This is a genomic window from Nocardiopsis sp. M1B1 (assembly GCF_052466615.1).
Genome location: NZ_CP196194.1, coordinates 1,720,177 through 1,777,847 on the forward strand (window position 1 = coordinate 1,720,177; position 57,671 = coordinate 1,777,847).

Below are 57,671 nucleotides of genomic sequence, written 5' to 3' on the forward strand. Positions count from 1 at the left end.
GTACCACACCATCTGCACGATCGGCCACAGCAGCACGACCGCGAGGAGGATCAGAGCCGGTGCGATGAGCAGGTACGGGGTGGGAAGCGCGAGGCGGCGGCGAGGTGCGGGCTCGGAGGCGGGGGCCTTCACGGCCTCCTCTCGCTCGCGCGCGGGCGCTGGTTCGACGGTTTGTGCCATGGTCTTCTCAATCGAGGCGTGGGCCGACCGCGGCGGGCGGGGCCGTTGGACCCCGCCCGCGCACAGCTCTACTCAGTCAGGCGGGAGGGGCTACTCGACCGGCTCGTTGAGGATCGAGGTCAGCTCCTCGTTGGCCGCCGCCAGGACCTCCTCGGCGTCGCCTCCCTGCACGATCTCCAGGACGGCGCCCGGCAGGATCTTGTTGTCCTGGTCGGCCGCGGTCCAGCGCGGGGTGGTCGGGAAGAACTGGGTGTGCTGCATCTGCTCGGCGGCAGCGGCGGTGGCGGGGTCCTCCTGGTACGTCTCGCTCTCCAGCAGGTGCGGGTAGGCCGGGAAGAAGCCCGCGACGTCGGCGTAACCCTGGCCGCCCTCCTCGTCACCGAGGACGGTGAGCAGCTCGAAGGCCAGGTCCGGGTGCTCGGTGGTGGTGAACACCGTCAGGGCGGAACCGCCGGCGAAGGCCGGGGCGATGCCCTCGGCGCCGGGGATGGGCGCGGCGACGATGTTCTCGATGACCGCGGGGTCCTCGGCCTGCTCCTCCATGGAGCCGATCGCCCAGCCGCCGTCGATGTACATGCCCAGCTGGCTGTTGGCCATGTCGGCCAGCGCGATGAGCTCGTTCTGGCCGACGTAGTCCTGCGGCGAGATGCCGTCGGTGGTCAGGCTGGAGTAGAACTCGATGGCCTCGACGGTGGCGGGGTCGGTGAGGGTGCCCTCCCACTCCTCGCCGTTCTGCTCCGCGATCGAGCCGCCGTTGCTCCAGATGAAGCTGGCGATGCCGTTGGTGAAGTCGGTCGGCGCGGCGAAGCCGGGGACGTCGTACTCCTCCTCGATGGCCTCGGCCACCTCGACGAGCTCGTCCCAGGTCGTCGGCGGCTCGTGGCCGATCTCCTCCAGCCAGTCCGCGCGGTAGTACAGGGTGCGCACGCCCGAGAACCACGGGACGCCGTACTGGACGCCCTCGTAGGTGCCGTACTCCAGGGCGTTCTCGTCGATGCCCGCGGCGGCGTCCCAGCCGCTCACCTGCTCGGTGATGTCCATCAGGGCGCCCTGCGCGGCCCAGCCCGCGACCTGGTCGTTGCCGACCTCCAGCACGTCGGGGGCGTCGCCGCCGGCGAGGGCGTTGGTGATGGCCTCCTGCGCGTCGGGCCAGGGGATGAACTCGACCTCGACGGCCACGTCCGGGTTGCTCTCCTGGAAGCGCGCCTCGACGTCCTCGAAGTACTCGACGAGGGGCTCCTGGGAGGTGCCCATGACCCAGACGGTCAGGCTGTCGGCCTCGCCGCCCCCGTCACCGGAGTCGGAGCCGCCGCACGCTGAGGCGAGCAGGACCACGGCCGTGGCCGCGGCGATCTTGGGGAACCTCATCTGTATCTCTTCTCCCTTCGCACGACGCGCCGGGGTGCGACGCCTGTGCTCGAACCGACCTGGGATGATCGTGGGAATCACCCCGCGGCTCGACGTCTTGTGGGGGTTGTGCTGGGATAGCACGTTGGCCGCCCCGCCGGAGCGGGTACCGGGAGGGCCCAGCGAGTATCGGAAGGGCCCGAAGCGGGCCTTACGAGGACGTGACCTCCTGTGAGGTTGTGAGCTAAATTAACAGGAAACTTTCCTAATAAAAACAGGGTGAGGTGTCACGGTTATGTCTCAACGTCCGGGGACTCCCCGGCTGCTACGCCAGCTCAACGACCGCGCGGCACTGGAACTGCTCCTGTCCGCGGGGCCCTTGACCAGGACGCAGCTGGGAACGCGTACCGGCCTTTCCAAGGTGACCGCCTCCCAGCTGCTCGCGCGGCTGGAGGAACGGGACCTGGTGCGCGTCGTGGGCAGCCAGGCGGGCGGGCGGGGGCCCAACGCCGCGCTGTACGCGGTGGTGCCCGAGAGCGCCTACGTCGCGGCCCTGGACGTCAGCGCGAGCCGGGTGACCGCGACGATCGCCGACATCACGGGCCGCATCGTCAGCGACGTCGCGGTCGACCCCAGCGCTTCCGACGACCCCGTCGCGCTCGTCCACACCGCGGTGATGCGCCTGGCCGACACCGCGGGGGTCGCGCTGGACAGGGTCCGCGCCTGCGTCATCGGCACCCCCGGCGTCGTCGATCCCCGCACCGGCGACATCCGCTTCTCCTTCGACCTGATGTCCTGGCACGAGGGCATCCTGGAGGCCCTGCGCGCCGACCTCAAGCGCTCGGTCATGATCGAGAACGACGTGAACCTGGCCGCCCTGGCCGAGCACTCCGAGGGCGCCGCCGCAGGGGTGGCCGAGTTCGTCCTCATCTGGCTCAGCGCCAACGGCGGCGTGGGCATGTCCACCATGATCGACGGCCGCATCCACCGGGGCCGCTCGGGCGGCGCGGGCGAGATCGGCTACCTGCCCGTGCCCGGGGCGCCCATGCCCACCGACGTGGGCCTGTCCGGCGGCTACGAGTCCCTGCGCGACGGCGTCAGCCGCGAGCTGCCCCACGGGTTCCAGGCGCTTGTCAAGGCGGGGCAGGTGGTCGAGCTGGCCGCCGGGTACGGCATCGAGGGCACCGACGTCACCGAGGTGGTCGGGGCGGCCTCCGCCGCGGGGACCCCGGAGGCGGACGCCTTCCTGGACGCCTTCGCCGAGCGCCTGGCCCGCGGGGTGGCCGCGGTCGCGGTGATCCTGGACCCCGGCCTGGTGGTGCTCGGCGGGGACGTGGCCCGGGCGGGCGGTGTGAAGCTGGCCGAGCGGGTCCAGGCGGCCACCGCGCGCATCGCCCCGAACGCGACCGAGGTCGCGCTGGGAAGGGTGGAGGGCAGCCCGGTCGTGCGGGGCGCTCTGCTGCACGCCCTGGAGCGGGCCCGGGAGGACGTCTTCTCCTCGACGGTCTGAACCCGCCGGGCTCCGGCCCCATGGGAGCCCTCCCACGGCGGCGGGCGCGGGCCTTCACCAGCGGGAGCCCGTCCCCGGCAGTCCCTTCCGCTCCTTCGTCCGCGCCCCGGCCTCCTCACCCGGTCGGGGCGCGGCAACCCTGCCCGCGCGGGTGCGCCGAGCGCCCGGCGCACCCGCGCGGGCAGGGCACGGAGGGCTCAGGACGGCCGGGCCAGCTCCCGGACCATCACCACGCGCGGCAGCATCCGGATGCCCGCCCGCTCCTCGGCCCGCCAGACCTCCTCCAGGCCCGGGCCCCACTCCGCCGGGGGGAGCACGGAGAACCCGCGGTCCGCGTACCAGGGCCCGTTCCACGGCAGGTCGCGGAAGGTGGTGAGGGTGAGGCGGGTGTGACCGGCGGCAGCCGCCTCGGCGCACACCGCCTCCAGCAGGGCACCGCCGACCCCGCGCCTGCCGTGCCCGGGGTGCACGGCCAGCTGCTCCAGGTGCGGGCACCCGTCCACGGTCACCGTCGCGGCCAGACCGACCACGGAGCCGCCCGTCGCGGGGGCCTCGGCCGGGCCCTCGGGAAGGGCCCCGGCCGTGTCCCCGGCGGATTCCTCGGCCACCAGGACCCGTTCCGCGTGCGCGAGCACCTCCCGAGGGTCGTCGGGGGGCAGCACCACCCCGGCCGCGGCGAACACGGTGTCCGCCGCCAGCGACACCTCCACCACCCGCGGTTCGTCCTCCGGCCGCATCGGTCGGATTCCCTGTCGCCCCACCGGTCCCCCTCGTACTCGTGTCCTCTCCGGCGCGAACGCCATCCTGACCGGTTCCGGCCGCCGCGGCCAGCCGTTTTCGCGTCCCGGCGAAAGGTGCGCGGGCCCGCTCGTGCGCGCTCACGCGCACAGGCCCTCCGACGCCGCCGGACGGGGGACACCACCCTGCGACGCGTCGCCGGCCCGCGCCCCGCGGGTGTCCGGCCGGGGGCGGGTCAGGGACGCAGGCGCAGCCCCTTCGGGGTCACGTGGAACCCCGCCGCCACCAGCGCGGCGTCCACCGGCGTCGCGAACACCTCGGCCCCGTCGGCGCGCTCCACCGTCAGCGCCCCCGCGCGTCCGTCCCGCACCGCCCCGGCCAGGGCGCGGGCCGCCCGCTCCAGCAGGGCGGGCGGCGAACCGAAGGTCAGCACCGAGCGGCCGCCCCGCCCCACGTACAGGGTCAGCCGCCCCCCGTCGATCACCACCAGGGAGCCCGCCGACCGGCCCGGCCTGGCCTGGGCGTCCCCGGGCCAGGCCAGGTCCGTGCCGAACGGGTTCGCCGGGTCGGTCGCCGCCAGCACCACCGGTTCCGCCGCGCCGCCGGAAACCGCGCGCAGCCGGTCCACGGCGCCCGGCAGCGCGAACTGGGCGCCGCCCAGCCCGTCCACGAAGTAGCCGCGGCGCACCCGGCCCGACTCCTCCATCGTCCGCAGCACCCGGTACTCGTCCGGGGAGATCCGCCCGCCCTGGTGGCCGCGCACCAGCACGCCCCGGCGCTCCAGGCGCGCCTCCAACCGCGCCAGGACCCGCCTGGTGGGATCGCCCTCCCGCTCGGGCAGGGCCCACCACCGCCCCGCGGCCGTGGGCGGTCCCGACCGGGTGGGCAGCACCGGGCGCGCCAGCCGCCCCGCACGCGAGGGCGTGCGACGCGGGGCGGCCCCCGAGCCCAGCACCGCGCGCAGCGGGGCCAGGGTGTCGTTGGTGACGCAGCCCGACCACACCAGCTCCCACAGCGCCGCGACCAGCTCCGCGTCCGTCACGGCCGAACCCCCCGGCGCGCCCGCCACACGGTCGGCGAGGTCGCGGAAGAACAGCGCCCCGCCCCCGCGCAGCGCCTCCAGCACCGCGTGGGCCGTGGTGCCCTCCCGCGGCGGCACCGGTTCGGGCAGCAGCAGGGCCGCCTCGCCGGCCGGGGCCAGGCACACCCACCCGTCCTGCCCGGGCAGCGCGCCCGCACCGGCCCACACGACCTCGCCCGCCTGTGTCAGCTCGTCCAACCGCCGGGGCGCGTAGTCCTCCACACGGGAGGGCAGCACGAGGGCCTCCAGCGCCGACGCCGCCACCGTCGCGCCGCGCAATGACTCCACGGCCTCGAACACCGCGTCGGGTCCGCGCCACCGCTCACCCGCGACGGCGCGCTGCCACAGCGGCGCGAACGCGGCCAGGGCGGTCTGCGCGACCGGTTCCACCTCGCTGCGCAGCCGCGCGACCGACCCGCGCCGCAGTCGCCGCAGCACGTCGGCGTCGCACCACTCGGTGCCCGTCCCGCCGGGCCGGAACCCGCCCTGGTGGACGCGCCCCAGCCGGGACAGCTCCCGCAGCACGCCCTCCACCACGTCCGCGCCGAGCCCCAGCCGCGCCGCGGCCTCCCCGGAGGAGAACGGCCCGTGCGTGCGCGCGTAGCGCGAGACCAGGTCGCGGGTCGGCGCCTCCACCGGTTCCAGGAGGGCCCCGGCGACACCGGCGGGCGGCCGCGCGCCCAGCGCGTCGCGCAGCCGCGCCGCGTCCTCCACCGCGCACCAGCGCTCGGCGCCCGACACGGCCATCCGCACCACCCGGCCCGCGGACTCCAGCTCCTCCAGCCACTCCCGCCGGGCTCCCCGCGCCCCGGCCTCCTCCGTGGTCAGCGGCCCCACCTCGCGCAGCAGGTCGGCCGCGCCCTCGGCGTCCCGGGCGCCCGAGCCGGGCGCGGTCCGCTGCAACAGCGCGCCGACCTCCTCCACCACGCGCGGATCGAGCAGCTCCCGCAGGTCCGCCTCGCCCAACAGGTCGGCCAGCAGAGAGGTGTCCAGGGTCAGCGCCTGCGCGCGCAGCTCGGCCGCGGGGGCGTCCCCCTCGTACAGGAACGCCGCCGTGTACTCCATCATCAGCGAGCGCGCGAACGGCGACGCCGTCTCGGTGCGCACCTCCACCACCCGTGTCCGGCGGGACCGGACGCCCTCCAGCGCCTCCACCAGGGCGGGTACGTCGAACACGTCCCGCAGGCACTCGCGCACCGCCTCCAGCACGATCGGGAACGACCCGTAGCGGCCCGCCACCGACAACAGGTTGGAGGCCCGCAGCCGCTGCTGCCACAGCGGCATCCGCCGGTCCGGCCGCTGGCGGGGCAGCAGCAGGGCCCGAGCCGCGCACTCGCGGAACCGCGCGGCGAACAGCGCCGACCCGGGCAGCTCGCCGGTGACCGCCTCCTCCACCTCCTCCGGGTCCAGCGCCACCAGCTCGGCCAGCTCGCCCGGCCGGTCCCAGCCCCCGGCGTCCGGCAGCCGCAGCACGATCCCGTCGTCGCCGTGCACGACCTGCGCGTCCGCGCCGAACCGGTCCCGCAGCCGCCGCGCCAGGGCCATCGCCCACGGCGCGTGCACCCGCGCGCCCAGCGGGGAGTGCACGACCGCGCGCCAGTCCCCGACCTGGTCGCGGAAGCGCTCGACGACCACGGTCCGGTCGTCGGGCATGTGCCCGGTGGCCTCCCGCTGCTCGCAGACGTACTCCACCAGGTTGCGCGCGGCCCACGCGTCCAGCCCCGCCCCCTCGGCCAGGGCCAGCGCCCGCGCCGGTTCCGCCGCGGCCAGCTCCCGGGTCAGCGCGCCCACCGCCCGGCCCAGCTCCGCGGGCCTGCCCTGCGTGTCGGCCTTCCAGAACGGCATCCGGCCCGGCCGCCCCGGCGCGGGGGAGACCAGCACCCGGTCGGCGGTGATCGCCTCGATCCGCCACGAGGTGGACCCCAGCACGAACACGTCGCCCACCCGCGACTCGTAGACCATCTCCTCGTCCAGCTCGCCGACCCGGGTGGGCGCCCGTCCCGGCGCGGAGCCCCCGTCCCGCCCGGTCAGGTGCACCCCGTACACGCCCCGGTCGGGGATGGTGCCGCCGCTGACCACCGCCAGCCGCTGCGCGCCCGGGCGTGCCCGGAGCACGTCCGCCTCCCGGTCCCACACCAGGCGGGGGCGCAGCTCGGCGAACTCGTCCGAGGGGTAGCGGCCGGACAGCATGTCCAGGACCGACTCCAGCACCGTGTCGGCCAGGTCGGCGAAGGGCGCGGCCCGCCGGACCAGGGCGGCCAGCTCGGGCACCGGCCAGTCGTCCATGGCGGCCATCGCCACGATCTGCTGGGACAGGACGTCCAGGGGGTTGCGCGGCATCTCCAGGCGCTCGATGGCGCCCGCGCGCATCTGCCCGACCACCACGGCCGTCGCCAGCAGGTCGCCCCGGAAGCGGGGGAGGAAGACCCCGCGCGAGGTCCCGCCCACCTGGTGCCCCGCCCGGCCGACCCGTTGCAGGCCGCTGGCCACCGACGGCGGCGAGGACACCTGCACCACCAGGTCGACCGCGCCCATGTCCACGCCCAGCTCCAGGCTGGAGGTGGCCACCACGCAGCGCAGCCTCCCCCGCTTCAGCTCGTCCTCGATCAGGGCCCGCTCGGCCTTGGACATCGAGCCGTGGTGGGCGCGGGCGACCACCGGGGGGCCGCCTCGGCTGTGCCCGGACTGGGCGATGACCTGCGCGGGCACCTCCTCCGGCGGCAGGCGCCCGCCGTGCCGTTCGGCGTGCAGGTCGTTGACGCGGGCGCACAGCTTCTCCGCGGTGCGGCGCCCGTTGGTGAACACGATGGTGGAGCGGTGGGACTCCACCAGGTCCAGGACCCGCCGCTCCACGTGCGGCCACAGGGAACCGCCGCCCGCGCCCCGGGCGCCCCCGTCGTCCTCCGCGCCGCCGGAGGGCCGGGCCGGCCCCGGGACGCCGGGCTCCTCCATGTCGGGGACGGGCACCACCACGCGCAGGTCCATGTCGGGGGAGCCGGGCGGGGCGACGACGTCCGCGCCGCCCAGGAACCGCGCCACCAGGTCGGTCGGGCGCACGGTCGCCGACAGGCCGATCCGTTGCGCCGGGCGGTCCAGCAGGGCGTCCAGCCGCTCCAGGCTCAGCGCCAGGTGCGCGCCGCGCTTGCTCCCCGCGAGCGCGTGCACCTCGTCGACGATGACCGTCTCCACCCCGGCCAGCCCCTCCCTGGCCCGCGAGGTGAGCACCAGGAACAGCGACTCGGGCGTGGTGATGAGCACGTCCGGCGGCCGGGTGGCCAGCCTGCGCCGCTCGGCGGCCGGGGTGTCGCCGGTGCGCACCCCCACGGTGACCGGGGACAGCGCGTGCCCCCCGGCCTCGGCGGCGGCCGCGATCCCGGCCAGGGGGACGCGCAGGTTGCGCTCCACGTCCACCGCGAGGGCCTTGAGCGGGGACACGTACAGCACCCGGCAGCGGCGGGCGCGGTCCTCGGGGACGGGGGCCGAGGACAGCCGGTCCAGCGACCACAGGAAGGCCGACAGGGTCTTGCCGGAGCCGGTCGGGGCCACGACCAGCGTGTTCCTCCCGCCCTGGACCGACTCCCAGGCGCCGGTCTGGGCGGGGGTGGGGCCCGCGGGAAAGGCACGGTCGAACCAGGCCCTGGTGGCGGGTCCGAAGCGTTCGAGGGGGCGGGGCGCACGGCTCATGCCGCCAGTGTGCCCGCGGGCGGGGACAAAGGGGAGGGGACGCGGCGGACGCCGCGATCACCGATACTGGGCCCGATGAGACTCACGGTTTTCTGGCACAACATGCACGAGCAGTTCGGCGAGGCCTACGCGCAGAGCGTGGCCCGCGACCACGTCCTGGAGGGGCTCGGGTCCCGCACGGTGGAGCAGGCGCTCGCCGACGGGGTGGCCGTCAAGGAGGTGTGGCGCGCCGTGTGCGACGCCTTCGACCTGCCCGCCTCCAGACGCTGATCCGGCGACGGACCTCCCGCGGGGACGCATCCGTTTCGTACGCCGCATCGAACACAGGTTCGGGTAGGGTGGGTTATCCACAGGCGGACGTGGGACGTCGCGATTGTCGTAGCGACCGCGTAGCGTCGTGCTCACCATGAAGAAAAAGGCATCCACCCAACAACAGGGGTATCCCGTGGCATCTGGAGACCGAGACAAGGCTCTCGAAACAGCGCTCGCCCAGATCGAGCGGCAGTTCGGCAAGGGCTCCATCATGCGCCTGGGCGACGACGACCGCCCGCCGGTGGAGTCGATCCCCACCGGGGCGATCGCGCTCGACGTGGCGCTCGGCATCGGCGGCCTGCCCCGGGGCCGCGTCGTGGAGGTCTACGGCCCCGAGTCCAGCGGTAAGACCACCGTGGCCCTGCACGCGGTGGCCAGCGCCCAGCGGATGGGCGGCATCGCGGCCTTCGTCGACGCCGAGCACGCGCTCGACCCCGAGTACGCCAAGAAGATCGGCGTCAACACCGACGACCTGCTGCTCTCGCAGCCGGACACCGGTGAGCAGGCGCTGGAGATCGTCGACATGCTCATCCGCTCCGGCGCGGTCTCCATCATCGTCATCGACTCCGTGGCGGCCCTGGTGCCCCGCGCCGAGATCGAGGGCGAGATGGGCGACAGCCACGTCGGACTCCAGGCCCGCCTGATGTCCCAGGCGCTGCGCAAGATCGCCGGTGCGCTCCACCAGACCAACACCACCGCGATCTTCATCAACCAGCTGCGCGAGAAGGTCGGCGTCATGTTCGGCTCGCCCGAGACGACGACCGGCGGCAAGGCGCTCAAGTTCTACGCCTCGGTGCGCCTGGACGTGCGCCGCATCGAGACGCTCAAGGACGGCACCGACGCGGTCGGCAACCGCACCCGCGTCAAGGTCGTCAAGAACAAGGTCGCGCCGCCCTTCAAGCAGGCCGAGTTCGACATCCTCTACGGGGTGGGCGTCTCGCGCGAGGGCAGCCTCATCGACCTGGGCGTGGAGCACGGCATCGTCCGCAAGTCGGGCGCCTGGTACACCTACGAGGGCACCCAGCTGGGCCAGGGCAAGGAGAACGCGCGCAACTTCCTGCGCGAGAACGCCGACATGGCCAACGAGGTCGAGAAGAAGATCAAGGAGAAGCTGGGTGTGCCCGTCAAGGGCGACGACAGCGCCTCCGGCCCGGCCGCCGAACCGGCCAAGGCCGCCGCGGAGGCGGATGCGGACCCGGCCGCCGCGGCCAAGGCTCCCGCCAAGCGCGCCGCGGCCAGGACTCCCAAGGCGCCCGCGGCTGATGCGTGAGGGGGGCCGGTCCCCGGACCGGCACCACTCCGAGGACGACGGCCCCTTCCCGGGCGGGGCGGCCCCGCCCGGGAAGGACCCCGAGGCCGAGGCCCGCGCCCTGGTCCTGCGGATGCTCACCCACTCCCCGCGCACCCGCGCCCAGCTTGAGCGGGCCCTGCACCGCCGGGAGTACGAGGAGGAGGTCGTCACCTCGGTCCTGGACACGTTCGGCGAGGCCGGGCTGATCGACGACGCCGCCTTCTCCCAGGCCTGGGTGTCCTCCCGCCACCACGGCAGACGGCTCTCCCGCCGCGCCCTGGCCCAGGAGCTGCGCACCCGCGGCGTGGAGGAGGACACCGTCCGGGAGGCCGTCGGCGAACTCAGCGACCAGGACGAGGAGGAGGCCGCCCGCGACCTGGCGCGCCGCCGCCTGGCCGCCACCCGGGGCAGGGACCAGGAGACGCGGACCCGCCGCGCCCTGGGCTTCCTGGCCCGCAAGGGCTACTCCGCGGGCCTGGCCTACCGGGTGGTCCGCGAGGAGCTCGAACGCGAGGGCGTGGAGGCCGAACTCCACGCCCCCGACCCCGACTTCTGAGCCGTCACCGCCGATCCCGCCGGGGACGCCGTCACCGCCGTCCGGGCTCCGTCCCCGACGGCGACCGCCTGCACGTGGGCACCCCGAAGGACTGAGGCACCCGAGGACCCGGACCGGTGTACGGGGACGGCTCCGAGGACGCCCCGCCCCCTCCCGGTCCCGAAGGGCCCGCGGACCCGCCCAGGGTCAGCCGCCGCCAGCGGTCGGGGCGGTGGTGTCCTCCGCCGACCGTGGGGACCGCCCGTCCCGCCCGCTCCGTTTCCGAAGGGTCAGTCGCCGGCGGTCGTCGGACCGGCGGCGGCCTCAGCGGGCCTCGGGGACCCGCCGTCCCGTCCGGGGTCCCGCGCGAGCGCGCCGGCGGCGTCCTCCGCGCTCGGGGCGTCCCCGGCGTCCCCGGCGTCCTCGGTGTCCCCGGGCTCCCCGGCGACCTCCGAGGCCGGTTCCGCGCCCTCCCCGGTCTCCGGCGGAACGGTCACCAGCTCCAGCGGCGCCACGTCGGCCTCGAACCCGAACACCCGCGCGTAGAAGGCCAGCTCCGACTCCAGGGAGCGGATCCTCGCCTCCTGCCCGGTGAACCCGTGCCCCTCGCCCTCGAACTCCACCAGCGCGTACGGCGCCCCTCGCCGCCCCAGCGCCGTCGCCATCGCCGTGGCCTGGTCCGGGGTCACGACCCTGTCCTCCAGGCCCTGCACCAGCAGCACCGGCACGTCGATCTCCCCGGCGCGGTTGACCGGAGAGCGCTCCCGGTACCGCTCCACGAACCCCGGCAGCGTCCCCACCAGCGAGTCCAGGAACCGCGACTCGAAGTCGTGCGTGGTTTCGCTGAACCCCAGCAGGTCGGTGACCCCGAACAGGGACACCCCGCACGCGAACGTGTCCCCGGTCAGCGCCATCAGCGCCGTGTACCCGCCCGCGCTCGGACCGCGGATCGCCAGTCTCCGGGGATCGGCCACCCCCTGTTCCACCAGGGCCCGGGCCGCGGCCACGCAGTCCTCCACGTCCACCACGCCCCACTCCTTGTGCAGGCGCTTGCGGTACGGGCGCCCGAACCCCGTGGAACCGCCGTAGTTGACGTCCACCACACCGATCCCCCGGCTGGTGAAGTAGGCCTTGGCCAGGTCGAACTCCAGCGTGCTGACCGACACCGGGCCGCCGTGCGCCCACACCACGTACGGCGCGGGGCCGTCCGCGGACGCGTCGGGGTGGGTCGGCGGGTAGACGTTCGCGTGCACCGGCGCCCCGTAGCGGCCCGGCAGCGTCTCCTGGCGGGGCACGGGCAGGTAGGCGGTGTCCGGCGGCTCCTCGGCGGCCCGGCGCAGCACCTCCACGACCCCCGAGGCCGGGTCCAGCCGCACCAGGCACGGCGGCTCGGTCGGCGAGGAGGCCACCGCCACCACGGAGCGCCCGTCGGTGTCCAGCATCGACCACGTGGTCAGGCCGGTCACCACCGGCGTCAGATCCAGGGTGTCGGGGTCGTACACGCTCGGGGTCAGGTCGGCGTGCCCGTGCAGCGCCACCACCCGGCCCGAGTCCAGCACGCAGAAAGACCGGTTGCCCAGGCGGCCGGGGGAGGCGTGGAACTCCTCCTCGGCCGGGTACAGCGCCAGCGCCTGCCCGGTCATCCCCGCCTGGTACAGGTTCCACCAGCCCGGCCAGTCCGAGGCCACGTACAGCGTCGCGTCGTCGGCCCAGGTCGGGGAGACCACCGACTCGTCCACCCCGCCCTTGAGGGTGTACTCGCCGGTCAGCCCGGTCTCGCCCAGGGCGCCCACCCTCAGTTCGCTGCCGTCCCAGGGCATCCTGGGGTGGTTCCACCGCACGTAGGCCAGGTGGGCGCCGTCCGGCGACGGGGTGGGGGAGGCGTAGAAGTCCGCGCCCGAGACCAGTTCGCGCACCGCGGAGGGGTCCTGCGCGCCCCGGCCCGACAGCGGCACCGACACGATCGAGCGGCGGACCGCCCCCTCCCCGTGCCTCTCTCGCACGCACAGCACGGCGCGCCCGTCCGCGCTCAGCGCGGGGTCGGCGTAGCGCGAGGCGCCGTCGTCGGGGGTGAGCGGCACCGGCTCCGAGGAGCCGCGTTCCAGCAGGTAGAGGCGCTGGTCGGAGGAGTGGGAGAACACCACGCCCATGCGGGTGATGGCCTTGTCGTCGCGGCGCGGGACCGGCAGGTAGGCGCGCCCGCCGTACTCGTGCACCCGGGTCCCCGCGCTCCAGGGCGCGGGCAGCAGCTCGGTCACCGTTCCGTCGGCGTCGCGCCGCATGAGGGTGGTCCGCCCCTCCTCGGGACGGCCCTCCTCCCACCAGACCTCCGCGCCCGCGACGGACGGGAACGCCATCCGCCGCACTCCTCGGGCGACGTCACCGGCGCTGATGGGCGATGGCCAGGAGCCGTGGGGGCTCGACAGTTCAGACATGTCCGCTCAGGGTGGGTCGAGGATTCGATGCGATGACATGTCGACCTTAGTCCTCGTTCGCCCGCTTGTGCAGTCCCGAAGGGCCCTCCGCGCGCCGCCCTCCGCGGGTCGCGACGACGACGGCCCCGTACGCGCCGAGGGGCGCGCACGGGGCCGTACCGGCCGTGGGGAAGGAGGGGTCAGTCCTTCCGGTCCCCCTTGCCGTCCGCGTCGTCGCCGTCGTCGGGCTTCGCCGGCCGGGACTCGTCCAGCGCGTCGGGCAGCGGCTCCTGCACGGTGGGCTCCACCGCCACGGAGCCGGCGGGGCCGCTGACCTTGGCGGTGCCGTCGCCGAAGCCGCCGCCGGTGCCCGCGGGCCGGACCGGGACGTCCTCGCCGCCCGCGGGCTTGGCCGAGGGCCTGCCGCGGCGGGCGTTGCGCCGCTCCAGCCAGATGGCGACCCGGCTCAGCGAGAGGTTGATGGCGATGTAGATGGCCGCGCAGATGATCGCGGCCGGGATCACGTTGCCCTCGCGCGTGGCCAGCAGGGTGAAGCTGCGCAGCATCTCGGGGAAGGCGATGATGTAGCCCAGCGCGGAGTCCTTGAGCAGGACCACGAGCTGCGCCACGATCGCGGGCATCATCGCGGTGATCGCCTGCGGGATGAGGATCATCCGCATGTTCTGGCCCCGGGTCATCCCGATGGCCTGGGCGGCCTCGGACTGGCCCTTGGGCACCGCGAGGACCCCCGCGCGGAAGACCTCCGCCAGCACGGAGCCGTTGTACAGGGTCAGACCCGTGACGACGGCGGCCAGCGCCGAGACCTGGAAGGTGCCCGCGGGGATGTCGAACACCTGGTAGGCCACGATGGGCAGCGCCATCGTGAAGAAGATCAGCATCAGCAGCGGGATGCCGCGGAAGAACTCCACGACGGCCCCGGCCGGAACGCGTATCCACCACTTGTCGGACAGGCGGCCGATGCCGAACACCAGACCGAAGACGATGGCCAGGACCGAGGCGGTCAGCGCCGCGGTCAGCGTGTTCTGCAGACCCGGGATGACGTAGTCGGTCCAGGTGTCGGGCCGCAGGAACGGCTCCCACTTGTCCGAAGCCCACTCGCCCGCGGGGTTGACCGCCCAGGTCGCCGGTTCGCCCAGCAGCCCCCAGGTGAGCGGGTTGAACAGCGAGAACCCGGTGTCACGCAGGGTGCCGTTGAACCCCAGGTACAGGATGGTCAGGCCGATCAGGGCCAGGAACACGGTGACAACCGTGTAGAGGGCGTTGCGCCTGCGGGCCTTGGGGCCGGGGGCGTCGAAGAGGACGGAGCTCTGCGCGCTCATCGGACCACCGCCACGCGCTTGGAGAGCCAGCCGAAGAAGTAGCCGGTCGGCAGGGTCAGGATCAGGAAGCCGATCGCGAAGCCGACGAAGGTCGGCAGGACCGGAGCGATGCCCTGGTCGAACATGAGCTTCATCTCCCTGGACGCCTCCTGAACGCCCAGCCCCGCGACGGAGGCGACGGTCGTGTTCTTGATCAGCGCGATGAGCACGCTGCCCAGCGGGCCGACGACGGTGCGCAGCGCCTGCGGGATGACGATCATCCGCAGGTTCTGGGTGAAGGTCAGGCCCAGCGAGCGGGCCGCCTCCACCTGGCCGAGGGGGATCGTGTTGATCCCCGCGCGCAGCGACTCCGAGACGAAGCAGGCGGTGTAGCCGGACAGGCCGATGACGGCCCACCAGAACACGTCCCACGCGACGCTGTCGGCCAGGGCGATTCCCAGGGCGCTGTTCAGGCCCAGACCGCAGAAGAGCAGGACCAGGGTCAGGGGCGTGCTGCGGATGCCCTCGACGTAGGCGGTGGCTATGCCGCGCAGGAGCGGGACGGGGGAGACCCGCATGGCCGTGAGCAGGACGCCCAGGACGAAGGAGAAGAGGGCGCTGAGGAGGGTGAGCCGGACGGTCCATGAGAAACCGTCGACAACCCTGTCGATATTGCTGAGAAAGGCTTCCATGGGTCCCAGCTGGTCAAGGGCCGGGCGGCGGGGCCGGGGACGGCCCCGCCGCGGGGCGCACGGTCGGGGAAGGGGAGCCTACTGGCAGGCGTCGACCTCGGGAGCGGCCTCCTCGTAGGCGAAGTCGGTCTCGCCGAAGGCGGTCTCCAGGGCCTCGGTCGCGTAGCCCTCGTCCCACATCTTCTGGATGGCGGCGTTGACCTCCTCGCACCGCTCCGTGGAGTCGGCGGGCAGGCCCACGCCGTAGCGCTCCTCGCCGAAGGGGTTGTTGACCACGCGGTAGGTGCCCGGGTCCTGCGCGGCGAAGCCCGCGAGGATGGTGTTGTCGGTGGTCACCGCGTCGACGGTGCCGTTGCCCAGCAGGGACAGGCACTCGGAGTAGTTGCCCGCCTCGCGCAGCTCGGCGTCGATGCCCATGTCGTCGACGATGTTGTTGGCCGAGCGGGAGCCGGAGGCCGAGCACAGGACCCTGCCCGCCAGGTCCTCGGGGCCCTGGATGTCCTCGTTGTCGGCCTGGACCAGGATGTCCTGCTGGGCGACGTAGTACGGTCCGGCGAAGTCGACGACCTGGCGGCGCTCGTCGGTGATCGAGTAGGTGGCGATCACCATGTCGACGGTGCCCTGCTGGAGGAAGGACTCGCGGTTGGCGGAGGCGGCTTCGGTCCACTCGATCTGCTCGGGCTCGTAGCCCAGCTCGCCGGCGATGTAGGTGGCCACGTCCACGTCGAAGCCGACGGGGGCGTCGCCGTCCAGCAGGCCCAGGCCGGGCTGGTCGTACTTGACGCCGATGGTGATGGTGTCGCCGCCACCCTCGCCGCCGCCTTCGCCGCCACCGCTGCCGCCGCCGACGTCGGCGGTGCCACAGGCGCTGAGGGCGAAGGCCAGGGCCGCGGTGCCGCCCAGGATGGTGCTGATGCGACGGACTCGCATGTGGGGTACCTCTTCCTTGCTTCGTGCGAAGAACGCGGGGAAACCTAGTGGGTCAGGATCTTGGACAGGAAGTCCTGGGCGCGCTCGGACCGGGGGTTGGTGAAGAACTCGTCGGGGGTGTTCTCCTCGACGATCTGTCCGTCGGCCATGAAGACGACCCGGTTGGCCGCGCGGCGCGCGAAGCCCATCTCGTGGGTGACCACGACCATCGTCATGCCCTCGGAGGCGAGGTCGGTCATGACGTCGAGGACCTCCTGGACCATCTCCGGGTCCAGGGCCGAGGTCGGCTCGTCGAAGAGGATCACCTTGGGGTTCATCGCCAGGGCGCGGGCGATCGCCACGCGTTGCTGCTGGCCACCGGAGAGCTGCGCCGGGTACTTGTTGGCCTGGTTGCCGATCCGGACGCGCTCCAGCAGTTCCATGCCCCGGGCGTCGGCCTCGGCCTTGTTCATGCGCAGGACCTTGGTGGGGCCCAGGGTCACGTTCTGGAGCACGGTCTTGTGGGCGAACAGGTTGAACGACTGGAAGACCATGCCCACGTCGCTGCGGAGCCGGGCCAGGCCGCGGCCCTCCGCGGGCAGCGGCTGTCCGTCCAGAGTGATGGTGCCGGCGTCGATCGTCTCCAGGCGGTTGATCGTGCGGCACAGCGTCGACTTGCCGGAACCGGACGGCCCGATGACGACTACCACCTCGCCGGAGTTAACCGTCAGATCGATGTCGCGGAGCACGTGCAGGTCGCCGAAGTGCTTGTTGACGTTCTCCAGCACGACGAGAGGAGTTGAGGTCATGTTGGGGAACCTAATGGGTCCATGTTGCCGTGTCATCACGAAATCGCCGCCCGTCTGTGGAGTAGCAGACTTGTTACGGCGTGATCGGCGAAACTGTTATGGGTTTGGGCGGTTAAATGACCGTTTGTCGCTCCGCGTCGCGGTTCCGTTCTCCAGCGTCTCACATCGGCCACTTCCGGACGCGTTCCGCCTCCCCGTCCGCCGCGGCGCCCCGGGGAAGGCCCCGGGCGGGGGCAGCGGGTTCCTCCCGGGGTCTCCGCGCGGTCCACGGCACCGGATAGCCTGGTCCCGTGAGCCAGAGTCGTACCTACCAAGTGCGGACCTACGGCTGCCAGATGAACGTCCACGACTCCGAGCGCCTCTCCGGTCTGCTGGAGGACGCTGGGTACGCGCGCGCAGCCGAGGACACCACCGCAGACATCGTCGTCTTCAACACCTGTGCGGTCCGGGAGAACGCCGACAACCGCCTGTACGGCAACCTCGGGCACCTGCGCCCGGTCAAGGACGCCAACCCGGGGATGCAGATCGCCGTCGGGGGCTGCCTGGCGCAGAAGGACCGCGGCGAGATCGTGCGCCGCGCGCCCTGGGTCGACGTCGTGTTCGGCACCCACAACATCGGCTCCCTGCCCGCCCTGCTGGAGCGCTCCCGCGTCCAGCGGGAGGCGCAGGTGGAGATCGCCGAGTCCCTGGAGCACTTCCCCTCCACACTGCCCAGCCGCCGCGAGTCCGCGTACGCGGCGTGGGTGTCGGTCTCCGTGGGCTGCAACAACACCTGCACCTTCTGCATCGTGCCCGCGCTGCGCGGCAAGGAGCAGGACCGCCGCCCCGGCGACGTGCTCGCCGAGGTGCGCGCCCTGGTCGACGAGGGCGTCAGCGAGATCACCCTGCTCGGCCAGAACGTCAACGCCTACGGCAGCGGCTTCGGCGACCGGCAGGCCTTCTCCAAGCTGCTGCGCGCCTGCGGCGAGATCGAGGGGCTGGAGCGGGTGCGTTTCACCTCCCCGCACCCGCGCGACTTCACCGACGACGTCATCGAGGCCATGGCCGAGACCCCCAACGTCATGCCGCAGCTGCACATGCCGCTCCAGTCGGGGTCGAGCCGGGTCCTCAAGGCCATGCGCCGCTCCTACCGCCAGGAGCGCTTCCTCGGCATCGTGGAGAAGGTGCGCGCCGCCATGCCGCACGCCGCGATCACCACCGACATCATCGTGGGCTTCCCCGGCGAGACCGAGGAGGACTTCCAGGAGACGCTGCACGTGGTCCGCGAGGCGCGGTTCTCGATGGCGTTCACCTTCCAGTACTCCAAGCGCCCCGGGACCCCGGCCGCGACCATGGAGGACCAGGTCCCGCCGGAGGTGGTCAAGGACCGCTACCAGCGCCTGGTCGACCTCCAGGACCAGATCTCCTGGGAGGAGAACCAGAAGCTGGTCGGCCGCGAGGTCGAGCTGCTGGTCGCCGAGGGCGAGGGCAGGAAGGACGGCGAGCACCGCCGCCTGTCCGGCCGCGCCCCCGACAACCGCCTCGTGCACTTCGCGGTCGGTGACGGCGACGACCCCCGCCCCGGCGACACGGTGACCGTGGAGGTCACCTACGCCGCCCCGCACCACCTGGTGGCCGACTCCGGCGTGCGCGCCCTGCGGCGCACCCGCGCGGGCGACGCCTGGGCGGCCCGCAACGGCCGACCGGTCCAGGAGAGCAAGCCGCAGGTGCTCCTGGGCATGCCCCGGATCGGCGTTCCGGCCGAGGAGCCCGCCCCGGCGGGCGGCTGCTGCGAGATCTGACCCCGGGACCACACCGGCAGCGGCCCCCGGCGCATCGGCGCCGGGGGCCGCTGCCGTCCGCGCGGCCGGGCCGACGGCCGTTCCGCCTTCGCCCCGACGGGAGCCGCGCGGAGCGGGCGTGCGGGCCGGGGCCTCAGAGCCGGACGGGCAGGCTGTCCAACCGCATCGCGCCCGGCACCCGTCCGGGCAGGGGCTCGCGGCCGGGGGCCGGGGACAGGCCGGGGTAGGTGGCCAGCAGGGAACCGACCGCCACCTCGCCCTCCTGGCGGGCCAGGGCCGCGCCCAGGCAGTAGTGGATGCCGTGGCCGAACCCCACGTGCTCCTCGCCGGGCCTGCCCTGGTGGCGGGTGATGTCGAACCGGTGCGGGTCCGGGTGGACCCTCGGGTCGCGGTTGGCGCCCGCCAGGACCGCGATCGCCCGCTCGCCCGCGGCCAGGCGGCCGCACCTGAGTTCGACGTCCTCGGCCGCGTACCGCGCCTTGGAGATCACGGCGGTGCCTCCGTAGCGGAGCATCTCGTGCACGGCGGAGGGCAGCAGCCCGGGGTCGTGCCGCAGCATCTCCCACTGGACCGGGTGGTCGAGCAGGGCCCGCACGCCGTTGCCCAGCAGGTGCGCGGTGGTCTCGTGCCCGGCGATGACGAGGGTGAACACCAGGGTGATCAGCTCGCTCTCGCTCATGCGCCCGCCGTCCTCGTCGCGCGCCCTGACCAGGGCGCCGAGCAGGTCCTCGCTCGGCCGGGCCCGGCGCTCGGCGAGCATCCCCTCGATGTGGCCGATCATCTCGCCGAGCGTGTCGTTCATCAGCTCGGGGCTGGTGGGGTCGAACCGGGACAGCTGGTCGCTCCACGCCCGCCAGGTCCCGCGGTCCTCCTCCGGAACGCCGACCAGGTCGCAGATGACCGCGATCGGCAGCGGGTAGGAGAAGTGCGGCATGAGGTCCACGACCCCGTCCCCGTCGGCGAGGTCGGGCAGCCGCGCGAGCAGGTCGTCGGTGACGCGCTGGACCGAGGGCCGCAGCTCGTTGACCCGGCGCACGGTGAAGGTGCGCGAGACCAGCTTGCGCAGCCGGGTGTGGTCGCCGCCGTCCTTGTCCAGGAGGGACTCGGTCAGGTAGGTGATCAGGTCGGGGCGGATGCCCAGCCCCCTGAGCGCGTCGGAGCGGGTGGTGGAGGCCCGATCCCCCGGCACGTTCGCGGGGTCCAGCACGAAGCGCCGGTCACTGAGGATGGTCCGCACGTCTTCGTCGTCGACGAAGAGGACGGCCTCCTGGGTGTCCACGAACAGGGCCGGTGCCGAGCCGCCCGCGGCCCGGACCCGGTCGATCACGGAGAGGGGGTCGGCGGTGAACTCGGGGGAGCGCAGGTCGATCAGTTCGTCGGACGGGGTCGCGGCTGTCATGGGCCCTCCTCTGGGGCTCAGGTGGAGCGTGTCGTCTGTTTCTGCCGGGTGATCTCCGAGTGCATGCGCTCGTCCAGCGCGGAGAAGAGCGCCAGGGCCCTGTCCCGGGCCCGACGGGTGTCCTCCGGGGAGGCGTCCTGTTCCAGGAGCAGACGGATGCTCCTGGCCATGAGTTCGGCGCGCGTGCCGTGGTCGGGCACGCGCATGCCCTGGCTCTCCAGTACCGGGGGCGTGACCAGGTGGCCCATGACCAGGGAGTTGTAGGCGTACAGCTGCTCTTCGGGCGAGCGGTCTCCGTTGAGCAGGCCGTGCTCGCGCAGGAGGTCCCAGTAGGTCCGCAGGGCCCTCTGCCGCTCCAGGACGGTGTCGCCGACCAGGGCGGCCGCGTCGCGGGAGAGGTTGCCCAGGGACTCGGTTCCGTTGGCGAACAGCGCGCGGATGGTCGGCGAGTCCAGGTGGAACAGGTAGAGGGCGCGCGCGACCTCGCTGGGCCGGACGTTCTCGGGTGAGGCCCGCATGGAGTCCAGGATCTGGCGCAGCACGCCGAGCTGCGCCCGCATGACCACCGTGAGGAGGAGTGCCTCCTTGGTGGAGAAGTGCAGGTAGACGGTCCCCTTGCCGATCTTGGCCCGCCGGGCGACGTCCTCGATGGTGATCTTGCGGTGTCCCCAGGCGACCATCAGCTCCTCCGCCGCGTCCAGGATGCGGTCGGCGCGCAGTTCGCGCTCGCTGGCGGTCGGGGGTGTGGATGGGGCCACGGTGCACTCCTGCGAGTCGAGGGCATGCGAGGTGCTGCTGACCACGCGTGTTGACGCCGATGACCATATCCCCACCTCCCCTCTTCTGACTGTGTGACCAGATTTCAAAACTGGTCACACAGTCAAAGTAGGCCACCCGGGAGGCAGGGGCAAGGGTTTTCGGGGGGAAGGCGGAAACGGGTCGTACAGGACTGACGGCCGGGCCCTCGGCGGGCCCGGCCGTCATGTACGGGCGGGTGTGCGGCGGACGCGGACCCGCCGCGGGGTCACCGCGCGGAGCGGGGCACCCAGGTCGACACGTCCACCAGCGCCTCGCCCGGCTCGTCCGAGGTCCCCGACAGCGCCCGCTCCACCTGGGCCAGAGCGCGTTCCACGAGGTCGGGGGAGTCGTGGGGGAGCCAGCGCACCCGCGGGTCGCGCCGGAACCACGACTCCTGGCGGCGGGCGAACCGTCGGGTGGCCTGGGCGGTGTCCGCCTTGGCCTCCTCCTCGGACAGTTCGCCGTCCAGCTGGGCGAGCGCCTGCGCGTAACCGAGCGCGCGCGAGGCGGTCCGGCCCTCGCGCAGCCCGAGCTTGTCCAGCTCGCGGACCTCCTCCAGCAGGCCCTGCTCCCACATGCGGTCCACACGGGTGCCGATGCGCTCGTCCAGTTCGGTGCGCGGAGCCGTCAGGCCGATCTGCGTGCACGGGTAGAAGGAGGTGTGGTCGGGCAGGTTCGCGGTGAACGGCTCCCCGGTCAGCTCGATGACCTCCAGGGCGCGCACGATCCGCCGCCCGTTGCCCGGCAGGATGGCGCGGGCCGCCGCGGGGTCGGCCTCGGCCAGGCGGGCGTGCAGGACGCCCGGGCCGACGTCGCCGAGCTCCGCCTCCAGGCGCGAGCGGACCGCGGGGTCCGTGCCGGGGAAGTTCAGGTGGTCCAGGACCGCACGCACGTACAGGCCCGAACCGCCGACCAGGACCGGGATGACGTCGCGGTCGGCGCACTGCTCGACGCGGTCGCGGGCCATGTCCTGGTAGCTGGCCACGTCCGCGGGCTCGCTGACCTCCCACACGTCGAGCAGGTGGTGGGGTACCCCGCGTCTCTCGGCATCGGTGAGCTTGGCGGTGCCGATGTCCATGCCGCGGTAGAGCTGCATGGAGTCGGCGTTGATCACCTCGCCCCGGCGTCCCGTGCGCTCCTCCAGCCGCAGCGCCACCTCGACGGCCAGGTCCGACTTGCCCACAGCGGTCGGGCCGACGACCGCGATCACCTTGATCATTCCTCCAGCGTAGTCAGCCCCGGGCCCTGCCCGACCGCGGAGCGGGACGGGGGAGGTGGTCGTGCGCGCCTAGGATGGTCGGCATGCGATTCGCCAAGGGCCACGGAACAGAGAACGACTTCGTGATCCTCCCCGACCCCGACGGGGAGCTCGACCTCACGGAGGAGGCCGTCCGCCTGCTGTGCGACCGCCGTGCCGGGATCGGCGCGGACGGCGTCCTGCGGGTGGTGCGCACGCGTGCCCTCGGTGAGGCCCTCGCCCCGGCCGCCCGCACGGCCGAGCGCTCCGAGTGGTTCATGGACTACCGCAACGCCGACGGGAGCATCGCCGAGATGTGCGGCAACGGTGTGCGGGTCTTCGCCCGCTACCTGCTGCACGCCGGGCTCGTCGAGGGTGACCGCTTCGAGGTGGGCACCCGCGACGGGGCCAAGGAGGTCCAGGTGGAGGCCGACGGCGGCATCACCATAGACATGGGCCGCGTGGAGATGCAGGGGACCTCCTCCGCCAAGCTCGCCCGGCAGGTGGTGCACGGTGAGCAGATCTCCGTGGGCAACCCGCACCTGGCCTGCGAGGTGACCGTACCGGTCGCCGAGGTGGACCTGAGCGAGCTGCCGGTGCTGGACGTGGAGGCCTTCCCCGCCGGGGCGAACGTCGAGGTGTACCGCGAGGTGGCTCCGGGCGTGCTGGAGATGCGCGTGTACGAGCGCGGTTCGGGGGAGACCCGCTCCTGCGGGACCGGGATCGTCGCCGCCGCTGCCGCCGCCACGCCCCGCGGGGAGGGCGCGACCTGGAGGGTGCGGGTCCTGGGGGGCGAGTGCACCGTCTTCCTGGACGCGGACGGCGCGAGGCTGAGCGGACCGGCTGTGATCGTGGCCGAGGGCGAGACGAGCCTGATCTGAGTTTGGTCTGGTCTTGGTCTGAGCCTGGGGCCGTGGGGTGTGCGCTCGCGCTGACCTCGGCTGGTGGAGGGTTGAATTCCGCTCCCGGGGTGGTTGAGCGCAGAAGTCGTCGCTGAACCCGGTCCGGGGGAGTTTGGATTCGGGTTCCAGGATGGTTGAGCGCGCACGTTGTCGCACGCGTTGGCTGGTAGAAGGTTTTGGTTTTAATGCTTTTGTGGGTTGAGGGTGTCTAATCGCGCTCACGCCAGCCCGTGGGGGTTTTGAACTCCCACCCCAGGGGGTTTTGAACTCCCACCCCAGGGGGTTTTGAACCCCGACTCCAGGGGGGTTTGAAGTTCAGCCGTGTGGTGGTTGAACGTGCACGGTGCTGCCCTCCTCAGACACGGCGGGGTACAGACGGATAAAGGCTGTGCTGGGTAGGGGTGTGGGGGGTGGCCGTAGGTCCCAGGCTCCCCGCCCGGACATAGGGGGTTTTCTCCAGTGCTGGGGACCACGCGATGCGCACGTCGGTTGTCCAGGGGGTGAGCGCATCGCGTGCTTCGCCCCGGTTCTCCAGTGCCGCGGTCGAGAGCACGTCCGCGAAGTGCGTGATAAGCGGCTTAGCCACCGCTCCACGCCGTCACTATTCACTTTTTCCAGACCCCGCCGCTGGGGGTGGTACGAACGTGCACGTTTGCGCCCTCCAGAAGACAGGGGGTTGTAGAGCGTGCAGCAAAGCCCGGCCACAGACCCTGTACGTGCGCGCGACCTCGACCACAGACCGTGCAGATGCGTGGAACCCGAGCCACAAGCCGTGGACGTACGCGGGACCCGAGCCACAGACCCTGTACGTACGTGGAATCCGAGCCACAGATTGTGCAGGTACGCGCGACCTCAACCACAGACCGTGCACGTACGCGGAACCTGAACCACGACCTTCTTTCCTCTGTTTTCCATTTTTATTCTATTATTATTTTTCGCGATTGCGTCTGGCTGTTTTTCCTACTGAGCGACAGGCTAACCCAAGCCACAACCCCAATTCCAGCGCGCCTCCGGTGGCTGCTGTTTTTGGGCGTACGTCCCTTCGGGTTCAACCCCGTGGTTTTGTTGTGTGGTGCGGGAGGGCAATGGCCTGATCCGTGACTACCTGCCTGTGGCTGAGCTGCAAACCCCCCTCCACTCCAGGCCGCGCGTAACGCGTACCTTTCACCCCCTGTCTTCTGGAGGGCGGATACGTGCACGTTCGTACCACCCCCAGCGGCGGGGTCTGGAAAAAGTGAATAGTGACGGCGTGGAGCGGTGGCTAAGCCGCTTATCACGCACTTCGCGGACGTGCCCTCGACCGCGGCACTGGAGAACCGGGGCGAAGCACGCGATGCGCTCACCCCCTGGACAACCGACGTGCGCATCGCGTGGTCCCCAGCACTGGAGAAAACCCCCTATGTCCGGGCGGGGAGCCTGGGACCTACGGCCACCCCCCACACCCCTACCCAGCACAGCCTTTATCCGTCTGTACCCCGCCGTGTCTAAGGAGGGCAGCACCGTGCACGTTCAACCACCACACGGCCGGGCTTCAAACCCCCCTGGAGTCGGGGTACAAACCCCCCTGGAGTCGGGGTTCAAAACCCCCACGGGCTGGCGTGAGCGCGATCAGACACCCTCAACCCACAAAAGCATTAAAATCCACAGTTTCCCCGGGCGGACGTGAAGGCGAACTCCCACCTCCGCAACCCCCGTCAACCGCCTCCGCCACCGAACGCTCAGCGACGTCCCAGCAACCGCGCCACGGTCAGCCCCCGCAGGGAGGCGTCCAGCACCCGGGCGGTGTGGGTCACCGCCACCGGCGAACCCGCGCGGTCCATGGCGGAGGCTATCTGGAGCGAGCACCCCGGGTTCCCCGACACCAGGACGTCGGCGCCGGTGGAGGCCACGTCCCGCCCCTTGCGGTCGCCGAGCTCGCGGGCGGCATCGGGCTTGAGCAGGTTGTACACCCCCGCCGAGCCGCAGCAGATCTCGCCGTTGGGCAGGTCGGACACCCGCAGCTCCGGAATCCCCGCGAGCAGGGCGCGGGGCGGCCGGGTGACGCCCTGGCCGTGGGAGAGGTGGCACGCGTCGTGGTAGGCCACGTGCAGGGGGAGGGGATGGCGCTCGACCCGCGGTCCCAGCTCCACCAGGAACTCGGTGAGGTCCGCGACCCGCTCGGCCTGGGCGCGCCCCCGGCGCACCCAGGCCCGGTCCGCGCCCGCCTCGGCCAGGGTGCGGTCGAAGTGCTTCATGCTGGACCCGCACCCGGCCGAGTTGACCACGATCCGGTCCACCCGCTCGCGTTCGAACACCTCGATCAGGCTCCGGGCGAGGTCGGCCGACTCCTCCATCCGCCCGGCGTGCCCGGACAGGGCCCCGCAGCAGCCCTGGGCGCGGGGGATGACCACGTCGCAGCCCTCCAGGGCCAGCACCCGCGCGGTCGCGGTGTTGACCTCGGGGAAGAACGCGCCCTGCACGCAGCCCACCAGCATGCCCACCCGCGCCCGGGCCCGCCCCACCGCGGGCACCAGCTCCGGCAGGGCGGGAGGGGGAGACGACAGCGGCGGCGAGATGCGCTCCATGGTGGCCAGGGCGGGGGAGATCCGCTCCAGCAGCCCCGTGCGCCGCACCAGTGAGGAGACGCCGCTGGCCTGGTAGGCGCGCAGCGGCCCGCGCAGCAGCCCCAGCCTGCGCCGGTACGGGAACAGCGCGAAGATCGCCCCGCGCAGCGCCCGCTCGCCCGCGGGCCGCTCGTGCTCCCTCTCCACCCGGTGCCGGGTGGTGTCGATGAGCGCGTCGTAGGCCACCCCCGAGGGGCAGGCGGACACGCACGCCAGACAGCCCAGGCAGTTGTCGAAGTGCCCGACCGCGGCCTCGGTCAGCACGTCCTCGTCGTGCGTCTGCGCCATCAGGTGGATCCGCCCGCGCGGCGAGTCCATCTCCTGGCCCCACAGCACGTGCGTGGGACAGGTGGGCAGGCAGAAGCCGCAGTGGACGCAGTCGTTGAGCAGGTCGGAGAACAGCCGGTCGCGCTCGTCCGCGGTCGTCGGGTCGGTCACGGGCCCTCCCAGGGTGTGCGCACGTGTTCAGATGCCTCCCGCGAAGCGCCCGGGGGCCAGGCGGTGTCCGGGGTCGAGGGAGTCCTTGACCGCCCGCATCAGCGGCAGTCCGGCGACCTCGCCCCACAGGTCCACACCGGCGGCATGGACGTGCGGTTCCGCGCGCAGCAGGGTCATCGTCCAGCCGGGCACCGAACGCACGCCGTCGAGCACGGCCGCCACCTCGGCGGCCCCGGCGCCCGGCGGGAAGGACGCGTACAGCGCGCCCGCCCGGGCCGAGCCGCTGACGCCCGCGCCGGACAGGTCGTGCACCCGCACCGCGGCCCGCACGCTCTCGGCGGGCGGCACCGACACCAGGGCGAGCGTGCCCTCGGAGGGCAGCACGCCCCAGCCCTCGGGCAGGGCGTCGGCCACCTCGGGCTCCGCGCCGGTGGCCGCGGCGATCTCGGCCACCCGCGACCCGACGCCGTCCGGGGTTCCCTCCAGCACCACCCGCAGGCCCGCCGAGGGCCAGTCCAGCTCGACCGCCGCGGGCGTCGCCGTGCATCCGCGCAGTGCCTTCAGCAGGCGCTCGGCGTGTTCGGCGGAGGACGCGGGGAGGGTCAGCACGCGCAGGGCGCGGGGGAGCGGGTGCAGGCGGAAGGCCACCGAGGCGATCACGCCCAGGGTGCCCAGGCCGCCGGTGTGCAGCTTGGCCAGGTCGTACCCGGCCACGTTCTTGACCACCCGGCCCCCGCTGCGCGCCACCACGCCGTCGGCGCGCACCACCGTCATCCCGATGACCAGGTCGCGCAGCGCCCCGGTGAGCAGGCGGCGCGGTCCGCTCACGCCCGTGGCCACCATCCCGCCCACGGTGCCGCCCGTGCGCACGGGGTCCGCCGACAGCCGCTGCCCGGCGGCGGCCAGCACGTCGTACAGTTCGGCCACGGGGGTTCCCGCGCCCACCTCCACCACCAGGTCGCCCGCGATGTGCTCGATCCACGACAGGTCGGCGGTGTCCACGAGCAGGTCCAACCCGCGGGGGAGGCCGCCCCAGTCCAGGGCCGTGCCCCCGCCGCGCGCGACGACGGTCAGCCCCTCCCGGGCGGCGGACGCCATGACCCGGCCCAGACCCCCGGTGTCGGCGGGACGCGCCACGCGCGCGGGGACGAGGCCGCCCACCGCGTCGGCGCCGGTTCCCTCGCGCTGGGCGCCGCCCCGGGCGTCCGGTCCCTCGACGAGTGTCACGCGTTCTCCCCCCCCGTGCCCGCGGTCCGCCCGCGCCTCAGAACTGCTCGGCCCTTCCCGCCTCCACCAGCGGGTGCACCCCCGTGCGCACCCCGGGCCGCTCGCCGCACAGGCGCGGGGTGGGCAGCAGCTTGTCCGGGTTGGCGATCCCGTCCGGGTCCAGGGCCCGGCGGAACAGGTCGAAGGTGGCCAGGTCGTCGGGGCCGTACATGCGCGGCATCTTGCACGCCTTGTCCACGCCCACCCCGTGCTCGCCGGTGATGGAGCCGCCGTGCTCGATGCACAGGTCCAGGATGGCTCCGGAGACCTCCTCGGCCCGCTCCGCCGCGCCCGGCTCCGCGTCGTCGAAGAGCACGAGCGGGTGCAGATTGCCGTCCCCGGCGTGGAAGACGTTGGCGACGCGGATGCCCGAGGCCGCCGACAGTTCGGTGATGCGCCGCAGCACCTCGGGCAGGGCCGTGCGCGGGACGACTCCGTCTTGGACGATGTAGGCGGGGCTGATCCGGCCGACGGCGGCGAAGGCGGACTTGCGGCCCTTCCAGATCCGGGCGCGCTCGTCGGCGTCGTCGGCGGTGCGGGTCTCGAAGGCTCCCGCCTCCGCGCACAGCCGGGTGACCTCGGCGAGCTGCGCCTCGACCTCCGCGGCGGGCCCGTCCAGCTCCACGACCAGCACGGCCGCGGCACCCGCGGGGTAGTCGCAGGCCACGGCCCTCTCGGCGGCCTCGATGGCCAGCGCGTCCATCATCTCCACGGCCGAGGGCAGCACCCCGGCGGAGATGATGGAGCTGACCGCCCGGCCGCCCGCGTCCATCGAGGCGAACGCCGACAGCAGGGTGACGGTGCGTTCCGGCGACCGGGTGAGGCCGACGGTGATCCGGGTGGCCACGCCCAGGGTGCCCTCGGAGCCGATGAAGGCCCCGACGAGGTCGTAGCCGTGCGCGCCGGGGTTCTTGCCGCCCAGGCTCACCTGCTCGCCGGAGGGGGTGACGATGTCCAGGCCGCGCACGTGGTTGACGGTGAACCCGTACTTGAGGCAGTGGGCGCCGCCGGAGTTCTCGGCGACGTTGCCGCCCACGGAGCACACCTGCTGGCTGGAGGGGTCGGGCGCGTAGTAGTAGCCGTGGGGCGCGGCGGCGCGGGTGACGTCCAGGTTGGCCACACCGGGTTCGACGACCGCGCACTCGTTCTCGACGTCGATCTCCAGGACGCGGCGCATGCGCGAGGTGACCAGCAGGACGCCCTCGGCGTGGGGGAGGGCGCCCGCGGACAGGCCGGTGCCCGCGCCGCGCGGGACGAAGGGCACGCCGTTCTCGGCGCACAAGCGCACGACGGCGGCGACCTGGTCGGCGGTGGTGGGCAGCACCACGACGCCGGGGAGGGCGCGGTGGTGGGGCAGCCCGTCGCTCTCGTAGGTGCGGCGCCGGGCGGTGTCGGTGAGCACGCCGTCCTCGCCGCAGATCCGGCGCAGCCGCGGGACGAGCCCGGCCACGGCCGCCTGTGCCGTATCGGTCTCGGACATGGGCGCCTCCCGGTTCCACCTGCGCGGACACGGACGGTCCCGCCCGCTCGCGGACGCGACCTCGCAAGGTGAACGTACGACTGCACCCCTTGCCTGGGCAAGGGGTGCAGTGGAAGTTGTCTTCCGTGTTATGAAATCAGTGCCGGGTCAGGGCATGCGCTCGTAGGCGGGCAGCGTCAGGAAGTCGACGTACTCGTCGGCCAGGGCCACCTCGGTGAACAGCTCTCCGGCCTGCTGGTACAGGTTCTCGTCGAAGTCCGCGCCCAACTGCTCGCGGATGGCGGCGAGCTCCTCGTCGATGATCCCCCGAACGAGGTCGGCGGTGACCTTGGGGCCGTTGTCGAGCGTGATTTCGTTGTGCAGCCACTGCCAGACCTGGGAGCGGGAGATCTCGGCGGTCGCGGCGTCCTCCATGAGGTTGTGGATGGCCACCGCGCCGTTGCCGCCCATCCACGTCGCCAGGTACTGCAGGGCGACGTTGACGTTGCCGCGCAGGCCCGCGAGGGTGACCCCGCCCGGGGTCCTGTCCACGGCCAGCAGGTCCTCGGCCGAGACCTCGACCTCGGGGCGCTGCTTGTCGATCTGGTTGGGGCGCTCGCCCAGGACGCCGTCGAAGACCTCCATGGCCACCGGGACCAGGCCCGGGTGGGCGACCCAGGAGCCGTCGAAGCCGTCGCCGGACTCGCGGGACTTGTCGTCGCGGACCTTGGCGAAGGCGGTCCTGTTGACCTCCTCGTCCTTGCGGGAGGGGATGAAGGCCGCCATGCCGCCGATGGCGTGGGCGCCGCGCTTGTGGCAGGTCTTGACCAGCAGTTCGGTGTAGGCGCGCATCATCGGCGCGGTCATCGTGACGGCGTTGCGCTCGGGCAGCAGGAACCTGCGGCCGCGGGTGCGGTGCGTCTTGATGATGCTGAACAGGTAGTCCCAGCGGCCCGCGTTGAGGCCCGCGGAGTGCTCGCGCAGCTCGTAGAGGATCTCCTCCATCTCGAACGCGGCCGGGATGGTCTCGATGAGGCAGGTCGCGCGGATGGTGCCGCGCGGGATGCCCAGGCGCTCCTGGGCCAGGACGAAGACGTCGTTCCACAGGCGCGCCTCAAGGTGGCTCTGCATCTTGGGCAGGTAGAAGTAGGGGCCCCTGCCCTTGTCGATCTGGCGCTGGGCGCAGTGGAAGAAGTAGAGGGCGAAGTCCAGCAGGCCGCCGCTGACGCGCTCGCCGTCCACGAGGACGTGCTTCTCGTCCAGGTGCCAGCCGCGCGGGCGGACGACGACGGTGGCGAGCTCGCCGTCCTCCTTCAGGGCGTAGGCCTTGCCCTGGGGGGAGGTGAAGTCGATGGTGCGGTCGAGGGCGTCGCGCAGGTTGAGCTGGCCCCCGATCATGTTCTCCCACAGCGGGGTGTTGGCGTCCTCGAAGTCGGCCAGCCACACCTTGGCGCCGGAGTTGAGCGCGTTGATGGTCATCTTGCGGTCGGTGGGGCCGGTGATCTCCACGCGGCGGTCCGTGATGCCCGGGGCGGGAGGGGCGACCCGCCAGCTGTCGTCCTCGCGGATGTGCTTGGTCTCGGGGAGGAAGTCGAGGTCGGCCCCGGCCGAGATCTGCTCCTGCCTGGCCACCCGGGCCTGGAGGAGCTCCTGACGACGCGCCTCGAAGGCGCGGTGCAGTTCGGCGACGAGGGCGAGGGCGTCCTCGGTGAGGATCTCGTCGAACCGTTCGTGGAGGGGGCCGGTGATCTCGACCCCGTGCGTGGCGCCCATGGAAAACCTTCCGCAATACGAAATAAGCTTTTGGTATGTGGAAAACGAAGCTACCGCCCGGTTCGCGGACGGTCAACGTCGCGCGTGTCTCACTGACTTGGGAGTTTCCCTGGATGGGAAGGTCGCGAAAACTTCTCCCGCGGCGTCGGCGCCCGTCGTCGGGACGGACGCGGGACCCGGCTCGGATCCCATGGAGTGTCGTGCCCGCCGTGCCCTGCGATAATTCAGGTGCCCGCGCGGAGGCGAGATGCCACCATCGTCAGGGCACCCGCCACCGCCCGGTCGCGGGAAGAATCGGGGCGGCGGCCACGTTGACCCACCTGGAGGGATATGAATACAGCTGACACCCGCGGAAGCGTCCACGACGGCCACGAGGCCGAGGACGCGTTCCGCGAGGCGATCACCGTCGGGGACGGGGTCGACGCACACGACGCGTCCCGCGAGGCCAGGGCCACCGGCGGTGACCGCTACGACGACCCGGACAACGCCCCCGACCAGGGCGAGATGGAACTCGCCGAGCGCCACGCGCTGCGCCGGGTTCCGGGACTGTCCACCGAACTCACCGACGTCACCGAGGTCGAGTACCGCTCCCTGAGGCTGGAGCGCGTCATCCTCATCGGCGTGTGGACCAGCGGCTCACAGGCCGACGCGGACAACTCGCTCACCGAGCTCGCCGCCCTGTCCGAGACCGCGGGCGCGCTCGTGCTGGAGGGGGTCACCCAGCGCCGCTCCAAGCCCGACCCCGCCACCTACGTCGGCAAGGGCAAGGCCGCCGAACTGCGCGACATCGTGGAGGCCACCGGCGCCGACACCGTGATCTGCGACGGGGAGCTCACGCCCGGCCAGCTGCGCCAGCTGGAGGACGTGGTCAAGGTCAAGGTGATCGACCGCACGGCCCTGATCCTGGACATCTTCGCCCAGCACGCGCGCAGCAGCGAGGGCAAGGCCCAGGTCGAGCTCGCCCAGCTCAGCTACCTGCTGCCGCGACTGCGCGGCTGGGGTGACGCCCTGTCCCGTCAGGCGGGCGGCTCCGGCGGCGGTGGCGCGGGCGGCGGCGTGGGACTGCGCGGCCCGGGTGAGACCAAGATCGAGACCGACCGCCGACGCATCAACGACAAGATGGCCAAGCTGCGCCGCCAGCTCGCCCACATGCGCACCGCCCGCGACGTCAAGCGCGACGTCCGGCGCACCCGCTCGGTGCCGTCCGTGGCCATCGCCGGGTACACCAACGCGGGCAAGTCGAGCCTGCTCAACCGGCTGACCGGCGCCGGGGTCCTGGTCGAGAACGCCCTGTTCGCCACCCTGGACCCGACCGTGCGCCAGGCCCGCACGCCCGACGGCCGCGGGTTCACGCTCAGCGACACCGTCGGCTTCGTCCGGCACCTGCCGCACCAGCTCGTGGAGGCCTTCCGCTCCACCCTGGAGGAGGTCGCCGACTCCGACCTGGTCCTGCACGTGGTCGACGGGTCCCACCCCGACCCCGAGAGCCAGATCAGCGCGGTCCGGCACGTCTTCGCCGACATCGACGCCGGTGACGTGCCCGAGCTCATCGTGGTCAACAAGGTGGACGCCGCCGACCCCGACGTGCTCAAGGCGCTGCGCACCCGCTACCCGGACATGGTCGAGGTGTCGGCCCGTACCGGTGAGGGCGTGCCCGCGCTGGTGGACGCGGTCGCCGCGGCGCTGCCCGAGCTGGCGCACGAGGTCCGGGCGCTCGTCCCGTACTCGCGGGGCGACCTCATCGCCCGGATCCACGAGGAGGGGCGCATCCTCAGCGAGGAGCACACCGCCGAGGGCACGGCGATCCACGCCTTCGTGCCGGCCCTGCTCGCGGGCAGACTCGACGAGTACACGCCCAGCACGGCCTGAGGCACGCGCGGTCCGCCGCGCACGGCCGGGGCGCCCCCATAGGCGCCCCGGCCTCGCCGTGTCCGGGGACGGGCCCCGGCGGCGCACGGACGCGTCCCCGTCCGATCGGCGCACGCGAACACCCAGACCACCGGGGCCGCCGATGGCACCGGTCGCCCGGTGTGCCCGCGGCCTTTGTCGGGTTACCGTCCTATTCGTCCTTCCGGGGAGGTGTACACGGAGTCCGCGGATGGACTACGGTTTTGGAGCACTGGCCGCCAGTGGCCGCTGTCCCGCGACAGCCGCCCCCTGTGCCACTGTCACGGCACCGCGGCGGCCGCAGGCCGCCCCACCGGCTCCGTCGGACCGCTCCAGATACGAGGTCGCCATGCCCGCCCGTGTATCCCACGACCGTGTCCCGCAGCCGCACCGGCTGACCTGACCGGCGAGGGCGGACGACCCCATGACGGCGGTACTCCTCAGCAACATCGGTCGGCTGTGGACCGGGAGCGAGCTGATCACCAAGGCCGCGCTCCTGATGGACGACGACCGGGTGGCCTGGGTGGGGCCCGCCGCCGAGCTCCCCCAGAGCGTCCCGGGCGTGGTGGACGACCTCACCGACGTCGACGACGTCGTCAACATCGGCGGCGGCATGATCACCCCCGGGCTGATCGACGCCCACTGCCACCCGGTGTACGCGGGGGACCGCTACGCCGAGGTCAACATGTGGGCCAAGGGCGCCTCCAAGGGGGACATCTTCGCGGCCGGGGGCGGTGTCTCCACCACCGTCACCATCACCCGCGGTACCGACCCCTGGACCCTGTGCAACGCGGTCCGCGAACGGCTCCGGCACTGGGTGCTGACCGGCACCACCACCGTGGAGGCCAAGACCGGCTACCACCTGACCAGGGACGGCGAACTGGCCGACGTGCGCCTGCTGCGCTCCCTGGAGGAGGAACCGGGCATGCCGCGCCTGCACGTCACCTTCTTCCCCGCGCACGGGGTGCCGCCCGAGTTCTTCGGCAGACCCAGGGAGTACGCGGCCACCGCCGCCTCCTGGCTCAACGACGCCGCGCTGGCCGGTGCCGACGGGGTGGACGTGTACTGCGACAACCAGCAGTTCACCACCGAGGACGCCCGCATGCTGCTGGGGGTGGGCCAGTCCGCGGGACTGCGCACCACCCTGCACGCCTGCTCGCGACCCCGGCACGGCGCCGTGCGCATGGCCGCCGAGATGGGCTGCTCCTCCGTGGACCTGCTGCACGAGACCGACGAGCAGGACGTCCTGGCGCTGGCCGCCACCCGCACGCCGGTGGTGGCCTGCCCGACGACCTCGCTGCACGAGCGCCGCACCCCGCCGGTGCGGTCGCTGCTCGACCACGGCGTGCCCATCGGGCTGGGCACCGACCACAACCCCGGCCAGTCGGGCACGATGTCGATGCCCCTGGTGATCTCGCTGGCCATCTCCATGTTCGAGATGACCGTGCAGGAGGCCCTGCACGCCGCCACGGTGGGCAGCGCACGCGCCCTGGGCCTGACCGACCGGGGCGTGCTCGCGCCCGGCAGCCTGGCCGACCTCGTCCAGTGGGACGCCGACCACGAGGGCGCCTTCGCCTGGTCGATGGGCCTCAACACCCTGCGGGTGTGGCAGGGCGGCAGGACCATCCGCTGAGGCGGCGCCTACGACGCCCGAAGCTGCCCTCCGAGACCACCGCTAACGCCTGCCGCGGGCCCGGGCGATCTCGATGACGGCCCGCTCCAGCGCGTACTCGGGGTCGCGTCCGGCGCCCTTGATGAGCGCGTCGGTCTCGGCGACCACCGCCATGGCGCGGGTGACCCCCGCCGGGCTCCACCCCCGCGCCTGCTGACGCAGGGTCCGCAGCTTCCACGGCGGGACCTTGGCGCGCTTGGCCAGGTCCGCCTCGGACATGCCGCGCGGCGGCTGGGCGGCCACGGCGATACCGCGCACCGCACCGGCCAGCGCGCTGTTGATCAGCACCGGGGCGGTACCCACCGCCAGCGACCAGCGCAACTGCTCCAGCGCCTCGGGCAGGCGCCCCTCCACGGCGCGGTCGGCCACGGTGAACCCCGAGGCCTCCGCCTTGCCGGAGTGGTACCTGGCCACCGCCGCGGCGTCCACCCGGCCCTCGGTGTCGGCGATCAGCTGGGTGCAGGCCGCCGCGATCTCGCGCAGCTCGCTGCCGACCGCGTCCACCAGCGCCTGCGCGGCGTCGGCGGTGATCTGGCGCCCCGCCTGGGAGAACTCGCCCTTGACGAAGGCCACCCGCTCGGCGGGCTTGCTCGGCCCCTTGCAGTCCACGCGGTGGGCGCCCGCCTTGACCGCGGCCTGGAGCAGGGCCTTGCCCTTGTTGCCACCCGCGTGGGTGAGCACGAGGTTGACGTCGTCGGCCGGGTCCCCGAGGTAGTCGGTGACGGTCGCCGCCAGGTCCTTGGTCAGGTCCTGGGACGAGCGCAGCACCACCACCCGCCGGTCGCCGAACAACGAGGGCGAGGTCACCTCGACGAGCGTGGACATCCCCACCTGGGCGGGCAGCAGGTCGTGGACGTCCACGCCGGGGTCGGCCTCGCGGACCGCCGCGACGACGGAGGCGACGGCCCGGTCGACGAGGAGTTCCTCGTCCCCGACGATGATCGTGAGCAGGGCGGGTGCAGGCATACACAGAGGATGCCACGCCCCACCGACCAGCCGGACGCCCGTCGCGCGGCCGGCGGGCACGCGCCCGGCACATGGTCGGCGGGCGCACTCCCGCCCCCGTCGCCCGCACCGACCGTGACCGGCCCCGTACGCGGTGCCTCCCGCGCCCCCACCCCCTTACCGTGCCGTCCTCCGCCGCCCCGCTCTCCAGGGCGCCGCCTCCTACCGCGCGGGGCCGGGCCCGCGCACCACGGCCTGCCCGGGACCGGAACCGCCGCCGTCCAGCACGGCCACGTCCCCGTCCCGGTCGGTGCGCAGGTTCACCCGCGCCACCCGTTCCAGGATGTTCCACGTGAACGGCGCCGGATGCCCGTAGGTGTTGTCCGCGCCCACCGAGGTCACCGACACCACCGGGGCGGTGGCCTCCAGGAAGGCCGGTTCCTGGCTCCCCGCCCCGTGGTGGGGCACGGCCAGCACGGTCACCCGCAACAGGTCGGCGTCCGGTCCCTCCAGCAGCCTTCTCTGCGCCTCCTCCTCGATGTCTCCGGTCAACAGCACCGTCAGCGCCGTCCCGTCCGCCCGGACCACCACCGAAGTGTCGTTCACCGAGCCCGTGAAGCCGGGCTCCGGCCACAGCACGCGCAGCAGCCACGTCCCCACCCTCAGCTGCTGGCCCCGTTCGGCCTCCAACAACCGCACCCCGGCGTCGGCCAGCAGCCGCCCCGTGGCGCTCTCCCCGAACCCCGGCGGCGCCAGCGCGGCCCCCACACTCCGGTGCCGCAGCACCCCGGGCGTTCCGTCCACGTGGTCGGCGTGGTCGTGGCTCAGAATCAGCAGTGGGACCTCGCGCACCCCCAGCCGCCCCAGGCAGTCGTCCACCCTGTCCGGGTCCTCCCCGGTGTCGGCGACCACCGCCGAGCCCCGGCCCGCCGACAGCACGAACGCGGTGCCCTGTCCCACGTCGCACGCCACCAGCGCCCATCCCGGGGGCGGCCATCCGCCCGGCACGCACCGCGCGGCCAGGGCCAGCAGCACCACGGCCGCCACCACGGCTGCCACGACACGGCGCAACCGCCCGTGCGTGAACACCAGCGCCGCCAGCACGGCGGCCAGGACCAGCCCTCCCACCAGATCCGACCGCCACGCCAGCGCGCCGTGCGGAACACGCGCGCCCGCACCGGCCACCGCCGCGATCCACGACACCCCCAGCCCGGGCAGGTGCGCGGCCACCGCCGCCGCCCCCGGCCACGCCAGGGCCAGGGCCGCCACCGCCGTCCCCGCCACCGTCACCGCCGCGACCACCGGAGCGGCCAGCACGTTGGCCGGAACCGCGATCCACGACAGTTCGCCCGAGAGCAGGACCAGCACGGGGGAGACCGCCACCTGCGCGGCCAGGGCCACCGCCAGCGCCTCCGCCACCGGTCGCGGCAGGCCTGCCGACCACGCCCGCGTCCACGGCGGCACCAGAAGCAGGATGCCTGCGGTCGCCAGCACCGACAGCGCGAACCCGAAGGAGGCGGCCAACCCCGGCGCGACGAACAGCACCCCGACCACCGTGACGGCCAGCGCACCGAGCCCCGCGTGGGCGCGCCCCGTGGCCAGCGCCAGCAGACCCAGCGATCCCATGAACGCCGCGCGCACCACGCTCGGCTCCGGGCGGCACACCAGGACGAACACCCAGATCACCGCCGCGCCGCCCGCCACCGAGCACCACGGGGGCGCCCGCAGCAGCCGGGAGACCGCCAGCACGAAGCCGGTGAGCACCGCCAGGTTGGCCCCCGAGACGGTCAGCAGGTGCGTCATCCCGGTCTCCCGGAAGTCCTCGGCGGTCTCCGGCGGCACCCCGGACGCGTCGCCGACGATCAGCGCCGGGAGGAGCCCGTCCTCGGGCCGGGACAGCCCGGAGGAGGCCTCCCGCAGCCGCTCCCGCACCAGACCGGCGAAGCTCTGCAGACCGCCGGGCCGCCCCACCTCCTCCGGCGGCCCGCGTACCAGGACCAGGGCGGCGGTGAGGGGGTCGTCCTCCGTGCCGAGGAAGACGCCCCGCGCCCGGAAGGTCTGCCCGGGCAGCAGTTCGCGCCAGTCCTCCTCCGAGGCCAGGACCACCACCGGCGCCGCGGACACGCGCTCGGTCCCCCCGGACCGCACCCACGCGGTACGGGCGTCGATCACCCAGGCCGCCCTGCCCGGCCGGGGAGTCCCCGACCGCGGACGCGGATCGGACGTCACCACCGCCTCGAACTCCGCCTCGCGCCCCTGCTCCGCCGCCTCCCTGGCCGCGCTCCGCTCCACCCGGTGCACCTGCACACCGGCCACCGCCGCCACCGTGGCCACACAGGCCAGCGATGCCGCCGCGGTGAGCGCCGCCGCCTCCAGGGGCGCACGCGCGGCCGTCAGGAGCGCCACCGCCGCGCCCGCCCCCGCGACCCCGGCCAGGGACCAGGCGGCCCACGGCGGGACGGCGAGCGCCGCCAGCGCGGCCAGCCAGGCCGTCGCCGCGGGCGCCAGCAGGCGCAGGTCGGGCGGCTTGTCCAGTCCGTAGGCGTCCGTCCCCAGCCATGTGGTCACCGCCGCTCACCCCACCGTCACGTGGGGTTCGAGGTCGGCGAGGATCTTGTCGCCGATCCGGTCCACGTCGAGCAGGTCGTCGACGCTGCGGAAGGGGCCGTGCTCCTCGCGGTAGGAGACGATGTTGTCGGCGATCACCGTGCCGATCCCGGGCAGGGTCTCCAGTAAGGCCCGGTCCGCCCGGTTGATGTCCACCAGCCCTCCGGTGCCCTGGGGGCCGCCTTCGGTGACGCCCGCGCCCGCGGGCACGGGGACGCCCACCAGGACCTGTTCGCCGTCGACCAGGGGGCGGGCCAGGTTGAGCAGGTCGAGGTCGGCGTCGGGCAGCGCGCCACCGGCCTCCTCCACGGCGTCGGCCACCCGCGACCCCGAAGGGAGCGTGTACAGCCCGGGGTCGGACACCTCACCGCCCACGTGCACCACGAGGTCCTCCTCCGGAGCCGCGCCCCCGGCCTCCCCGGTGTCCGCGCCCCCGGCCGCCGTCCCCGCCTCCCGCGCCGGGGACTGCGCGTTGTCGCCCTCCGCCGCGGGTACGGGCGCGGGCGCGGCACGGGTGACCATCTCGGGGGCGGGCACCGTGGTCGGCCGGTGGTACAGCGTCAGCACCAGTACGACGGCCAGGGCGCCCAGCACGGCCAGGACGATGACCGCCCGCCGGGACAGCGCCGCCCGGGGTGGCCACCGCCGGGCCAGCCGTTCCAGGAGCGAGTCGGAGGGCTCGGGGTCGAACTCCGCGTACCCCGACGGCGGGCGCTCCGGGCGCCGGTGCCGTCCCCCTGCCGGGTCGGGCCACGGGTCCGGACCGGGCGCGCCCTCCGACGCGCCGACACGTCGGGCGAACGGGACGGTTCCGCGGTCCGGGTCCTCCCCGGAGGCCCGCTTCGCGGACCCCGCGGACCTTCCGTCCCGGACCTCCCCGGAGGTCCGCGGTAGGGGCACGGTCGCCTGCCCGTCCCGGCTGCCTTCCGGCGTCCGTGGGGCGGTCACCGTCGCCTTCCCGGTTCGGTCCTCCCCGGACGGATTCCGCGCCGCCGACGACCCGGCCGGAGAGGGGCGCGGAGGAACGGTCACGCCGAGCAGGTCGTCGGGGTGGCGCTCGGGCCAGGCCTCCGAGGGAACGGGGCCCGTGTCGGGAGTGAGCGGCGTGTCCGGATGACGACGGGTACCGGCCTCGGCACTTCCCTGGGTCCGCCGCCTTCCGGATGGACCCCGGGCGGGCCCGGCCGAGAAGCGGCCTTCCTCCCCGGGGACGGTCGCCCCCGGGGCGTCCGGCCTGGCCCGGTTCCGGCGGCCACCGGAGGCGTTCCCGTCCCGCTGCTCTATGGCAGGAGTCCGGGCCACGGTGTCCTCGGGAGCGGGCGGCCGCCGAGGTCCGGTGGCCGGACCCCCGCGCGAAGCGGCCCCGGGGCGGCCTGTGCCCTCCGGGCGGGGCGCGCCGTCGGACGCCGCCGACCGGTACGGGGCGTGCGTCCCGGCCACCGCGTACGGCGCGCTCGGGATCGGCGGGACACCGGGGGGAGGCGGCGCGGGTCGCGGGTGCGAGCGGGGGATACGCGCGCGCAGGCGCCGGGCGGCGGGCGAGGCGTCCAGGGTGAGCGCGCGGAGTCGGTCCTGCTGGTCGGTCGAGGGGGAGTGGCGCCGGTTGCGGCGCTGAACAGTCATAAGGCCACGTTAGGAAGCCGGGAACGCTGTGTCAGCAGCCGATTCCAGGCTGTGGACAACCCTCGTCCGGGCCTCCTCGACCCGCGCGGACGGCGGCGGGGGACGAGGCCGGGCGCACGAAAAAACCCGGCCCGGTGCGCGCGCACCGGGCCGGGTCGAGCCTCAGTCTCAGGCGGACTGCAGGGAGTGCAGACGCTTGGCGATCGCGCTCTTGCGGTTCGCGGCCTGGTTCTGGTGGATGACGCCCTTGCTGGTGGCCTTGTCCAGCGCGCGAGCGGCGGCGCGCTGGGCGACGGTGGCCTTCTCGACGTCCCCGGCCTCGGCAGCCTCACGGAACTTGCGGACGGCCGTCTTCAGCGAGGAGCGCACCGCCTGGTTGCGGACACGAGCCTTCTCGTTCTGCCGAATGCGCTTCTTCTGCGACTTGATGTTCGCCATGCGAAAACGTGCTCCAGTTGATCTTGGTCATCGCGCCGACCGGACCAGGCGGCCCGACCCGCGGGCAGCCGTTCCGCGAGGGGCCGGCGTGGGCGCCGACGCAGGGTGTGTGAGTCCACAGGGCCCGAGGCCAATGTGGAAGTCCGAGACACGGACTTCCAGTATGCCTCACACGGGGTACCGCTCAGGCACCACGTGCGCCCCATGGATGCCCGTTATGGAACTCGGAAGGCATTTCTGGGGTTTTCTGCGCACCGTGGTGGTTCCATGCGGTATGCATGCGGGCCGGTGGCCAGAGCGGCGGCGACGACTCCACCGCCCCGCCCACGGGTCTTCGGGGAGCGCCGCTCAGGACAGCAGCCACCCCTCCGTGTAGGCCGCCACGTCCTCCTCGGTCGCCTCGTCCCCCAGGTAGAAGGCCACCCCCAGGGTCATCCCCTCCGGCGGCTCGGCCTCGGTCACGCCCAGCCGGACGGCCTCCAGCGCGGTCGTCAACGACTCGTCGGACTCCTCCGGGGCCCACTCGCCATCGCCGTACGTGGGCAGCCCGAACCGCACCGCCACGCCCTCGTGCGCGCGCAGGGCCGTCACCGCCTCGGTCACCTGCCGCACCATGAACCCGCCGTACAGCGCGTCGCCGGGCATTCCCGCGCCCACGCCCGGCAGCACCACCTCGTCGGCGTGCTCGGTCACCCGGTCCAGGTAGCCCTTGGACCAGTACTTCTCCCCGCGCTCCATGACGAAGGAGGGCACCCGTCCGCCCGGTACCAGCTCCACGTGGTGGGCCTGCACCGACAGCACGGGTTCCTCGCCCAGTTCCTCACGCACCATCGACACGAGCGTGGGCATCGACGGGTCGTTCACGGTCACCGGGCGGATCTCCAGGTGCACGCCCGCGAACCCGTCCGCGGCCACCTCGGCGACCGCCGGGGCGAGCGCCGCGCGGGCCTGTTCGTCGAGCTGGTCCCTCAGCAGCGAGGACCCGCTCTCCACGTGCCGCAGCCACGCCAGCGCGCGCACGTCGGGGTACTCCCGCTCCAGCCAGGACAGCAGGGCGCCGGTGTCCTCCACCCGCTCGACCGCGCCCTCGGCGTCGATCTCGCCCGCGTACACGTACACCGTGTCCACCCCGCCGGTGTCGAGCACCCGCGCCAGGGGGCCGGTGTCCTCCCAGGAGCCCACCCACGCCGCGTCGGAGCCCCGCGAGGCCGCCCACGGCTCCGGTTCACCCGAGAACTGGAAGGCCAGCAGGGCCCCCGCGCCGACCACCACGACCGCGATCGCGGCCACACCCGCCAGCAACCGTGTCAACAGCCACTTCAACCGCCCGCTCCTCCCACGTCCCGGACCGCGGGCGCTCCCCGCCCGCCACCGCCCCCAACGGCGGCGTCGCGCGCCCGGTGCCCGCCCGCGCGGCCCGTTCCCGGTCCCGGGTCACATAATCTGGACACCAGACCCGCGCCCCATACTGCCGCACGGGCCGCTGCCGTCACCGAGAGAGGGCACCCGGCCGCCGTGGGATGATGGACGACGCCGTCGGCCTCCGCCGCGGCGGGGCGACACCGCCGCTAGGCGCACACGACCCGGACCCGACCTGTGAACGGAGCACGGTGGCACAGCCGAACTGGACCGATCCCGCGCTGATCCGCAACTTCTGCATCATCGCGCACATCGACCATGGCAAGTCGACGCTGGCCGACCGGATGCTCCAGATCACCGGTGTCGTCGAGGACCGCCAGATGCGCGCCCAGTACCTGGACCGCATGGACATCGAGCGCGAGCGCGGCATCACCATCAAGTCGCAGGCGGTGCGCATCCCCTTCACCGCCCTCGACGACCGGACCTACACGCTCGACCTCATCGACACCCCCGGGCACGTCGACTTCACCTACGAGGTCTCGCGCTCCCTGGCCGCCTGCGAGGGCGCCGTCCTGCTGGTGGACGCCGCGCAGGGCATCGAGGCGCAGACCCTGGCCAACCTGTACATGGCCCTGGAGAACGACCTCACCATCATCCCGGTGCTCAACAAGATCGACCTCCCGGCCGCGCAGCCGGAGAAGTACGCCGAGGAGCTGGCCGGGATCATCGGCTGCGAGCCCTCCGACGTGCTCAAGGTCAGCGCCAAGACGGGCGAGGGCGTCGAAGAGCTCCTCAACGAGATCGTCAACCAGATCCCGCAGCCCGTCGGCGACGCCGACGCCCCGGCCCGCGCGATGATCTTCGACTCGGTCTACGACACCTACCGGGGCGTGGTCACCTACGTCCGGGTGATCGACGGCAAGCTCAGCCCGCGCGAGCGCATCCAGATGATGTCCACCCGCGCCTCGCACGAGATCCTGGAGATCGGCGTCAGCTCACCCGAGCCCACCAAGTGCGACGGACTGGGGGTGGGAGAGGTCGGCTACATCATCACCGGCGTCAAGGACGTGCGCCAGTCCAAGGTCGGTGACACCATCACCTCCCTCAACCGGCCCGCGACCGAGATGCTGTCCGGGTACCGCGAGCCCAAGCCCATGGTGTTCTCGGGCCTGTACCCGATCGAGGGCACCGACTACCCGGTGCTGCGCGACGCCCTGGAGAAGCTCCAGCTCAACGACGCCGCCCTGGCCTTCGAGCCGGAGACCTCCGCGGCTCTGGGCTTCGGCTTCCGCTGCGGCTTCCTGGGCCTGCTGCACCTGGAGATCACCCGGGCCCGCCTGGAGCGCGAGTTCAACCTCGACCTCATCTCCACCGCCCCCAACGTCATCTACCGGGTGGACATGGAGGACGGCACCGAGCACGTGGTGACCAACCCCAGCGAGTTCCCCGCCGGGAAGATCGACTCCATCTACGAGCCCATGGTCAAGGCCACCGTGCTCAGCCCCGCCGACCACATCGGCCAGATCATGGAGTTGTGCCAGGAGCGGCGCGGCGACCTCCAGGGTATGGACTACCTGTCCGAGGACCGCGTGGAGATGCGCTACACGCTGCCCCTGGCCGAGATCGTCTTCGACTTCTTCGACCACCTCAAGTCCCGTACCAAGGGCTACGCGTCACTGGACTACGAGCCCACCGGCGAGAAGGCCTCCGACCTGGTCAAGGTGGACATCCTGCTCCAGGGCGAGGCCGTCGACGCCTTCTCCGCCATCGTGCACAAGGACAAGGCCTACGCCTACGGCGTGGAGATGACCAAGAAGCTGCGCGAGCTCATCCCCCGGCAGCAGTTCGAGGTGCCCATCCAGGCCGCCATCGGCGCCCGGGTGATCGCCCGCGAGAACATCCGCGCCATCCGCAAGGACGTGCTCTCCAAGTGCTACGGCGGCGACATCAGCCGTAAGCGCAAGCTGCTGGAGAAGCAGAAGGAGGGCAAGAAGCGGATGAAGATGGTCGGCCGGGTCGAGGTGCCTCAGGAGGCCTTCATCTCCGCGCTGTCCACCGACACCGGCGGCTCCGACGACAAGAAGAAGAAGTAGTCCCGCCCGCACGCGGGGGACACGGAGGGGGCGCCCCGAGCCGGGGCGCCCCCTCCGCGTTCTCCTCGGTACCGCCCGCTCAGCCCTTGACCGCTCCCGCGGTCAGGCCCTCGGTGATGTAGCGCTGGAGGAACCAGAACACCGCGAGGGTGGGCAGGGACAGCATGATGGCGCCCACCGCGAACATCCCGAAGTTCGCGTTGCGCTGCGAGGCCACCAGCTGGTAAAGGCCCAGGCCCAGCGTCTTGGCGTCGGTGTCGCGCAGGAACACGCTCGCCATCAGGAACTCGTTGATGGTGGAGATGAACACCAGCAGGCCCACGATCGCCAGCACCGGCGTGACCAGCGGCAGCATGATCCGGAAGAACACCTGCGCGTGCGAGGCCCCGTCCATCTGCGCGGACTCGTCCAGCTCCTTCGGCACGGTGTCGAAGAAGCCCTTCATCAGCCACGTGTTGATGCTCAGCGCGCCGCCCAGGTAGACCAGCAGCAGCCCCCACCGGGTGTCGAAGCCGATCGACGGGTAGTACTCGCCGATCGTGGAGAACATCAGGTAGATCGCCACGATCGCCAGGAACTGCGGGAACATCTGGATCACCAGCAGCCCGATCAGCCCCACCCGGCGACCCCGGAAGCGCATGCGGCTGAACGCGTACGCGGCCAGCGCCGACAGCAGCACCGTCACGGCGGCGTTGGTGAAGGCGAAGAACAGCGAGTTCGCGTACCAGGTGGTGAAAGGGGTGTTGCTGAACAGGTCCACGGCGTTGTCCAAGCTGGCCCCGGTCGGCCACAACTGCGCGCTGGACAGCGTGCCCAGCGGGTTGAGCGCCGCCGACACCACGAACAGCACCGGGAAGAGCGCGAACGCCACGACCAGCAGCATCACCACGTGGCGCCAGCCGTATCTGCGGGCCCACAGGCCCAGACGGACTCCGGTACCGCGCCGGTGGGGCGCGCGCACCGCGTCCGGGGTCGCGACCGCCATCAGTCCACCTCCTTGAGGGCCTTGCTCCTGCTGAGGCTGACCACCGACATCACCGACACGATCAGGAAGATCATCACCGACAGCGCCGCCGCGTACCCGTACTGGGCGGTGGCCTCGTTGAAGGCGAGCCGGTAGGTGTAGGTGATGAGCAGGTCGGTGGCCCCGGCCGTCGGGCTCTCCGGGGAGAAGGGCCCGCCCTGGCTGATCAGCCACACCGCGTTGAAGTTGTTGAAGTTGAACGCGAACGTCGAGACCAGGATCGGCGTCATCGCCACCATCAGAAGCGGCAGGGTGACGTTGCGGAAGGCCTGCCAGGGGCCCGCGCCGTCGATCTGCGCCGCCTGGCCCAGCTCGCGCGGGACGGCCTGGAGGGCTCCCGTGGCCACCAGGAACATGTACGGGTAGCCCAGCCAGACGTTGGCCAGGATCACCGCCGCCCGGGCCGACCACGCGTCGCCCAGCCAGTCCACCTCCAGGCCGAGCACCCGGTTGAACAGGCCGAAGTCGGTGTTGAACATGTCCCGCCACAGCAGGAACATCGCCAGCGAGCTCATCGCGTACGGCAGGACCACCAGGATCCGGTACACGACCTTGCCGCGCAGCCTGGGCACGTGCAGGGTGAGCGCGATCGCCAGGCCCACCACGAACACCAGGAAGGTGACGGAGGCGGCGAAGGCGATGTTCCACACCAGGATGCTGAAGAACGACGACGCGAAGGTCGGGTTGAACAGGAAGCGGGCGAAGTTGTCGAAGCCCACGCCGACCTGCCAGCCCTGGGCCAGCCGCTCCCCGTCCTCGTCGTAGAACGCGCCCCGCTCGTTGTCCGCGTGGTAGACGATCCCGGTCTCGGCGTCGGTGACGCAGTCGCACCCGGCGTCGTAGGCGCGGGTCGCGGTCCCCTCGAAGGCGGTGGACAGGCCGCTGGAGCGGATGCCCGTGCCGCTGCCGGTGGGCACCGCGAACGCCTGGAGCTCGTCGCTGCGCGCGTTGACCTGGGTGGGGGACAGGATCGTGTACCCGAAGGCCTCGGTGATCTTGCCCGAGGGCTCCACGGTCGCGCCGTCGAGCTCGGTGAGCCCCTCCTCGGTTCCGGCGTAGGCCTGTCCCTCGGGGTCGGTGAGCAGGAAGGCCAGCTCACCGGTCTCGGGCGAGCCGGTGACCGCCACGGTCAGGGTGTACTCCTCGGCCCCGTCCGGACTGCTCACCGAGTAGGCCTCGATGGAGGCGATGGCCTGTTCCTTGTCGCCCCGGTGGCCGTCGCTGAGGTTGGTCACCGAGGTGCTCATCGTGTAGAGCACCGGCAGGATCTGGAAGGCGGTCAGGAACAGCACGCCCGGGACCAGGTACTTGGCCGGGACGGTGCGCTTGGACAGGTAGACCCAGTAGACGAGGCCGACCACGGCCACGACCAGGCCGATGCCCCACCAGTTGCCCGCCACGTACAGGGGCAGCACCGCCCACACGCCCAGGGCGGTGAACAGGCCCAGCAGGGCGATCTTGACCAGCTGCCCGGCCAGTGAACCGTTCCCGGCGAACCGGCCGCCCGGCAGGGGCGTGCGGGCGGGCGCCCCCGGTGAGGGAGCGCCCGCTGTCTTGTTGGACGCCACCGCTACTCGCCGATCTGCGAGGCGATCGTTTCGTGGGCGGCCTCCATGGCCTCGCGCACGTCCTCACCGGCGACGACGGCGGCCTGGGCGATGCCGAGCGGCTCCCACGTCTCGCCCATCTCCGGGATGGAGGGCATCGGCATGCCCTCGGCCCCGGCCTCGGAGATCGCGGCGATGGCGGGGTCGTCGGCCGAGACGCTCTCCAGGGCCTCGGTCTGCACCGGCATGCGGGGGTCGGCCTCGTAGAGGCTGAGGACGAAGTCGGTGTCGGTGACGTAGTTGGTCACGAACTCCTGGGCCAGGGCGCTGTTGGCGCTGCCCTCGGTGACGAAGAACGCCTGGTAGCCGATGTAGGGGCTGGCGGGCTCCTCGCCCTCGAAGCCGGGGATGGGGCTGATCTCGTAGTTGACGCCCGCCTCGTTGGCGTCGGCGACGTTCCACGGGCCCGCGACGAAGAAGGGGGCCTCGCCCTCGTAGAACAGGGAGGCGTCGTTCTCCAGGGTGATGGAGCGGCGCAGCACGCCCTCTCCGGCCTCGCCGTACTCGGCGACCTTCTCCATGGCCTCGATGGACTCGTCGGTGCCCACGCCCAGGTCGGTCGGGTCCCAGTTGCCCTCCTCGTCCTGGCCGAAGAGGTAGCCGCCCGCGGAGGTGAACAGGGCGTTCATGCGGTAGGGGTCGCCCTCCTGGCCCACGGCCATGGACAGGACCTCGCTGGTCTCACCGGAGTCCTTGAGCTCGGTGCCGGCCTCGACCATCTCCTCGAAGGTCGCGGGGGCGTCCGGCGCCAGGTCGGTGTTGCGCATGAGGAAGATGTTCTCCTGGGAGTAGGGAACACCGAAGAGCTGGCCGTCGTAGTTGAGGGCCTGCAAGGAGGTCTCGTCCAGGCCGGAGGCGCGGTCCTGGGGCAGCTCGATGGGCTGCACGGCGCCGTTGCGCACCAGGTTGCCCGTCCAGTCGTGGGCGCCGATGAAGACGTCGGGGGCGTTCCCGGCCTGGTGGGCGTTGAGCACGTCGCCCTGGATGTCGCCGAAGGTCAGGCCCTGGACCTCGACCTCGATGCCGTTGGCCTCGGCGAACTCCTGGGCTGCCGCCTCGATGGCGTCGGCGCGCTCGGGGTCGGACCAGATGACGAGGCTGCCCTCGGCGGCGGCCTCCCCGCCCTCGTCGCCGCCGCCACTGCACGCGGTCGCCATCAGTGCGATCGCGGCGATGCCCGTGACCGCTCGTGCGCTGCGGAATCTCATGCTGTCTTCCTTCCGGGAGGCCGTGCTGAGGGGGTCGCGCATGCGTTCCGGCCGTCGAGGGCATGCGTGGTGATGTGACGCTAGCAATAACTTGCAAGCTTTGAAAGAGTTTGCGGATCTCCCGCATAAAGATGTGGAAACGCCACGGAAACGGGCGCGTGACATCGTGCGCTGGGTAGCGGCGCGGTGACCGTTCGCTGATCGATCATGTGATGGTCAGCGATTTCGTAACACCATTGAACACGCCGTAGCGGACCACTCGAACCCCGTTCGGGTCCGGCCGGGCACCCGTAGAGCTGCCAACGGCGGCCCGCCGCAGGGGGTTGGGGCAGAACCCCCTGTGGCCGTTCACCCCTGGGGGGTTGGCGTAGGGCGTGCCGGTGACGGTGACCAGGCACCCGTAGAGGTTGCGCGTTCCACGTCAGCCCCTGGGGGGTGGGTGGTCGTGGTGGGTTCTGGCTTCGAGGTTGAGTGCTGGGGGCGGGGACCGACTGAGAGCAAGTTCGCCCAGCGAACTTGCCGAAGGAGATCCCTGCGCGCCGGTCGTTCGAGGTGTCTGGTGGGCGTCACGAAGGGGTTCGGGAGGTCGCCGGTGGGAACGCCCACCGGGAATCTCCCTCAGCCATCTGGGGTGGGGGGTACACGGTTCAGACCAAGAGCGACCATGAAGCCCCGCGCGTGACCGCGCGTCGTAGGGGGTCCGCACGTTGTAGAGCGTCGCTGCGTCAGCGACCAGGCACCCGTAGAGCCCGGGCTGGTGGGAAGGTTTCGGGGGGTTGACGTAGAGCGTCCCTGCACCAGCAAGGTAGTGCTGACCTGTGCAAATCCACACCAAACCACACCAACCCACACTGCGGGCGGCGCCGGACACCGTGTCCGGCACCACCCGCGCGGGCTCAGCCGCTCAGTCCTTCAGTCCTTCAGCCGCTCAGTCCTCCAGCTGCTCAGCCCTTCATCCACTCCGCTGCTCAGCCGCGCAGCCACACCGCCGTCTCGGCGGGCAGCGTCAGGGCTCCCCCGGCGGGCTCGCCCGCCGGCCCGCTGGCCACGAGCACCTCACCGTCGGCCGCGAGCTCCACGGCCTCCCCGGTGAGGTTCACCGCGACGCGCACGCCCGGCTCGCGCTCGAAGTACAGCACGCCGTCGGGCGCGTCCAGCCAGGCCATCGAGCCGTCGCCGAGCGCGTCCAGCTTCCGGCGCAGGCGCAGCGCCTTCGTGTACAGCTCCAGCGTGGAGCCCTCCACCCCGCGCTGGTCGGCGCGCGACAGGGCGCCCCAGCCCTGGGGCATCGGCAGCCACGGAACGCTGCCCTCGGGGCCGAACCCGTACGGCGCCTGGTCGCCGCCCCACGGCAGCGGCACCCGGCAGCCGTCCCGGCCGCGGTCGGTGCGCCCCGAACGCTCCCAGGTCGGGTCCTGCAACGAGTCCTCGGGCAGGTCGGTGACCTCGGGCAGCCCCAGCTCCTCGCCCTGGTACAGGTACACCGAACCCGGCAGGCCCAGCATCAGCAGCGTCGCCGCGCGCGCACGGCGCAGCCCCTGCTCGCCGCCGCCGAAGCGGGTCACGTGGCGGGTCACGTCGTGGTTGGACAGCACCCACGTGGTCGTCGCGCCCACCGCGCTGTTGGCGGCCAGGGACACGTCGATGACCTCGCGCAGGCGCCCGGCGTCCCACGGCGCGGTCAGGTACTCGAAGTTGAACGCCTGGTGCAGCTCGTCCGGGCGCAGGTAGCGGGCCACCCGCTGGGCGTCCTCCACCCAGGCCTCGGCCACCAGGGCGCGGTCGCCCGGGTACTCGGCGGCGATCCGCGCCCAGCGGCGGTAGATCTCGTGCACGCCGTCCTGGTCGAAGTAGGGCAGCGAGGTGCTGCCGTCGAGCATGTCGGCCTTGGCGTCCTCGGCGATGTCGGGCATCGCCGGGTCCTTGACCATGCCGTGCGCGACGTCGATGCGGAACCCGTCCACGCCCCGGTCCAGCCAGAAGCGCAGCACGTCGTCGAACTCGTCGTGCACCTCCTGGTTGGTCCAGTCGAAGTCGGGCTGCTCGGGGTCGAACAGGTGCAGGTACCACTGCTCGGGGGTGCCGTCGGGCCGCTTGAGGCGGGTCCAGGCTGGGCCGCCGAAGATCGACTTCCAGTTGTTCGGCGGCTCCTCCCCGTCGGGCCCCTTGCCGTCCCGGAAGACGTACCGCGAGCGGGCGTGTCCGCCCGGCTCTGCGGCCACGGCCTCCTTGAACCACCGGTGGGCGGACGAGGAGTGGTTGGGCACCACGTCGATGATCAGGCGGATGCCCATCCCGTGGGCGGTCTCCAGGAGGGCGTCGAAGTCCTCCAGGGTCCCGAAACGGGGGTCGACGTCGCGGTAGTCGGCGACGTCGTAACCGCCGTCGGCGAGCGGGGAGACGTAGAACGGCGTCAGCCAGATCGCGTCCACCCCGAGTTCGGCCAGGTGGGGGAGGCGCTCGCGGATGCCGGCGAGGTCGCCCTCGCCGTCACCGTTGGAGTCGGCGAAGCTGCGGACGTAGATCTGGTAGATCGCCGCGTCGCGCCACCAGTGCGTCTGATGCTCCATCAACGGGGGTCCTTCCCTGTGACGAGTGCAATTTCTTGCGCAAGATTACCGCCAATTTTCGGCCATGTGACGACGATCTCGACTAGAGTTGCGCCCATGGGTCCACGACTTGCCGACATCGCGCGGCACGCAGGCGTCAGCGAGGCCACCGTCTCGCGGGTGCTCAACGACAAGCCGGGCGTCGGCAGCGACACCCGCAAGGCCGTCCTGACGGCGCTGGACGTCCTCGGCTACGAGCGCCCCGCCCGGCTGCGGCAGCGCTCCGCGGGACTGGTCGGCATGGTCATACCCGAGCTGGAGAACCCCGTCTTCCCGATGTTCGCCCAGGCGGCCGAGGGGGCGCTCGCCCAGCGCGGGTACACGCCGGTGCTGTGCACCCAGACCCCCGGCGGGATAACGGAGGACGAGTACGTGGAGCTGCTGTTGGAGCGCAACGTCTCCGGCATCCTCTTCGTCTCCGGGCGCCACGCCGACACCACCGCCCCCCACGAGCGCTACCACGCCCTGGTCTCGCGCAGACTCCCGATCGTGCTGGTCAACGGGTACGCCGACGCCATTCCCGCCGCCTTCATCTCCTGCGACGACCGGGAGGCCGGGCACCTGGCGGTCAACCACCTGGTCGCCCTCGGCCACACCCGTATCGGCTTCACCAGCGGCCCCGAGCGCTACGTCCCGGTCCGCCGCAAGCTCGACGGTTACCACCGGGCCCTGGCGCAGCACGGCCTGGACGGTGAGGACCTCGTGGAGCTGTCGCTGTTCGGCGTGGAGGGCGGACACGCCGCCGCCACCCGGTTGATCGAACGCGGCGTCACCGCCATGGTCTGCGGCTCGGACATGATGGCCCTGGGCGCCATCCGCGCCGCCCGCCAGCGCGGCCTGAGCGTCCCCCGGGACTTCTCGGTGGTGGGCTTCGACGACTCCCAGCTCATCGCCTTCACCGACCCCCCGCTGACCACCGTCAGACAGCCGGTCAACGCCATGGCGCTGGCCGCCGTGCGCGCCCTGTGCGACGAGATCGCCGGACACCCCGTATCCCACACCGAGTACGTCTTCGACCCCGAGCTGGTCGTCCGCGGCTCCACCGCCATCGCCCCCGCCAGGAACCACGCCCCCCTCACCCGGGTCGACACCGCCCCCGCGCACGCCCGGGCGGAGCGCCCCAGGGTCTGACCGGGCGCTCCTCCCCACGGCCCTCACCACCCGATCCCCGCGCCCCGTTCTCCGTCCCCCGATCCCGTACCCCCGCCTCCCGACCCCCGAACCCGCACCACGCCCCCGAGCCCCCGCGTCCGACGCGGGGGACCAGGGCACACCTGCCGGTCGGCGACACTGGAGGCATGCCTTCCGTTGCCCTCGACGGCGATCCCGTACCGAGCACCGGCGAACTGCCCGGGCCGTCCCTCGCCGAACTCGGCGGGCGGCCCCTCGGGTTCTACGTCCACGTGCCCTTCTGCGTCACCCGCTGCGGTTACTGCGACTTCAACACCTACACGGCCGAGGAACTGGTCTCCCGCGACGGCACCGCCACCGCCTCCCGCGAGACCTACGCCGACCAGGCGATCGCGGAGGTCGCGCTGGCCGACCGGGTCCTGACGGGGGAGCGGCCGCCGGTCAGCACGCTGTTCGTCGGCGGCGGCACGCCCACCCTGCTCTCGGCCGAGGACCTGGGCCGCGTGGTCGCCGCCGTGCGCGAGCGCTTCGGGTTCACGCCCGACGCCGAGCTGACCACCGAGGCCAACCCCGAGACGGTCACCCCCGACTACCTCGCGCGGCTGCGCGAGGCCGGGTTCACCCGCGTGTCCTTCGGCATGCAGAGCGCCCGCGAGCACGTGCTGCGGGTGCTGGAGCGCGGCCACACGCCCGGACGCCCCGAGCAGTGCGTGGAGTGGGCGCGGCGGGCCGGGTTCGAGCACGTCAACCTCGACCTGATCTACGGCACTCCCGGGGAGGGCGACGAGGACTGGCGGGCCTCCCTGGAGGCCGCGGTCTCCGCCGGACCCGACCACGTCTCGGCCTACTCGCTCATCGTCGAGGAGGGCACCCGCCTGGCCGCCCGCGTGCGCCGGGGCGAACTCGCCGAGCCCGACGACGACACGATGGCCGACCGCTACCTCATGGCTGAGGAGGTCCTCACCGCGGCCGGGTTCAGCGCCTACGAGGTGTCCAACTGGGCGCGTACCGAGCAGGGCCGCAGCAGGCACAACCTCCTGTACTGGACCGGCGGCCACTGGTGGGGAGTGGGGCCGGGCGCGCACAGCCACGTGGGCGGCACCCGCTGGTGGAACGTCAAGCACCCGGCCGCCTACGCCGCCCGGCTGGCCGCCGGGCACAGCCCCGGCCTGGCCCGCGAGGTGCTCACCGAGGAGGAGCGCCGCTTCGAGCGCGTCCTGCTGGAGCTGCGCGTGGAGGGCGGGTGCCCCCTGGACCTGCTCGAACCGCACGGCCGCGACGCGGCCAAGCGGGCCGTCGCCGAGGGCCTGCTGGACGCGGACGCCCACGAGGAGGGCCGCGCGGCCCTCACCCTGCGCGGGCGCCTGCTCGCCGACGCCGTGGTGCGCGACCTCACCTGAGCCCCTCCGCCAGGGCACGGACACGACGAGGGGGCCCGGCCGACGGCCGGGCCCCCTCGCGTTCGCCGAAGCGCCGGACTACTTGATCCAGCTGACGTTGAACGGGTAGCGGTACCACTCGCCCCGGTTGGCGGCCACACCGCCGATGATGCCGAGGGCGACGGCGGCGATCCAGCAGACGAACCAGGTCAGGAAACCGATGATGACGATCATCAGGACGCTGGAGACCAGGTAGCCGATCAGGATCAGGAGCTGGAAGTTCAGCGCCTGCGCGGCCTGGTTGCGGACGAAGGGCGACTCGTCCTTCTTGACGAAGAAGATGATCAGCGGCACGAGCCAGCCGATGATGCCGCCGCCCACGTGGGCGAACATCGCCATCTGGCGCTCGTCGGGGCTGGGCTGGCCGGTCGTGGCCGAGGAGGGGCCGTAGGCGCCGTGCGGGGGCTGGCCGTAACCGCCCTGCTGGTAGTGGGACTGGTAGCCGCCGGTCTGCTCGTACCCGGGCTGGCCGGGGTAGCCGCCGGGCTGGCCCGGATAACCGCCGGACTGCTCCTGGTAGCCGGGCTGGCCGGGCGGGGGCGGGTAGCCGCCCTGCTGGTAGCCGGGCTGGCCACCGGTGGGGTGACCGTGCTGGGAGGGGTAACCGCCGGAGTCCTGGCCGGGCTGCTGACCCTGGCCGTAGGGGCCCTCGGGAGGGTTGTTGGGATAGGACATGTTGGGTTCCTTCGTGCGGATGCGCTCGGACTGCGTGCGGGAGCGGATCACTTCAACAGGCGGATGCTCACCGGGTAGCGGTACCACGTCCCCTTGTTGGCGCCGTTGGCGCCCAGGACGCCGAACACGATAGCGACGACCCAGATCAGGGCGACCAGGAGGGATCCGATCCAGGACAGCTCTGGGAAGAAGATACCCAGGCCGATGAAGGCCACCCACGCGAAGAGGTAGGGGATCAGCAGGGTGAGCTGGAAGTTGGCCGCCTCGGACGCGTGGTGGCGCACGAACGGCGACTGGTTGCGCTTGGCGAAGTAGATGGCCAGCGGCGGGATCCAGCCCAGGCAGGCGATCACGAAGCCCGACAGGTGGGCGAGCATGGCCACGAGCGTGCTGTTGTCGCCGCCCGGGGCGCCCTGCTGGGGCTGGCCCGGAACACCCGGCTGCCCGTACGCCGCGGGGGCGCCGGGGTAGGGCTGCTGCTGGCCCGGGACGGGCTGGCCGTAGACCCCCTGCTGGGGCTGTCCGTACTCGCCCTGCTGGGGGTGCGGCTGGCCGTGGGGCTGCTGTCCGTACCCGGGCTGCGGGGCGTAGCCGGGCTGGGCGCCGGAGGGCTGCCCGTAACCCGGCTGGGCGCCGGAGGGCTGCGCTCCCGGAGCCTGGGCGTAGCCCTGCTGCGCCTGGTCGGGCTGCGGGGCGTACGGGGACTGCGCGCCGGAGGGCTGGCCGTAGGCGGGCTGCGCCCCCGAGGGCGGCTGGCCGTAGGCTGCCTGCTGCCCGTAGCCGGGCTGCTCGGGGGTCCCTTCCGGCGGGGCGAAACCGGGCTGCTGCTGCCCGCCCGAGGGGTGTCCGTACTCGCCCTGCTGGGGGTGCGGCTGGCCGTGGGGCTGCTGTCCGTACCCGGGCTGCGGGGCGTAGCCGGGCTGCGCTCCCGAGGCCTGGCCGTAGCCCTGCTGCCCCTGCTCGAACTGCGGAGCGTAGGGCGACTGCGCTTCCGAGGGCTGGCCGTAGGCGGGCTGGCCCTGGCCGGGCTGGGGAGCGTACGGCGACGGGGCGCCGGGCGGCGGTGCGAAGTCGGGCTGCGCTCCCGGAGCCTGGCCGTAGCCCTGGTAGCCCTGCTCGGGCTGCGGGGCGTAGGGGGACTGCGCGCCGGAGGGCTGGCCGTAGGCGGGCTGCGCTCCCGAGGGCGGCTGGCCGTGGTCCTGGTCGGGCTGCGGAGCGTAGGGCTGCTGCGCCCCGGACGGCTGCCCGTAGGCGGGCTGCTGGCCGGGTTCCGGCTGCGGGGGCTGCTGTCCGTACTCCTGCTGCCCGTCCTGCCCGTGGTCCGGCTGCTGTCCCCGGTGGGGATCCTCCGGGGGCGGGGGGTTCGTCGGGGTCTGGCTCATGCTCTTCCTTGGCTCCGCTGATGAGGGGGAGGTTCCTGTACTACCGTGCTGTACCGACGACCGCGCGGGCCGGAGGCGGGCGACCTCGGCACCGGACACGGGGACCGGAGCCTCGCCCGGGTCAAATCCTAGGTCCTGCCGCTCCCCCCGCGCGCGGCGCTCGCTAGGGAGCGTCCGGGTGCGGCCCGGTGACGAAGTCGATCAGCTCCTCCACCCGGCCGAGCAGAGCCGGCTCCAGATCAGCATAGGTACGGACCGACCCCAGGATCCGGCGCCACGCCTCTCCCGTCTCCATCCGCCAGCCCAGGGCGCTCACGACCCCCTCCTTCCAGGGGACGCCGCGCGGCACCTCGGGCCAGGCCCCGATCCCCACCGAACCCGGCCGGACCGCCTGCCAGACGTCGACGTAGGGGTGCCCGGCCACCAGCACGTGCTCGCCGCGCACACGCTCGGCGATCCACGTCTCCTTGGAACCCGGCACCAGGTGGTCCACCAGGACGCCCAGCCTCCTGCCGGGCCCGGGTGAGAACTCCGCCACGATCGAGGGCAGGTCGTCGACCCCCTCCAGGAACTCGACGGCCACCCCCTCCACGCGCAGGTCGTGGCCCCAGACCTTCTCCACCAGTTCGGCGTCGTGGACGCCCTCCACGTAGATCCGGCTCTCCCTGGCCGTGCGCGCCCGAGCGCCCGGCACCGCCACCGACCCGGAGGCGCTGCGCAGCGGTCCCCGCGCCGCCGGGGCGGGGCGCACCAGGGTCACCGGCTCGCCGTCGACCAGGAACGCGGCCGGGGCGAGGTCGAACACGCGGCGGCGGCCGTGCCGGTCCTCCAGCGTGACGGTGGCCTTGTCCCAGGCCACCACCGCCCCGCAGAACGCCTCCCCGGCGTCCTCGACGACCAGTTCCCGTTCCAGGGACACCTCGCGGACCGCCTTCTTCTTCGGGCGGCGCCAGTCCCCGGCGAGCACGTCGCGGCCGTAACGGCCGGTTCCCTTGGTAGCCACGGTCGTGCAGTCTACTGGTGGCGCGCGCCGCGGGCCCGGCGGGAGCAGGGGCGACAACGCCGCCCCGGGGCCCGGCCGACCGCGGGTAACCGTCAGGGTTTGCGGCCGGGCATAGACTTAGCACTGAGGACCATGGAGTGCCAGGAGGTGGCGAGTGCTGGATGAGCGCAAGCTCGCGGTCCTGCGTGCCGTCGTCGAAGACTTCGTCAACACCAACGAGCCCGTGGGTTCCAAGGCCCTGGCCGACCGGCACCGGCTCGGAGTCTCCCCGGCGACCATCCGCAACGACATGGTCGCGCTGGAGGAGGACGGCTACATCGCGCAGCCGCACACCAGTGCCGGACGCGTTCCCACGGACAAGGGGTACCGGCTCTTCGTCGACCGGCTCTCCTCGGTCAAACCGCTCTCCAGCGCGGAGCGGCGCGCCATCGAGTCCTTCCTCACCGGCGCCGTGGACCTCGACGAGATCGTCGCCCGGACCGTGCGGCTCCTCGCGCAGCTCACCCGCCAGGTCGCGATCGTCCAGTACCCGTCGCTGACCCGCTCGTCGGTGCAGCACGTGGAACTGGTCCCCCTCGGGGGGCAGCGGATCATGATGGTCGTGATCACCAACACGGGCCGGGTCGAGCAGCGCGTCATCGACGGCCTGGGAGAGGTCCACGAGGCCGCCGTCAACGACCTGCGCGCGATGTTGAACCGGGCCATCGCCGGACGCCACCTCGGCGACGTGCCCGACGCGGTGGAGGACCTGCCTCCGCAGGTGCCGCCCGAACACCGCCAGATGGCGGTGTCGGTCCTCTCCGTCCTGCTGGAGAGCCTCGTCGAACGGCACGAGGAGAAGATCGTCCTCGCGGGGACGGCCAACCTCGCCGCCGTCGACTTCGCCGCCAGCCTCAGGGACGTCCTGGAGGCGCTGGAAGAGAACATGGTCCTCATCCGTTTGCTGGGAGAGGCCAAGGACCCGTCGATGCTCACGGTGCGCATCGGCGCGGAGAACTTCCACGAGGGCCTGAGGTCCACCTCCATCGTGTCGGCGGACTACGGTGTGGGAAACCAGTCGCTCGCCAAGATCGGTGTGGTGGGACCCACCCGGATGGACTACCCGGGGACGATGGGAGCAGTACGCGCCGTGGCTCGCTATGTCGGACAGATTTTGGCAGGACAGTAACCCAGTGGCCAGAGACTATTACCAGGTTCTCGGAGTGCGTCGCGACGCGTCCAAGGACGAGATCAAGAAGGCCTACCGGCGGCTCGCGCGCGAACTCCACCCGGACATCAATCCGGACCCCGCAACCCAGGAGCGCTTCAAGGAGGTGACCCAGGCCTACGAGGTCCTCTCCGACGAGAACAAGCGCCGGATGTTCGACATGGGCCAGGACCCCTACGCGCCCGGCGGCGGCGGGGCCGGGGGCTTCGGCGGCGCGGGCGGGTTCGCCTTCGACGACATCATGAACGCCTTCTTCGGCGGCGGCCAGCCCGGCGGGCGCGGCCCCCGGGAGCGGGTCCGCCGCGGGCGCAGCATCAAGATCCGCGTCGAACTCGACCTGGTGGAGACCGCGTTCGGGGTCAGCAAGGAGATCACCTTCCCCACCGCCATCCTGTGCGAGACCTGCCAGGGCGAGGGGACGGCGGCCGGTTCGCACCGCACCACCTGTGAGATGTGCCACGGACAGGGCGAGGTCTCCCAGGTCACCCGGTCCTTCCTCGGCCAGGTCATGACCTCCCGCCCCTGCCCCCAGTGCTCGGGCCAGGGCTCGGTCATCACCAACCCCTGCGGCGACTGCGCGGGCGAGGGCCGGGTGCGCGAGAAGGTCACCCGCACCGTCAAGATCCCCGCGGGCGTCGACGACGGCACCCGCATCCAGCTCGCCGGGGAGGGCGAGGTCGGCCCCAACGGCGGACCGCGCGGCGACATCATCCTGGAGATCATCCAGCGCCCGCACCCCACCTTCGAACGCCGCGGCGACGACCTGCACTGCACGGTGACCGTCCCCATGACGGCCGCCGCGCTGGGCGCCTCCTTCGCCTTCGACACCCTCGACGGCACCGAGAACATCGACCTGCGCCCGGGCACCAACTCCGGCCACGTCATCACCCTCCCCAACAAGGGCGTCAGCCACCTCGACGGCGGCGGCCGGGGCGACCTGCGCATCCGCGTGGACGTGGAGACCCCGAGCAGGCTGGACGAGGAGCAGGAGGCCCTCCTGCGCAAGTTCGCCGAACTGCGTGGCGAGGACCAGACCCCGGGACGCTTCAGCCCCGGACACGGCGGGTTCTTCTCCAAGATCCGCGACGCCTTCGGCGCCAAGTGACACCGCCGGTCTTCCTGGTCGAGGCCGCCGACCTGGCGGCCGACCGGGTGACGGTGGACGGCGCCGAGGGCCGCCACGCCGCCGTGGTGCGCCGCATCCGGGAGGGCGAGACCGTCGACCTCTCGGACGGACGCGGCCTGCGCGCCCGCTGCACTGTGACCGCCGTGGGACGCGACCACA

The 57,671-nt window shown here is 72.7% G+C and carries 42 protein-coding genes (2 of these 42 only partly in view); 14 read left to right on the forward strand and 28 right to left on the reverse strand.

Annotation, left to right across the window (positions count from 1 at the left end):
* Together ACSTA4_RS07495 and ACSTA4_RS07500 are read right to left on the reverse strand one after the other, a co-directional pair.
* A protein-coding gene (locus tag ACSTA4_RS07495) for a carbohydrate ABC transporter permease (protein ID WP_444962938.1) crosses the window boundary here: on the reverse strand, positions 1-180 show its 5' end (the start). The gene continues 816 nt to the left of window position 1, outside the view; the window shows 180 of its 996 coding nt (coding positions 1-180); the start codon lies at positions 178-180; its stop codon lies off the left edge, out of view.
* 90 nt (positions 181-270) lie between these two features.
* Positions 271-1,548 (reverse strand): extracellular solute-binding protein, encoded by a 1,278-nt coding sequence (locus ACSTA4_RS07500; RefSeq protein ID WP_444962939.1) that lies wholly within the window; start codon positions 1,546-1,548, stop codon positions 271-273.
* Between the two features lie 274 nt (positions 1,549-1,822).
* Between ACSTA4_RS07500 and ACSTA4_RS07505 the strand changes: the two genes are divergently transcribed.
* On the forward strand, positions 1,823-3,037 hold the full coding sequence (locus ACSTA4_RS07505; RefSeq protein ID WP_444962940.1) for an ROK family transcriptional regulator: 1,215 nt from the start codon (positions 1,823-1,825) through the stop codon (positions 3,035-3,037).
* Between the two features lie 197 nt (positions 3,038-3,234).
* Here the strand turns inward: ACSTA4_RS07505 and ACSTA4_RS07510 are convergent, their stop codons facing one another.
* Together ACSTA4_RS07510 and ACSTA4_RS07515 are read right to left on the reverse strand one after the other, a co-directional pair.
* Positions 3,235-3,774 carry a GNAT family N-acetyltransferase gene (locus ACSTA4_RS07510; protein WP_444962941.1) on the reverse strand — a complete coding sequence of 180 codons (540 nt, stop codon included), beginning with the start codon at positions 3,772-3,774 and terminating at the stop codon, positions 3,235-3,237.
* Between the two features lie 236 nt (positions 3,775-4,010).
* Complete coding sequence (locus ACSTA4_RS07515) at positions 4,011-8,540, reverse strand: ATP-dependent helicase (protein ID WP_444962942.1); 4,530 nt, start codon at positions 8,538-8,540, stop codon at positions 4,011-4,013.
* Between the two features lie 75 nt (positions 8,541-8,615).
* On the opposite strand from ACSTA4_RS07515, the gene ACSTA4_RS07520 reads away from it, so the two are divergent.
* The 3 genes from ACSTA4_RS07520 (at position 8,616) to recX (ending at position 10,699) form a co-directional block, all read left to right on the forward strand.
* Positions 8,616-8,810: a DUF3046 domain-containing protein gene (locus tag ACSTA4_RS07520; RefSeq protein WP_212641026.1), complete on the forward strand. Its 195-nt coding sequence runs from the start codon at positions 8,616-8,618 to the stop codon at positions 8,808-8,810.
* Positions 8,811-8,985: 175 nt separating this feature from the next.
* Positions 8,986-10,122 (forward strand): recombinase RecA, encoded by a 1,137-nt coding sequence (gene recA, locus ACSTA4_RS07525; protein WP_444962943.1) that lies wholly within the window; start codon positions 8,986-8,988, stop codon positions 10,120-10,122.
* A complete protein-coding gene (gene recX / locus ACSTA4_RS07530; protein WP_047871767.1) occupies positions 10,115-10,699 on the forward strand; it encodes a recombination regulator RecX in 585 nt (194 codons plus the stop codon). Before recA ends, recX begins: the two co-directional genes overlap by 8 nt.
* A gap of 269 nt (positions 10,700-10,968) precedes the next feature.
* Here the strand turns inward: recX and ACSTA4_RS07535 are convergent, their stop codons facing one another.
* The 5 genes from ACSTA4_RS07535 to ACSTA4_RS07555 all read right to left on the reverse strand — a co-directional run bounded on the left by ACSTA4_RS07535 (position 10,969) and on the right by ACSTA4_RS07555 (position 16,821).
* Positions 10,969-13,113 (reverse strand): dipeptidyl-peptidase 5, encoded by a 2,145-nt coding sequence (locus tag ACSTA4_RS07535; protein WP_444962944.1) that lies wholly within the window; start codon positions 13,111-13,113, stop codon positions 10,969-10,971.
* 179 nt (positions 13,114-13,292) lie between these two features.
* Positions 13,293-14,432 carry an amino acid ABC transporter permease gene (locus ACSTA4_RS07540; protein ID WP_444962945.1) on the reverse strand — a complete coding sequence of 380 codons (1,140 nt, stop codon included), beginning with the start codon at positions 14,430-14,432 and terminating at the stop codon, positions 13,293-13,295.
* On the reverse strand, positions 14,429-15,103 hold the full coding sequence (locus tag ACSTA4_RS07545; protein ID WP_212641023.1) for an amino acid ABC transporter permease: 675 nt from the start codon (positions 15,101-15,103) through the stop codon (positions 14,429-14,431). The genes ACSTA4_RS07540 and ACSTA4_RS07545 overlap by 4 nt, the downstream gene beginning before the upstream one ends.
* Positions 15,104-15,181: 78 nt before the next feature.
* Positions 15,182-16,033 (reverse strand): glutamate ABC transporter substrate-binding protein, encoded by an 852-nt coding sequence (locus ACSTA4_RS07550; protein ID WP_444962946.1) that lies wholly within the window; start codon positions 16,031-16,033, stop codon positions 15,182-15,184.
* Between the two features lie 44 nt (positions 16,034-16,077).
* On the reverse strand, positions 16,078-16,821 hold the full coding sequence (locus ACSTA4_RS07555; protein ID WP_013151724.1) for an amino acid ABC transporter ATP-binding protein: 744 nt from the start codon (positions 16,819-16,821) through the stop codon (positions 16,078-16,080).
* A 314-nt stretch (positions 16,822-17,135) separates the two neighbouring features.
* Between ACSTA4_RS07555 and miaB the strand changes: the two genes are divergently transcribed.
* Positions 17,136-18,602 carry a tRNA (N6-isopentenyl adenosine(37)-C2)-methylthiotransferase MiaB gene (gene miaB, locus ACSTA4_RS07560; protein WP_308211818.1) on the forward strand — a complete coding sequence of 489 codons (1,467 nt, stop codon included), beginning with the start codon at positions 17,136-17,138 and terminating at the stop codon, positions 18,600-18,602.
* Between the two features lie 133 nt (positions 18,603-18,735).
* Here miaB and ACSTA4_RS07565 read toward each other — a convergent pair whose 3' ends face one another.
* The 3 genes from ACSTA4_RS07565 to miaA form a co-directional block, all read right to left on the reverse strand.
* A complete protein-coding gene (locus ACSTA4_RS07565; RefSeq protein WP_444962947.1) occupies positions 18,736-20,001 on the reverse strand; it encodes a cytochrome P450 family protein in 1,266 nt (421 codons plus the stop codon).
* Positions 20,002-20,018: 17 nt separating this feature from the next.
* Entirely contained in the window at positions 20,019-20,804 is a 786-nt protein-coding gene (locus tag ACSTA4_RS07570) for a TetR/AcrR family transcriptional regulator (RefSeq protein ID WP_444962948.1), read from the reverse strand.
* A gap of 221 nt (positions 20,805-21,025) precedes the next feature.
* Positions 21,026-22,018 carry a tRNA (adenosine(37)-N6)-dimethylallyltransferase MiaA gene (gene miaA / locus ACSTA4_RS07575; protein WP_416024408.1) on the reverse strand — a complete coding sequence of 331 codons (993 nt, stop codon included), beginning with the start codon at positions 22,016-22,018 and terminating at the stop codon, positions 21,026-21,028.
* Between the two features lie 74 nt (positions 22,019-22,092).
* Here miaA and dapF point away from each other — a divergent pair, with 74 nt between their 5' ends.
* Positions 22,093-22,917, forward strand: a complete 825-nt coding sequence (gene dapF / locus ACSTA4_RS07580; protein WP_019606877.1) for a diaminopimelate epimerase — start codon at positions 22,093-22,095, stop codon at positions 22,915-22,917.
* Between the two features lie 1,739 nt (positions 22,918-24,656).
* Here the strand turns inward: dapF and ACSTA4_RS07585 are convergent.
* The 4 genes from ACSTA4_RS07585 to aceB all read right to left on the reverse strand — a co-directional run bounded on the left by ACSTA4_RS07585 (position 24,657) and on the right by aceB (position 30,477).
* Complete coding sequence (locus ACSTA4_RS07585; protein WP_444962949.1) at positions 24,657-25,979, reverse strand: (Fe-S)-binding protein; 1,323 nt, start codon at positions 25,977-25,979, stop codon at positions 24,657-24,659.
* 27 nt (positions 25,980-26,006) lie between these two features.
* On the reverse strand, positions 26,007-27,206 hold the full coding sequence (locus ACSTA4_RS07590; protein WP_444962950.1) for an FAD-binding oxidoreductase: 1,200 nt from the start codon (positions 27,204-27,206) through the stop codon (positions 26,007-26,009).
* Positions 27,207-27,243: 37 nt separating this feature from the next.
* Positions 27,244-28,725, reverse strand: a complete 1,482-nt coding sequence (locus tag ACSTA4_RS07595) for an FAD-linked oxidase C-terminal domain-containing protein (RefSeq protein WP_248773995.1) — start codon at positions 28,723-28,725, stop codon at positions 27,244-27,246.
* Between the two features lie 147 nt (positions 28,726-28,872).
* Positions 28,873-30,477: a malate synthase A gene (gene aceB, locus ACSTA4_RS07600; RefSeq protein ID WP_444962951.1), complete on the reverse strand. Its 1,605-nt coding sequence runs from the start codon at positions 30,475-30,477 to the stop codon at positions 28,873-28,875.
* A gap of 330 nt (positions 30,478-30,807) precedes the next feature.
* On the opposite strand from aceB, the gene hflX reads away from it, so the two are divergent.
* Positions 30,808-32,346: a GTPase HflX gene (gene hflX / locus ACSTA4_RS07605; protein ID WP_444962952.1), complete on the forward strand. Its 1,539-nt coding sequence runs from the start codon at positions 30,808-30,810 to the stop codon at positions 32,344-32,346.
* A 442-nt stretch (positions 32,347-32,788) separates the two neighbouring features.
* Complete coding sequence (locus ACSTA4_RS07610) at positions 32,789-33,997, forward strand: amidohydrolase family protein (RefSeq protein WP_248773998.1); 1,209 nt, start codon at positions 32,789-32,791, stop codon at positions 33,995-33,997.
* A 42-nt stretch (positions 33,998-34,039) separates the two neighbouring features.
* Here the strand turns inward: ACSTA4_RS07610 and holA are convergent, their stop codons facing one another.
* From holA to ACSTA4_RS07635, 5 genes are all read right to left on the reverse strand, one after another.
* A complete protein-coding gene (holA, locus tag ACSTA4_RS07615) occupies positions 34,040-35,002 on the reverse strand; it encodes a DNA polymerase III subunit delta (RefSeq protein ID WP_248773999.1) in 963 nt (320 codons plus the stop codon).
* Positions 35,003-35,203: 201 nt separating this feature from the next.
* Entirely contained in the window at positions 35,204-37,549 is a 2,346-nt protein-coding gene (locus ACSTA4_RS07620) for a ComEC/Rec2 family competence protein (RefSeq protein WP_444962953.1), read from the reverse strand.
* 6 nt (positions 37,550-37,555) lie between these two features.
* Positions 37,556-38,536, reverse strand: a complete 981-nt coding sequence (locus ACSTA4_RS07625; protein WP_444962954.1) for a helix-hairpin-helix domain-containing protein — start codon at positions 38,534-38,536, stop codon at positions 37,556-37,558.
* Positions 38,537-39,379: 843 nt separating this feature from the next.
* Positions 39,380-39,649, reverse strand: coding sequence for a 30S ribosomal protein S20 (gene rpsT, locus ACSTA4_RS07630; protein ID WP_013151741.1), 270 nt, complete (start codon positions 39,647-39,649; stop codon positions 39,380-39,382).
* A gap of 348 nt (positions 39,650-39,997) precedes the next feature.
* Complete coding sequence (locus ACSTA4_RS07635) at positions 39,998-40,972, reverse strand: hypothetical protein (RefSeq protein WP_444962955.1); 975 nt, start codon at positions 40,970-40,972, stop codon at positions 39,998-40,000.
* A gap of 287 nt (positions 40,973-41,259) precedes the next feature.
* Between ACSTA4_RS07635 and lepA the strand changes: the two genes are divergently transcribed.
* Positions 41,260-43,101 carry a translation elongation factor 4 gene (gene lepA, locus ACSTA4_RS07640; protein WP_212641006.1) on the forward strand — a complete coding sequence of 614 codons (1,842 nt, stop codon included), beginning with the start codon at positions 41,260-41,262 and terminating at the stop codon, positions 43,099-43,101.
* A gap of 79 nt (positions 43,102-43,180) precedes the next feature.
* Here the strand turns inward: lepA and ACSTA4_RS07645 are convergent, their stop codons facing one another.
* From ACSTA4_RS07645 to ACSTA4_RS07660, 4 genes are all read right to left on the reverse strand, one after another.
* A complete protein-coding gene (locus ACSTA4_RS07645; protein ID WP_248774002.1) occupies positions 43,181-44,086 on the reverse strand; it encodes a sugar ABC transporter permease in 906 nt (301 codons plus the stop codon).
* Positions 44,086-45,693 (reverse strand): ABC transporter permease subunit, encoded by a 1,608-nt coding sequence (locus ACSTA4_RS07650; RefSeq protein ID WP_444962956.1) that lies wholly within the window; start codon positions 45,691-45,693, stop codon positions 44,086-44,088. Before ACSTA4_RS07650 ends, ACSTA4_RS07645 begins: the two co-directional genes overlap by 1 nt.
* 2 nt (positions 45,694-45,695) lie before the next feature.
* A complete protein-coding gene (locus ACSTA4_RS07655) occupies positions 45,696-46,940 on the reverse strand; it encodes a sugar ABC transporter substrate-binding protein (protein ID WP_444962957.1) in 1,245 nt (414 codons plus the stop codon).
* A 968-nt stretch (positions 46,941-47,908) separates the two neighbouring features.
* Positions 47,909-49,510, reverse strand: coding sequence for a glycoside hydrolase family 13 protein (locus tag ACSTA4_RS07660; protein WP_444962958.1), 1,602 nt, complete (start codon positions 49,508-49,510; stop codon positions 47,909-47,911).
* 96 nt (positions 49,511-49,606) lie between these two features.
* On the opposite strand from ACSTA4_RS07660, the gene ACSTA4_RS07665 reads away from it, so the two are divergent.
* Complete coding sequence (locus ACSTA4_RS07665) at positions 49,607-50,680, forward strand: LacI family DNA-binding transcriptional regulator (RefSeq protein ID WP_444962959.1); 1,074 nt, start codon at positions 49,607-49,609, stop codon at positions 50,678-50,680.
* A gap of 167 nt (positions 50,681-50,847) precedes the next feature.
* Positions 50,848-52,080 (forward strand): radical SAM family heme chaperone HemW, encoded by a 1,233-nt coding sequence (gene hemW / locus ACSTA4_RS07670; protein ID WP_248774007.1) that lies wholly within the window; start codon positions 50,848-50,850, stop codon positions 52,078-52,080.
* Between the two features lie 78 nt (positions 52,081-52,158).
* Here the strand turns inward: hemW and ACSTA4_RS07675 are convergent, their stop codons facing one another.
* From ACSTA4_RS07675 to ACSTA4_RS07685, 3 genes are all read right to left on the reverse strand, one after another.
* The gene (locus tag ACSTA4_RS07675; RefSeq protein WP_444962960.1) at positions 52,159-52,794 is read right to left on the reverse strand and encodes a DUF4870 domain-containing protein; all 636 of its coding nucleotides are present in this window, start codon (positions 52,792-52,794) and stop codon (positions 52,159-52,161) included.
* Positions 52,795-52,841: 47 nt separating this feature from the next.
* Positions 52,842-53,171 carry a DUF4870 domain-containing protein gene (locus tag ACSTA4_RS07680; RefSeq protein WP_274978074.1) on the reverse strand — a complete coding sequence of 110 codons (330 nt, stop codon included), beginning with the start codon at positions 53,169-53,171 and terminating at the stop codon, positions 52,842-52,844.
* A gap of 1,168 nt (positions 53,172-54,339) precedes the next feature.
* Complete coding sequence (locus ACSTA4_RS07685; protein WP_444962961.1) at positions 54,340-55,179, reverse strand: DUF3097 domain-containing protein; 840 nt, start codon at positions 55,177-55,179, stop codon at positions 54,340-54,342.
* 154 nt (positions 55,180-55,333) lie between these two features.
* Between ACSTA4_RS07685 and hrcA the strand changes: the two genes are divergently transcribed.
* The 3 genes in view from hrcA to ACSTA4_RS07700 are tightly spaced (at most 4 nt apart) and all read left to right on the forward strand, a layout consistent with a single transcriptional unit that may run on beyond the window.
* Positions 55,334-56,347: a heat-inducible transcriptional repressor HrcA gene (gene hrcA, locus ACSTA4_RS07690; RefSeq protein WP_248774011.1), complete on the forward strand. Its 1,014-nt coding sequence runs from the start codon at positions 55,334-55,336 to the stop codon at positions 56,345-56,347.
* Positions 56,348-56,351: 4 nt separating this feature from the next.
* Entirely contained in the window at positions 56,352-57,491 is a 1,140-nt protein-coding gene (dnaJ, locus tag ACSTA4_RS07695; protein WP_013151754.1) for a molecular chaperone DnaJ, read from the forward strand.
* A protein-coding gene (locus tag ACSTA4_RS07700) for a 16S rRNA (uracil(1498)-N(3))-methyltransferase (RefSeq protein ID WP_444962962.1) crosses the window boundary here: on the forward strand, positions 57,488-57,671 show its start. Its footprint extends 554 nt past the window's final position; the window shows 184 of its 738 coding nt (coding positions 1-184); it begins with the start codon at positions 57,488-57,490; its stop codon lies off the right edge, out of view. Before dnaJ ends, ACSTA4_RS07700 begins: the two co-directional genes overlap by 4 nt.

What these genes read in the sequence shown, in the direction of transcription:
- hemW (WP_248774007.1), top strand. Translation starts at nt 50,848, where the DNA reads ATGCCTTCCGTTGCCCTCGACGGCGATCCCGTACCGAGCACCGGCGAA.
- ACSTA4_RS07505 (WP_444962940.1), top strand. Translation starts at nt 1,823, where the DNA reads ATGTCTCAACGTCCGGGGACTCCCCGGCTGCTACGCCAGCTCAACGAC.
- ACSTA4_RS07680 (WP_274978074.1), bottom strand. Translation starts at nt 53,171, where the DNA reads ATGCTCGCCCACCTGTCGGGCTTCGTGATCGCCTGCCTGGGCTGGATC.
- ACSTA4_RS07535 (WP_444962944.1), bottom strand. Translation starts at nt 13,113, where the DNA reads ATGTCTGAACTGTCGAGCCCCCACGGCTCCTGGCCATCGCCCATCAGC.
- aceB (WP_444962951.1), bottom strand. Translation starts at nt 30,477, where the DNA reads ATGGGCGCCACGCACGGGGTCGAGATCACCGGCCCCCTCCACGAACGG.
- ACSTA4_RS07515 (WP_444962942.1), bottom strand. Translation starts at nt 8,540, where the DNA reads ATGAGCCGTGCGCCCCGCCCCCTCGAACGCTTCGGACCCGCCACCAGG.
- ACSTA4_RS07595 (WP_248773995.1), bottom strand. Translation starts at nt 28,725, where the DNA reads ATGTCCGAGACCGATACGGCACAGGCGGCCGTGGCCGGGCTCGTCCCG.
- ACSTA4_RS07510 (WP_444962941.1), bottom strand. Translation starts at nt 3,774, where the DNA reads ATGCGGCCGGAGGACGAACCGCGGGTGGTGGAGGTGTCGCTGGCGGCG.
- ACSTA4_RS07550 (WP_444962946.1), bottom strand. Translation starts at nt 16,033, where the DNA reads ATGCGAGTCCGTCGCATCAGCACCATCCTGGGCGGCACCGCGGCCCTG.
- hflX (WP_444962952.1), top strand. Translation starts at nt 30,808, where the DNA reads ATGAATACAGCTGACACCCGCGGAAGCGTCCACGACGGCCACGAGGCC.
- ACSTA4_RS07665 (WP_444962959.1), top strand. Translation starts at nt 49,607, where the DNA reads ATGGGTCCACGACTTGCCGACATCGCGCGGCACGCAGGCGTCAGCGAG.
- ACSTA4_RS07675 (WP_444962960.1), bottom strand. Translation starts at nt 52,794, where the DNA reads ATGTCCTATCCCAACAACCCTCCCGAGGGCCCCTACGGCCAGGGTCAG.
- ACSTA4_RS07540 (WP_444962945.1), bottom strand. Translation starts at nt 14,432, where the DNA reads ATGAGCGCGCAGAGCTCCGTCCTCTTCGACGCCCCCGGCCCCAAGGCC.
- ACSTA4_RS07655 (WP_444962957.1), bottom strand. Translation starts at nt 46,940, where the DNA reads ATGAGATTCCGCAGCGCACGAGCGGTCACGGGCATCGCCGCGATCGCA.
- ACSTA4_RS07565 (WP_444962947.1), bottom strand. Translation starts at nt 20,001, where the DNA reads ATGACAGCCGCGACCCCGTCCGACGAACTGATCGACCTGCGCTCCCCC.
- dapF (WP_019606877.1), top strand. Translation starts at nt 22,093, where the DNA reads ATGGTCGGCATGCGATTCGCCAAGGGCCACGGAACAGAGAACGACTTC.
- rpsT (WP_013151741.1), bottom strand. Translation starts at nt 39,649, where the DNA reads ATGGCGAACATCAAGTCGCAGAAGAAGCGCATTCGGCAGAACGAGAAG.
- holA (WP_248773999.1), bottom strand. Translation starts at nt 35,002, where the DNA reads ATGCCTGCACCCGCCCTGCTCACGATCATCGTCGGGGACGAGGAACTC.
- ACSTA4_RS07520 (WP_212641026.1), top strand. Translation starts at nt 8,616, where the DNA reads ATGAGACTCACGGTTTTCTGGCACAACATGCACGAGCAGTTCGGCGAG.
- ACSTA4_RS07555 (WP_013151724.1), bottom strand. Translation starts at nt 16,821, where the DNA reads ATGACCTCAACTCCTCTCGTCGTGCTGGAGAACGTCAACAAGCACTTC.
- ACSTA4_RS07500 (WP_444962939.1), bottom strand. Translation starts at nt 1,548, where the DNA reads ATGAGGTTCCCCAAGATCGCCGCGGCCACGGCCGTGGTCCTGCTCGCC.
- miaA (WP_416024408.1), bottom strand. Translation starts at nt 22,018, where the DNA reads ATGATCAAGGTGATCGCGGTCGTCGGCCCGACCGCTGTGGGCAAGTCG.
- ACSTA4_RS07660 (WP_444962958.1), bottom strand. Translation starts at nt 49,510, where the DNA reads ATGGAGCATCAGACGCACTGGTGGCGCGACGCGGCGATCTACCAGATC.
- ACSTA4_RS07545 (WP_212641023.1), bottom strand. Translation starts at nt 15,103, where the DNA reads ATGGAAGCCTTTCTCAGCAATATCGACAGGGTTGTCGACGGTTTCTCA.
- ACSTA4_RS07610 (WP_248773998.1), top strand. Translation starts at nt 32,789, where the DNA reads ATGACGGCGGTACTCCTCAGCAACATCGGTCGGCTGTGGACCGGGAGC.
- ACSTA4_RS07645 (WP_248774002.1), bottom strand. Translation starts at nt 44,086, where the DNA reads ATGGCGGTCGCGACCCCGGACGCGGTGCGCGCGCCCCACCGGCGCGGT.
- recX (WP_047871767.1), top strand. Translation starts at nt 10,115, where the DNA reads ATGCGTGAGGGGGGCCGGTCCCCGGACCGGCACCACTCCGAGGACGAC.